This is a genomic window from Iodidimonas nitroreducens (genome assembly GCA_000710935.1).
Taxonomy (GTDB): Bacteria; Pseudomonadota; Alphaproteobacteria; order Sphingomonadales; family Rhodothalassiaceae; genus Iodidimonas; species Iodidimonas nitroreducens.
This window is the reverse complement of the sequence record BAYV01000002.1, coordinates 1-57,671: the sequence shown is the minus strand read 5'-3', so window position 1 is coordinate 57,671 and position 57,671 is coordinate 1. Positions and strand designations below refer to the sequence as shown.

Below are 57,671 nucleotides of genomic sequence, written 5' to 3'. Positions count from 1 at the left end.
CCCATTGCACGGCTATGCCAAGCGGGTGCATCGGTTCAACAAACCCGGATGGCGCAGCTTTGTAGCCAGTGGCAAAGCGCCAAAACCACCGATAAGGCAAGCTGGGCCGCCAGCATCCGCGCCCTCGATGATCGGCTGAAGGCTTTTGATGATGCCCTCCCCCCACGGGATTTGGCAGAGGCTGTGGCAGAGGCAGAGGCAGAGGTGGTAACGCCCTCGACACCGGCTCCCGAACCCGAGCCCGCAGCCTCATCCGATAGGCTCCAAACACCCCCCGCCGAGGCGCCGCATTCCCTGAAACCTGATTTCACCGGCGGAGAAAAACCTGCCGTGCCCGCCCGTGATCTGCCCGCATTGGGCCGCTATATCGAAGAAACCTGCCGGTTTGACGAACAGCTCTGGTGCAGGCTTCAACCCCGCAACAGCTTTAAATCCGTAGCCTTTCCCGATGCGGTTCCCGGTGAGCCTTTTTATCGGCGGGCCAGCGATGCCATCCGGGCCTTCAATGGCGGGGTTTTCGATGGCCGCAGGCTCTATTTTTTCGGTGGCGGGCATGCCGCAAGCTATCAAAATTCCGTTTACGCCCTTGATCTGCAAAATCTTTTGTGGGAACGCCTTTATGATCCCGATCCCCTTGATGATGGCGGCGCCTTTTTAAAGGCCGCCTTCGATATACCCTTGGACAAAAAATGCTTCTTTCCCAAAGAAGGCAAGGCCCCGGCCGCCGGGCACACATGGGGCTCGCCCCTTTTGCTCGATGGCCTGTTTCACCTTTGGATATCGGCCTGGGGCTGTGATGATTATGGCACCGCATCAGATGCCTATGTGCATGCCATTTTCGATATTGAACGCCGGGAATGGATCGCCCGTCGGCCGGTGAAGGATTTGAGCCTCAATGTTTCAGCCGCCAGCCCCATCGATGGCCGCGCTTTTTTGTTTTCCATCCATCGAGACCCCGCATTATTCGAGATCGATCTGAAAACCGATGCAATCACCAGAAAAAGCACCCGCTTGAAACATAATTTTGGCAAGCATGGCATTGCCATTCTTGTGGGAAATTCGATTGTTCTGGTTAATCAGGACGAGATTCATGCCATCCCGGTTACCAAAGACGCGATTGGCGATGCCATCCACATGGGCACATTGCCAGCCACCGTCGAAGATGATGATGCTCTGCGTTATGTAAAGGGCCGCTTCATTTTATGGGCAGGCGGGGAGAATCTTTATCAAAGCGCTGATCTCAAAAACTGGAAAACCTATGGAGACGGCTCTGGCCCCCGACATTTAAAAAGCCTGTTTAACAAATTTTTTCCCGTGCCCGCCCTTGATGTGCTGATCGGCATCAGCAATGAAGATGAAATCTGGCTGGCCCGTATCCCCGATGATGGCAATACATTCAGCCACGATCTGCCGGAAGGTTTTCGCTGTTCCGATTACATCGCCGGAAAGGAATGTGGAAATCTGCAAGCCATGCTGGCCGAAGGCGGCAGCGTCACCTTGCCCAAAGGCATCTATGCCCAATGCGCCATCATCAATAAACCCCTGACCCTCGATGGCAATGGCTCGATCCTGCAAGATACGCCCTGCCGATCAAAAGCCGCCCTGATCTTGAATGCAGATGCCGAAATCAGCCATCTCACCTGCCGCAATATTGCGGTTAATGATGGCAATGGCGCCTGCATCCGCCAGCAAACAGCGCATCTGAGCGTTGATGACGTTACCTTCGAAAATGCCCAATCGGGTATTCTCACCGATCCCAAGGCCCAAAGTCTGACCGTTAAAAACAGCCTGTTTCAAAATCTGGGCGGCGATTGCCGGATTAAATGCGGGCGCGCCCATGGCATTTATTTTGCCGCAAAAGGCGGCACCATCACCATCCTGAACAGCCGCTTTCTAAAAGCCCGGCATCAGGGCCATCTGATCAAATCAGGAGCCGAACGCCTGATCATCAAAAATTCCGTTCTCGATGAGCGGGGCGGCGAAGGCAGCCGGGCCATCGATGCCTTCAATGGCGGAGAGATCAGAATTTCCGACAGCGAATTGATCGCCGAACCCCGCGATGGCAATAAGGATGTGATCGGCTTTGCCTATGAACAACGGGTTCAATTTGGCGATCATCAGATCAGCATCGAAAACAGCAAGATCGATTGCGCCTTCGGCTCCCTGATCCGGGGGCGGATCAATCCCAAAACAACGATCACCAACAGCCCCATCACCCAATGCCGCGATCAATGAACGCCCGATTATTCAAAATATGATCATATCAACGCTTCCCGGGCTTCCGGGTGGCTGAGGAATGCCGAGGGGCTGGCACTGCGGCCATAGGCACCGGATTGGAAAATCGCCACCAGATCCCCCACATCGGCCATGGGCACCGCAATTTTATCGGCCAGAAGATCAATCGGTGTGCATAAACACCCTACTATGCTGGCGGTTTCCGCCGCTGGCGTATCAAAGCGGCTGGCAATCGCCACGGGATAATTCCGCCTGATCCCCTGGCCAAAATTGCCGGTGGCCGAAAGCTGATGATGTAAGCCGCCATCGGTGACCAGAAACACCTGCCCGCGCGAAACTTTGCGATCGATCACCTTGCACACATAAACCCCGGCTTCCCCCACCAGATAGCGCCCCAGTTCCACGATGAGGGCGGCATCGGGCAAAGCCTTTTGCAGCTTATCCGCCGTGCCCTGCAGGCGGGCCCCCACATGCCCCAGATCAAGGGGGCGATCCTTGGGGAAATAGGGAATACCGAAGCCGCCCCCGATATTGAGATGCCGCACCGCTGAGGGCGCATGATCAGCCAATCGAATGGCCAGATCGGCGATCTGATCTTCGGCATCGGCGATGGCCTCGGCATTGAGATTTTGCGATCCGCCAAAAATATGAAAGCCCTGGAAAGACAGCCCAAGATCGCCCATGGCCCGCAACAGATCAGGCACCGCTTCGGCATCAATGCCAAATTGGCTGGCGCCGCCGCCCATATGCATCCCCGAACCGCGCAATTTGAAATCGGGATTGACCCGCACCGCCACCCGTGGCGTGATCCCCAAAAGCCCCCCCGCTTTCACAGTGCGGATCATTTCCTGTTCGGATTCTAGCTCGATGGTGATCCCACCGGCAATCGCCCGCACCAGTTCGGCATCGCTTTTGGCGGGGCCTGCAAAGCTGATATGATCGGCCTTCATGGGGGTATCGAGGGCGAGATCAAGCTCATTGGCGGACGCCACATCAAACCCATCCACAAGCCCTGCAAAATGCTGCACCACAGCGGGCATAGGATTGGCCTTGATCGCATAATGAAGGCGCACGGAAGGCGGCAAAGCCGCCCGCAGATCCGCCACGCGGCGGCTGATTTTTTCCCGATCATAGGCATAAAAAGGCGTTTGCCCCAGCCGCGCCGCCAAAAGGCCAACCGGCTGGCCACCGATCAAAAGCTCGCCATCCCGGCACTGCCAATCGGCAAAGGCGGGGTGATCCTTGTGCAACAGTTCATCGGTCATGATGTCACCTGATTGGATAGTTCCAGAAGGCGCGCATGAAGCGCCTTGCGATCAATCTTGCCATTGGGGGAGCGGGGCAATGCGCTATTGAGCTCAAAGCGCTGGGGCACCATATAGGCGGGCATAAGGCTGCGGCAGAACGCCACCAGATCATCGAGCGCGAAATCGGCTTCATCGCGCGGCACGATCATGGCAATGATGGCCTGTCCCAATTGCTCATGAGGGATGCCAAAGGCCGCCACCTCGCGCACGAGGCCGCTTTCAAACAGCGCCTCTTCCACTTCCGTGGGGCTGACTCGATAGCCCGATGTTTTGATCATCTCATCCGTGCGACCGATGAAATAAAGATAGCCTTCTTCATCCATACGCACCATATCCCCCGACCACACGGCCAGTTCCGGCACCCTGATCTGCTCTGGCTGCCCCGGCACGGGCCGAAAGCGCTGAGCCGTGCGCTCGCTGTCATTCCAGTAACCCAAAGCCACCAAAGGCCCCCGATGCACCAATTCCCCCTCCTCGCCGGGTTTGGCAAGGCTGCCATCCCCCTTCACCACCAGAATTTCGGCATTGGGAATGGCTTTGCCGATGGAATCGGGGCGTTTATCCACTTCCAAAGGATCAAGATAGGTGGAGCGAAAAGCTTCCGTCAGCCCATACATCAAATAGGGGGTGGCTTGCGGAAACAGGGCGCGCAATTGCTTTAACACATCATGGGGCATCCGCCCGCCGGTATTGGCGAAATAGCGCAGGGATGAGCAGGCCTCATCCGTCCAGTTCGCGGCCAAAAGCTGCATCCACAAGGGCGGCACACAGGTAAGCCCGGTGATGCTATGACGGGCACAAAGCGCCGGAACATCCCGCGCCATCAGATAATTATGCAGATACACAGCCGCCCCGGCATGAAAAGCCGTGGTCAATTGGCTGAAGCCCGCATCAAAGCTCAGGGGCAAAAGCGACAGGATGCGATCCCCTTGGTGATTGCCCAGATATTGGGCCACGCTTTCAGCCCCCGCCACCAGATTGCGATGGGACAACACCACGCCCTTTGGCCGCCCGGTGCTGCCCGATGTATAAAAAATCGCCGCCACATCCTGATCGCAGGCAGGCCCCGCAGGCAGGCCCCGGCCCGACGCCAGCAGATCATCAAGGGCCAAAAAACGCGGCGCAGTCTTTCCCGCCTCATTGCCATCATCATGATCAGCAAAACCATCGATGCTGATCACGAAATCAAGTGAGGATCGGGCAAGGACATCGCCAAGTGCGGCGATCCGGCTGCGGCTTGAAATCAGGACCCGTGCCGTGCTGTCGGCGATGATATGTTCGATCTGCGGCGGCTTCAAAACCGGATTGGCGGGCACGAAAATACCCCCCAGCCGGCTGATCCCCCAAAAAGCGGTGATCGTTTCGATCCGCTTATCAAGATACACCACCACCCGATCAAAGCGCTGCACGCCCAAGGCATGAAGCCCGGCGGCCATCCGGCTGATTTCATGCTGCACATCCGCATAGGAAAGCATGGCCGAGCCGCTGCCCAGGGCCATCGCCGATGCGCTCTCGCCGGTCTTGTTCAGCACAAGATCATGGAGATATCGGTTCACGTTCATTGTCCCCTGTCCCCTTTTCCACCTGAACCAAAATTGTATCTGATCGCCCCTATAGAACAAGGGCCATGGGCATGTGATCTATGATCCGCCCATCATCTGGCGTCGCAAGCGGCTCAACCATCCCCGCAGGCGCATGGCCCGATAGCTGATGCGCCCATAAAGGCTGGCCCCATGATAGACCCGCATTCCGTATAAAGACCGGCGTTGGCTGCACCATCCCGCTTTATAGGCTTCATCGCCGATCCCGAAATCAAACGCCCGCACTTCATGATCATGATCAAGCACATGATTGAGCAGCCGAAAAATGGTCAGCGCCCCCAATGACAGATTGCGCAAGGCCGGGGCTTTCGTGGCGCTGTCATCATAGGCCATTTTATATTGAAACAATATATCCCCTGATTTCAGGCTCAATTGCGTGGCCAAAGGCTCATCCCCATAAAAAATAGTCCCCAGATACAAAGCCCGATGCTGGGCTGCCCTGCGGATCAAAGCAGGGATGAAACCGGGATAAAATTCCGGCTCCTTCCAGCTTTGGGCATAAACCTTTTCATAAGCGGCAATCGCTTCATCCAAGCCTTCAGGCCCGGTGCTCAGCCGATGTTGAAAGGCGGGATCGCGATCGAGCTTGCGGTTTTTCCAGGCCAATGTTTTGCGAATGAGGCCGCTGCGCTTTTCCAGATAGGGGGCAAAACCTTGGGTCTTGATCTCTTCATACCACACATCGGTTCGGGCAAAAGCGCTGAGCCGGGCACCATGGGCCTCAAAAGCCGCATAAATATCTTTGAAAGCCTGGCTTTCGCCATCCAGATAATCGAAGGCTATCATATCCCAGGCCGGGCGCTCCGCCAGCAATCCAGCAGCCAAAACCTGCAAAACTTCGCGGTTATCAGGAAAGGCGGGATCCAGAACCGGCCCGGCCCTGATCGTGTAGAAATTGGAAAAGGCCGCCAATCGGCGCGGCTTCAGCCCAGATAAAAATCCGCCTTTTTGGGTGCGTGCCACCAGAATAGCCCGCGCCTGATGGGGGGGATCGCTCTCTTCCACCCCATAGATGATGATCTGATCGCCGGGATCGGTGGTTTCGGCCAGCAAACATTCATACCACCACAGGCTTTGGAAAACACAATGCCTGCCCGCCTTTTGAAACAGCGCCACATAGCTTTGGGGCAAGTCGCTCAATGTGCGATAAACCCTTAATTTCAACAAAAGCCCCCTTCATCGCACTTTGGTTCTGGTGTTTTACGGCCAAAGCCAATCTTGTTTCACCAGTCTATAGTGTTATCTAGACAATTTCTTAAAGCCAAGCTACCACATCCTTAGTATCGTCAAGATCATCCTTTGCATAATCACGGAGCCGGGCATATGGGAACGACACAGGCCATCGTGGACATTCTCACATCCACATTGGGACTTGGTAAACGCGGCCAATCTTTAGGCCCCGAAAGCCCGCTGATGGGCGATATCCCGGAATTCGATTCCATGGCGGTGGTCACTGTGGTGGCAGCCATCGAAGACCAATTCGATATTCTGTTTGAAGATGATGAAATCAATGGCAGCGTTTTTGAAACTGTCGGCAGCCTGAGCGATTTTGTCGATCACAAGCTGGCCGCCTGATCCAGACCCGATGGCCCGGAAAAACCCCGATCATAGTTTGGATGTTTTTTTCCTCGATGGTCCATCGGGGCCGCTTTTCTGCCTTGATTGCCAGCCCGCAGATCTTGCACCCCGGGCCCGGCTTTTGATCATCCCGCCTTTTGCCGAAGAAATGAACCGCAGCCGCCTGATGATGCGGGGGCTCGCCTCTGCCCTTGCTAAAAAGGGCGTGCACGCCCGGATTTTTGATCTTTATGGCACCGGCGATAGTGCGGGCCGATTTATCGATGCCGATTGGTCGATATGGCTTGATGATCTGCGGATGATGATCCGCGATATGGCGGCCCTTGGCACCCCTTTATGGCTGTGTGGCATCCGCAACGGGGCGCTTTTGCTCGCTGCAGCCTTGCAAAAGCAGGGTTTCACACCCGCAGGCCTGCTGCTGGTTCAGCCGGTTGTGGCGGGTGATCCCTTCCTTACCCGGTTTTTGCGCATAAGGGTGGCTCAAGCCATGGCTCAGGGCGAACGGGAAACCACGGCCGCCCTCAAATCCCGGCTTTTAGAACAACACATCCCGGTGCGGGTGGGGGGCTATGATCTCGCCCCCGCTTTGGCCAAAAGCCTGTGCGGGCAATCCCTTGAAGCCCTGCCACCGCCGCCCGATCTGCCCATCTGCTGGATTGAAACCGGATTGCAGCCCATCGATGAAAGCCTTAGCCTGGCGCGTATTCCCGAAAGCTGGCAGGGCCCCAATCTGCATTTTTCCCATGCGCGCGAAGAGGCCGTTTGGGCGCAGACCGAACCCGATGGCGCGCCCCTATTGGTGGATCAGATCATCACCGCTTTCGAGGCGGCATCGCCATGAACCGGCAGCAAAGCGCAAAACAGACCCCCCATCACATGCGGGAAAGCGCCCATATCCTAGCGTGCCAAGGCCAGCGCCTGATCGCCATCAGCCACCGCCCCCCCGATGCGCCATCCGCCATCGGGCTGATCATCGTGGTGGGCGGGCCGCAATATCGGGTGGGGGCGCATCGCTCTTTTGTGACGATGGCGCGGGATTTAAGCGATCATGGCGTGCCGGTTTTGCGCTTTGATTGCCGTGGCATGGGCGATAGCGAAGGCGAAAATCCCGGATTCGAAGCCCTTGATGACGATATTCATCTGGCCATCGATTGGTTTTTTGATCATCAGCCCGCCTTGCAATCCGTTGTTTTATGCGGCTTGTGCGATGGGGCCTCGGCGGCGGCCTTTCATGCCCATCGCGATGCGCGGATTTCCGGTCTGATTTTGATGAACCCATGGGTGCGTACCGAAAGCAGCCATGAAACCGCGCTGATCAAACATTATTATGCCAAACGCCTGTTTCATCGGGACTTCTGGTCGCGGCTGATCCGAGGGCAGGTCAATCTGGGCGAATTTCCCGCCCTTCTCTATAAAAAGCTGCGCGGGCTCATGGGCACTTCGGCAGGCTATCAATCCCAAGATGACTTACCCCTGCCCGAACGCCTTGTGGGGGCGCTGGCCGCCTTCAGTGGGCGGATCATGCTGGTGAAAAGTGGCCATGATCTGGTGGCGCGGGAATTTGAAAAAGAGGCGGAAAGCCTGAAGCTTTGGCAATCCGCCATCAAGGGCCCAAAATTAACCAGCCTTCACCTGCCCCAAAGCGATCACACCTTTTCCGAGCCCGGCGCGCTGGATGATCTGATCGCCCATATCAAAGGCTGGATGAAGCCTTAAAAAGACGTGGGATGGGATTTCATCCATAATTCAAGCATGGTGGCATCCCAGGCATTGCCCAAAAGATTGCGGGCCCCGCCGCCCCGCACCGCATGTTGCAAAGCATCGATATAAAGATCGGTAAACAGCCCACGCTGGCGCAGATCTTCCAATGTATCCAAAAGCTTGTGCGCCAAATCGGGATGATCGAGAACCCAGACCTGAAACGGCAGGCCAAAGCCGTGCTTTTTCTTCTCGATGATCTCGGTCGGCAACAGCGCGGCAAAACTGCGCTTGAAAAAGCCCCGCAAGCGCCCATCCGCCAAAAGCACATCCATGGGGATGCTGGCCGCCAATTCCATCAAGGGCCGATCCAGCATCGGATAGCGCACATCGATGCCCGCCAGGGCGCACATGCTGTTCACCTTCACCAGATCATTATCGGCGATGGTCAGATGCAGATCCAGCGCCATCATTCTTTGCACCGGATCGCCAGATTGCCCCGCCTCATAGATGGATTCAGCGCTTTTGAGGGGATTGGCGCGGCTGAAATGATCATAAAGCGCCGGGCCCGCCACATCGCCTGCGGAAAAATTCTGAAAGGGATGATAATCGGCAAACATCCGCCGGGGCAAAGACAGATGATAGCGCTTCATCAGGCGATGCGCCTTCCCCAGAAAGGGCAGCGGATCCAACCGGTTCGAGGCCAGCAAAGGATCAAGCAAAAACCGCCGCAAAGGTTCGGGGATTTTACCATAAACATCATAGCGCCGCACATCGATATAGCGCTCATTGCCGGCAAAGATTTCATCCCCGCCATCCCCCGCCAAAAGCACTTTCACCCCCGCATCCCGGGCCGCAATGGCGCAATAATAGGCGGCAATGGCGGACGTATTGCCATAAGGCTCATCGGTGTAGGCTGCGATCTGATCCATCACCCCCACCACCTCATGGGGCTCAATCAGGCGTTCATGATGATCGGTGTGAAAACGCTGTGCCGCAAGCCGTGCATAAGGCCCTTCATCATAGCGCGGATCATCAAATCGGATGGTAAAGCTTTTAAACCCCGGATGATGCGCCGCCGCCAATCCGGTGATGGTGCTGCTATCAAGCCCGCCGCTAAGAAAGCTGCCCACATCGGGCGATCGGGCGCTTTCCAAAGACCGCTCCACCGCGCCATCAAGCCCATCATACAGCTTTTGGGCCAAATCCGACAAACCCCGGGGCGATGGGTCGGCAAGGCTTGTGGCATAGGGCATCTGCCAAAATGGCTGGGGTTCGGCACGGCCCTGATGAAAGCGGATGGCATGGCCGGGCAGCAGCTTTTCAACCCCGGCATAAAGGCTGTTGGGCGATAAGGTGGTATAGAAAAAAAGATAATCATGCAGGCTTTCCGGGCGCAGATTGGCGGCAAAATCCGGCAGAGATGACAGAACCGATAGGCGGCTGGAAAAAACAAACCCACCGCGATAGGGCATCCAGAACAGGCGATATTGCCCGGCATGATCGATGGCGATGCTTGTGCTGTTTTCGCGATGATCATGGAAAAAGGCGGCAAATGCCCCCTCCATATGGCGAAAAACCTGCGCCCCATATTGCCGCACGGCTTCAAGAAAAGCCCGGGCCTCTCCCTCGGCGCGGGCGCGGGCCTGAAGCTTTTGATCGGGCCAGATCACCCAGCCCACCAGCCCCACGCTATAATCATCGGCGCGCGCCTGATCAAAAGCCGCCCCATCATGATCAAGCGCTAGAAGACCCCCAAGCCCCTGAAGCGCATGAGAACCCGATAAAACATTCATAGCCTGTGCCTTTCATTCATCGGCTGTCTGCGGATCGGGATTTTTGCGATGGCCAGCCGATTGCAGCCGCAAGGATTTGGCTTTTTGCGATAGCCAATTCAGGCGATTGGATAAAAAACCGGCCAGATGGCGATCATCATAAGCAATCAACCCGCAGCGTTCGATCCGCTCATCGGCCCATTTGCTTTTATGTGGCTCATCCCCATTGCCGAAATCCAGTTCCTCGATCCTTTCCGCATCGAGAATTTCGCTGAAAAACAGATGATTGATCACCGTGCCCAAACCAAAATGGGCAAAGGCGGGATCATAGGCGGTTTTATATTGCGCCAGAATGCCATCTTTCACAAAGGCAAGCTTAGTGGCCACCGGCTGATCATCAAGATAAAGGCAGCCAAGGCGCAAAGCCCCCGAAGCGGCCCCGATTTCCACCAAAGCCGTGACAAAATCAGGGCTGCCTTCATCGGGTTTCCAGCTTTTATCATAGACCTTGAGATAATCTTGAAACATCGCAGGCAATGAAGGATCATCGCCACACAGCAGCTGAAAGCGCATCGGTGCGGGGTGATCTTTCAGCATTTTCGTGTAGCGGCGGATATTCTTGCGGTGTTTCTTGCTGCGGCTGGCCATATAAGCCTCATAAGACAGGCCACGGATAGGATGTCGCCAATTGGCAAACACAAATTTTTCCCGCATCACCAGCCCGACATTTTGAAAAGCCCGCCGCAAGCCCTGAAAAGCAGGCTCATCCCCGCGCAGCTTTTCGATCAGATAAATATCCGGCCCGATCATCTTTTTCAGGGTTGAGATCATGCCATCGCACACCGCCTGCGATAAGGCCCCATCACGCGCAAGCAGGCTGAATTCCGACATATAAGACGACGCCGGGGATTGCAAAATCCTTGCAAAACATTGCCGGGGGCCGCCGCGTATCACCTGGAAGGGTATCGCCGCCCATACCGCCCCCATCTGATCAGGGTCGCCATCATGCTTCCCTTCATGGGCGACCAGCCATGAAACATCACCCCCTTCCGAAAGCCCATGATCAAACACCACATCATGCCAGGCTTTGCTGCCGTAAAATCCCAATTTGGGCGTGGTTTCAAATAAATGGGCACAAGGGGCCTTGCAGAATTCGGCATGGGATAAAAGGCTGAAAACCAACGGCTTTGCCGGATCATCGGCCATCATGGATGGCGCGGATATGGGATCATAAGGCTGGGCCATCAGGACCGCCCCCCAAAAAGCCGCCGCAACAGACCCAGCAGATCATCGAGCTGCCGGGCCGTCAGATCCTGATGACAAGGGATCTGGATCAAATGGCGCGACAGGCGATCAGCCGCCAAGCCTGGCTTTTGCCCTTCGCCTGACCATAAAAACTGGCCAAAGCGCTGCATCGGCAGGGCAGCATCTTCCATGGCCCGAAAGCGCTGCGATAAATCTTCCACCAGCAAAGGCACCATATGGGGCACCATATCTTCATCCAGATGGGGCTTCAAAGGGCGAATGATCTTGCTGTCATAAGGAGAAATTTCCGCAATGATGGCCTGATAATGCGCCCGCCGCCGCCGATAAAGGGCGCGGCGATCCACCTGCCGCAACCAGAAACCCGCACCGAAATCAGCCCCCTCCCCCGCCCTTTGAGCATCAAAGCCATAGGGCAAACCAGAGGGCAGACCAGAAGGCGGAGACTTTGATGGCGGAGACTTTGGCTGCTCGCTTGCCGACGCTAGATCTTCATGAGCGAAATCTTCATCAGGGGCCGCGCGAACATTCGGGATCAGGCGCTTCACCCCCGCCCAAGCCAGCCCGAAAAGGGCATAAGCCCCCCGATTAGCGGGCGAGGCGGCATAAGATGCAAAAGACCGCAAAGCCCCCCCCCATGCTATTTTTGGGGCTGGGGGCAGATCGATGGGATGATGCGCCGATGCCAAAAGCCCGCCATCCTGAACCGGCAAAAATTTGCGCATACTGCAAATCGAATAATCGCCAAAACTACCCAAAGACTGGCCATCGCTGCGGCCATAAAGGCTATGGGCGCAATCTTCGATCATCATCAGGCCATGGGCTCGGCATAATTCGGCACAGGCTGCAAGACGATTGGGAAAGCCAAAATAATTGACCACCAAAAGCGCCTTGCTCGCCTTGCTGATCTGCGGCCGAATGGCATCGGGCTGGGCCATCAATTCTGCATCGATGGCATAAAAAACCGGACGCGCCCCTAGGGCCAGAATCGGCACGATCATCGCGATACAATGATAATCGGGCACCAGAACCTCATCACCCGGCCCAATTCCGGCAAGACGCAGGGCCTGATAAATGGCGCTGCGGCCATCCTTCACAGCCCGTTTATGAGGGAAATCAAAGGGCGATGCGACCATATCACCGCGCCCGCCCCATAAAGGGCCAAGTCTTAATAAAGGGGCAAGCTTGGGCACCGGTGCCACAGGGATATGAGGGCGCGGAATAGACCGCCCCTGCGCGACAAGTGAATACCCATCTTCCCCGGTCATCGATCGCATTCTGGCGTTTATCCCCTTCATGGCAGTTTGATCGCTTGTTCATTCGTACAGGATGACGAAAAACATCATCATGTTTTCACCATAGTCGGTTTATATCATCTGCTCATGACATGAGGGTAGACGCTATCCTCTTATTGTCTAAGATTAAATGTGAAAATAAGGGCTAAAGGGAGACGGTTTCCTGTCTTGGCAAGGGAAATTCATGAGCCTGACTTTAATCTGCAGATTTTACAGTGTATATTGCGCTAAAGCTCTGTCATGGAGATGTCAGATGTCGCACGAAATGCCGGTTTCTTTCTTAATGCCCTGCTTCAAATCCTATCGTGTTCTGATCGTGCTTTTCTGCCTGTTTGTGCTGATCGGCCATGGCCTGCGCCCGGCTGAAGCACAGGAATGGAAGCAATCCCTTGATGCATCCATCAGTGCGGGTAAGGATTATTGGGAATCGACGCCGGTGCAAAGCCCGCTCACGGGGCATTATTATCAGCTTGTGCGGGATCAGCGAAATCTGGATGGGCATAATGTTTCCTTTTGGAAACGCGCCAATAAAACCGCCCGCAGCATGAATTTTCGCGGCAGAAAAGGCCGTTTGGCGGTGATCGATTCGCCCGAATTATATGATTGGATATTGGAACAATGGGATGTGGGTTCCATTGAATATCATGGCGATACCTGGATCGGGCTGCGCTATTGGTGCAATTTCAGAAAACTGACCTGGAGCGATGGATCAACCCACCCCTTTGGGGCTTTTGGCCCATGGGATGCGCAATGGTTTCGCAATGGCGATATCCGCTGCGGCGTCACCCCTATTGATTATATGGGCGTTTATATTTCCAAAAACAGCCGCCGCTGGAAAGCCGCCGGGCAAATGAAGGGCTATGCCTATTTCCTTGTGGAATATCCGCCCTCTAAAACCGCAGCCGATCAGGCCAAGGCCAGCACGGACGAAAGCCCCGAACAATGAGCCCTATGAAATGAGCCCAATTCCAGCGGATCCGGCGCAGCGGCAGCGCACGATGATTTTTGCCGCGCCGCGTTCGGGTTCCACATGGCTTGGCAAGATTCTCGATAGCCATCCCCTGATCCATTATCTGCATGAACCGGAAATCGCCCATGCCCCGGGGGTGGATCAGTTTCCAGACATCACCCCATCCACCCTGAGCCAAATGACAGCCGATCTTAAAAACTGGAGCCATGCCCGGGATGTACGCACCACGGGCACCCGACCGGTTTTTGCCAAAGCGCGCGAAAATATCCTTCATTTCAATCTCAGGCGCGCCCAGATCTATGCCTTTAAGGGTATGGAGCGCCTGATCCCCGGCATGGCCTTTGCCGGGCCGATTATCCAGCCATCATCGCGCACATCGCCCCATCAATTGATCAAAACCGTGAATATGCTGGGGCGCGCAGGGCTTTGCCTGAATGCCGACCCAAAGCTTAAAGCCATTTTTCTGGTGCGCCATCCTTGTGGGCAGGTGGCATCGATGCTGCGCGGCATCGCCAAATATGGCAAGCGCCACGAACTCACCTATAGCGCCATCCTGCATTCGCCCTTGGGCCAGCGCGAAGGGCTGAGCGAAGAGCGCTTCAAAGCTATGGATGCCCTGGAAATTCTGGCCTGGAAATGGGCCGCTTTCAATGATGCCGCTTTTGCTGCCTTAGAAAGCCATGAGCGGGCCAAAATCATCCATTATGAAGCCATGACCATCCATCCCCACCGGGAAATCGCCGCCATTCTCGATCATATGGGGCTGCCGCCTGCCGATCAGGTGAAACGCTTCATCGATAGCACCATCACGGATGAAAAGGTCAGCAGTCATTATAAGCTGCAGCGCGATCCCCAGGCGGCGGCAGCACGGTGGAAATCAGAATTTTCGTCCAACAGCATCGAAACCATTCGCGATATCTGCTGCACCACCCCCATTGGCCAGCGTTTTTTTACCGATGATGCGCCCCTCACAGCATCTGCCCCTGCCGACATGATGAAAGCGCATACCGTTCATGGTCATTAAATGAGCGGCGCGCCGACCGGGCCATCCCTCAAGCGCTCTTTGGCCACTGTTTTTGGCGGGCGTTTCATGCGTGCCTTCATTCAGTTGCTGAGTGCGGCGGCGATTGCCCGGCTTTTAACACCCGAAGACATGGGCATTTTCGCCGTGGCTTCGGCCGCCATTGCCATCAGCACGGCGATGGCGGAATTCGGCATCAGCCCTTATCTCATCCAAGTTGATGATCTGGGCAGGAAAACAGTACAAAAAGCCTTTGGCATCATGCTGGCAATTAATTGGCTTTTTGCTGCCATCCTCTTTTTCGGGCGCGGGGCCATTGGCGATTTTTATGGCAATGCGGCCATTGAAGATGTGATCGCCATCCTGTCTCTCAATTTCCTGCTCAATCCCTTTGGCACCATTGGCATCGCTCTTTTGATGCGCGAACGGCGCTTTGGCGGACTTACGATCATCAATGTCGCCTCCGGTGCGGCCAGCGCGATCACATCGGTGGCGCTAGCTTTTTATGGTTTAGGGCCAATGGCTTTGGCCTTGGGGGCTGTGGTGATGAAGCTGGGCCTGATCATCGGCATTCTCATTTACAAGCCGCGCCATCTCAGCTTTCGCCCGCGTTTTCGCGGCTTGCGCGAGATTGCTGGTTTTGGATCATGGGCGCTGGCTGCCAATCTCATCCAAAGTGCGGGCAATCAATCGCCCGAATTGATCATTGGTCGCAGTTTGGGTTTTGATGCTGCGGGTCTTTTTGATCGTGGGATGACCATCACCCGCCTTGTCAATCAACAGATCGCTGGCAGTCTCAGCACCGTACTCACCCCCTTTTTTGCGCAGGAACGTCGCGATAAAATCGATCTTAAAGCCCGCTTTCTGGAACGCCTGCAAATCACCTCGGGGCTGATGTGGCCGCTGATGATGATCATGGCCGCCAGTTCATCTTCCCTCATCCTGTTTCTTTTCGGCCCGCAATGGACCGCAGCGGGCCCGGTGGCGGGCATTCTGGCCATGAGCTCCACCCTGCACATGCCTTTCAGCATTGGCCGCCAATTGATTCTGGCCCATGGCCGGATGCGGCAGATTTTTTTCATCGAAACCCAGATGCAGATCACCCGGGTGATTGCGGTGATCGTGGCAGCCCCCTTTGGCCTATTGGCGATCACCGCTGCCCTGATCCTGCCGGCTTTGGTTTTTGTGATCCTAGCAATGCGGGATGTGATGGCGATCCTCGATCTGCGGATGGGGGCTTTGGTTCGTACGCTTTTGCCCAGCCTGCTTCTCAGCTTATGGGTGGGATCGGTGATGGGTGGGCTGGTCATGCTTTATGGCTATGCGCCGCCCGGCTCCAGCCTTCTCAATCTGATCCTTTTTGGGGGGATCGGCCTGGCCGCCTGGCTCTTGGGATTATGGCAGTGCCGCCACCCCTTGCGCCATGAAATCAAAAACCTGTTTCAATCGATGGGGAGGCGTCTGGGCAGAAAGAACCCGAAAAAATAGGGTCAATTCTCAAAAATCATAGCCCAATGCGTTGATATCATCCCAATAAAAGCGTTCAACCAATGCTTTTGATCGGCGATTATAGAATTTTTTATAATCCCGTTCGCCTTGGCTGTTTTTCCGGGGCAAGACGGCGGATGCAATACCGATTTCGTCGCAGATCCTTTGGAAATCCGTATCAAATGTTTCTATGTGGCCAATAAAATCGAGTAAAAGCCTGCCCTCATCATCGGTGATATCCGGCCAGATGGGGGCGGTATGGGTAGCGACATGGCGCTCGGTAGCGATCTTGTCCCAAAATTCCGGCAGGCGTTCAAGAAAATGATCGAAACGATAATGGGATATCACCTGTCTTGGCCATGTGAAGGTCCATTTTTTGGAAAGATATCGCCAGGCTGAAACCGCGCGATCATAAGGATTGCGCACAATAGCAAATTTGAAATGCTGGTCGAATTCTTCCTCTCTATAGAGGAATTTTTTCGCAAACAACATCCGCTTCCACTCATAAGGCCCCAATGGCACCCGATAATTATTGAGATTATCGTTCCATGCAGCTTTCGGAAGCGCCACAAAAGGCGTGGGCGTGGCAAAGCGATCCACCTGCACATAGGCATCACCCAAGGCATCGCGCAGGCTGGTGCCGCCGGCTTTTCGGATATGCAGCCATATGAAGGGGCGGGTCATTTATGATCCTTCATTCCAGCAAATCAGCCACCGCGCGCTTGGCACAATCCGCATAGCGGCCACCATAAAAGCGCCATGTGCCCAGAAAATGCACCAAGGCAGCCCGGCTGATATCGGTATCTTCGCGATGATTGGTATAAACCGGCATTTTCAGAACCACCGGATCAGGGGTATTGGCGATGTGAAAATTGACCGTTACCTGCTCTGATCCCCATTTGCGCCAGGCACCAGCATCCACATGGCGTTCAACATGGCCGGAAAATCTTTCCACATCAGACCAATCATAAAATCCCCGCTGCATTCCGGCAAAACCCGAACATCCCCGGATATAGCGAAGCTGATCCTGATCGGGCAGATGCGCCAAGGAACGCTCCGCCAGAATTTGCGTGTGATCGGATTGATAACCTTGGGCATGATCCGCCGCATAAGCGGCGCTCCACACCTCTTCGCAATCAAACGATCCCAAAACAAAGGATCTGTTGTCTTCGATACATTTCATCACAAGGGGCAGATCATCAAGCACCACAACATCGCTATCCAATTTGATGACATAATGATCGCGCGACAGATCGATGATCGTTTTCAAGCCGCGCCAGGCGATATAATCGGGGCAGCTTCCGGTATCGATGCTGCGACCTTCCAGAATATTGACCTCGCCCAATTGCGCCTTCAGCAGGGCTTTATCATCCTCGGTCAGGGTTCCATCATTGATAACGGTGATCGATCCCTTTTGCAGACGGTGATATAAAGATTTGATCGCCACCAGATACATCAATAGATCATCATGGCGCAGATTGGAAACAATCGCCAAAGGCGCTTTCACCGGCTTGAGCGGCTTGGTTTTCAGAATTTTTCGTGCCTGATAGGCAAATCTGCGCTTTTTGAGTTTCGTCCTCAAATTATAAAACATAAAGATCCGCGCCCCCTGCTCCATCAAAAAAACTTTGCCCAGCATAGCCTGTAGCTTACAATTTAAAAATGTCAAATGCTCGACAGGCAGCAAAGCTCCGTGCAAAACTTTGCAACCATCTCATGATGCCACCCTTTGATGAGAGGCCAAGGCCACCATGATCGATCAACTCTCTATCCTTCTGGGGATCTGTGGGATTTTGTATATCCTGTTCTGGATCGTGAAAAACGATGATGCCCAATCCATTCAGGATCAAAAAGGCTGGCTGCGTTTGCGGGCGCCTTCTGATGCCAAAAGCGGTTCCAAAAGCGATGAAAAAAGCGGGGCGCTCAAATCTGGCCGCATCCCGCCAAGTCGAAATGGCCAGCCCCAAAAGATTAGGCGGCGTTAAATCCTTTTGATCCTGTTATTTTGTAGCGTACCAAACACGGCTTAGCCAAGGATTCTCCATGCCGATTTCCTCACTGTTACTTTTGGCAAGCCTCTTCGTCATCGTGCCTTTGGTCTTCATATCCCCTGTCGTGGGGGTTTATGCCTATCATTGGATTTCTTTGCTCAATCCGCATCGTTTGGTTTATGGGGTCGCCTATAGCCTGCCTTTCGCCATGTTTTTAAGCGGTCTCACCCTTTTGGCGTGGCTGGTATCGAAAGAGCCCAAAAAACTGACGATCACCGCCCCCACGGCGATCCTGCTGGCTCTGGCCTTTTGGGTGACCTTCACCAGTTTTTTTGCTCAGGTTCCCGATGTGGCATGGGTGTATTGGGAACGTACGCTCAAAACATTTTTTATGGCTCTGATCACCATCGCCCTCGTGACCAGCCGCGAGCGCATCCACGCCCTTGTTTGGGTGCTGGTTTTATCGGTTGGCGTTTTGGGGATTCGCAGCGGCATTCCCACCATTCTCACCGCCGGCGGCCATCATGCCTATGGCCCCCCGGAAAGCTTCATCAACGACAATAACGCCCTGGCTCTGGTTTTTGTGATGACCCTGCCCCTGATGCGCTATCTGCATCTGCAATCGGAGGAAAAATGGATCAGGATCGGCATCCTGGCCACCATGGTGATGACCAGCTTTGCCATCATCGGCACCACATCGCGCGGTGGATTTTTAGGGCTGGTGGCGATTGCCATTGCCCTTGTCTGGAAATCCCGTCAGCGCGCCGCCTTCATTGCTTTGGCGCTGGCTTTGGGCAGTGTTTTGATTTTTTTCGTGCCCCAGCAATGGGTGGAGCGAATGGAAACGATCAAGGAATATGATCAGGATGCCTCGGCCATGGGGCGCATCGATGCCTGGATTTTTGCAAGCAGGCTGGCCATCGAACGGCCCATCACCGGGGGGGGCTTCAGGCCCTATTATGATAGCGATCTGTTCATGCGTCTGGTGCCCGATGCTGCCATGCCACGCGCCATTCACAGCATTTATTTCGAAGTTTTGGGCGATCATGGCTTTGTGGGGCTGGGGCTGTTTTTAGGCCTTTTATGGGCGGCATGGCGATCTTTTGCCCGCGCCAAAAAACTGGGCGAAATGAGGCCCGATATGAAATGGGCTGCCGATCTGGGCCAGATGGGGCAAGCATCCCTCATCGGCTATATGGTTTCTGGTGCTTTTTTGAGCCTTGCTTATTTTGATCATATCTACACGGTCATTGCCTTGGCCGCCGCCCTTTCCATGGTCACGCAAAAACTGGCGAAAACCGATGCAGCCTCCGCAAGCAGCCTTTCGCAAAACCCCGCCCTCAAGGCGCAAGGCACCCGACGACCGGCGATTTCCCGGCCTTTCCGATCACGACCGCCCTTAAGTTCACAGATCAAGGCCCCGACTAAATAGCGGCCCCACGCGCCAAGAGCTTTTCGGCGATGGCTTCCACCTTCCGGGCATTGCCATCCCATGTATAGTCACGCCTCCCGATCAGATCACAAGCCGCCGCCCCCAGTTTTTTGCGCAGATCAAAATCGGTGGCAAGGGCTGTGATGGCCCGGCTCAGATCATCGGGGTGATCGGGATCGATCAGAAGCGCGGTTTTGCCATCATCCAGAATTTCCCGGATATTGGGGCGATCGGGGGCAATGATGGCGCAGCCTGCGGCCAGATATTCGAATAATTTCAAGGGCGAGGCATAATCATTCACATCAGGCTGCAAGGCAATATCCATCACCCCCAAAAGCGCCGGAATGTCTTCATGGGGGCGGGCACCGGTGAAGGTGAGTTGATGGCCGATCCCAAGTTCGCTGGCAATGGCTTTGAGGCCCGCACTGGCCGGTCCTTCGCCAATGATCAGAAAATGCAGCGCCGGATCGGCCAAGCGGGCAAAGGCATGGAGCACCTGATCAAGGCCATGCCATTCCCGCACATAGCCCACAAAGCCAAACACGATCTTGTCAGCAAAACCCATCTCCCGGCGCAGGCTGCCGCGGCGCACAGATTGGAACAATTCGGTCCGCACGCCATTGGGGATAACCGTGATCCGATCATCGGGCACCTGTTCGCGGCGCACATAATCGGCCAGGGCATCGCTGACCGGCAAAACCGCATCGGCGCCTTGCCACACCGCCCGCTCCATCCGCCGGGCCGGCCCCTTCAAAGCCAGATTGCCCAAAAGGCTGCGTTCATGGCACAAAGGGGCGTTCACCTCGATCAGATAAGGAATCCCCAAAGACCGCTTCGCCCATAAGCCCGCCAGTAAAAAGGCATTATAGCGTTCATAAAGAATATCGGGCTGATGCGCGCGGGCGCTGTGCAAAAGCTGCCGATAGGCTTTGAGATTATAACCGGCCTCCAGCATTTCATTGAAAGCCGCAGGCATATGGGCCCGGGCATCGCCCAAAAAGCCTGTAAGACTGCGGCCCCCATCGGTTTTTTGCGCCTTTGGGCCCACCATATCGATCCGATGATCGCGGCGTTTCAAGGCCCCCACCAGCTCCTTGATATGCACCTGCATTCCATCGGCAGCCAATATTCTGTGGTGATAAAGAATTCGCATGTTTGACCGCGCGTTGAATCAGGTTAAAATTCACCTTAAGGGAACAGTGGAATCAAGGGCAAGGGGGGAACGATCTTTATATGGCTCATTATTTCAGCACGGGCAGACCATCACAGCATAGTGCCAAAGGGCCAGCGTTAAAGCGGGGCCATCGCAAAATTGGAAACCCCATGCGGCTTTTGACCGGGACGCTGACCCTAGCGATGCTGATGAGCCATCATCCGGCCTTCGCCCAAAGCCCCGCCTTGGCCAGGATTATCCAGACTACAGCCCCCGATATTGTGGGTTCGGGCAATGCGGCAGCGGATTATATCTATAAAATCGGCCCCGAAGATCGCCTGCAGATCACCATCAATGGCGAGGACGATCTGAGCGGAGAGTATCGCGTGCGCCCCGATGGCCGGATTGCCCTGCCGCTTTTGGGTGATCTTGTGGTCACTGGCCTTAGCACCGATCAGATCGCCCGAAAGCTGGAACAGGCCCTTTCGGATTTGATGACCACACCCCGGGCCACGGTGATGGTGATTGCGGCGGGGAGCACCTATCAAGACCGCATCCGCCTCATCGGCGATGCCTTCCCCGCCCCGCGCACTTTGCCTTATCGCCAAGGGCTCACAAGCCTTGGGGTACTGACAGAAATCGGCGGCCTTCCGGAAACGGCGGCGGCCAATCGCGCCAGAATCATCCGCACGGAAAATGGCCGTACGCAAAAAATTCGTCTGCGCCTTGGCGATATTCAATCGGGGCGTGCTTTGGGAGCTGATACGCTTTTGCAGCCCGGTGATGTCATTTATGTGCCGGAAAGCTTTTTTGCGGGCAGCCGAACGATCGAGATGTCGGTTGGCGCCGCCCAAAGCTATAGCGATAATATCAATCTGCAATCGGGCGATCTGAAACGCGACAGTGCGGTCAGCGAACTGTTCCCCGCCATTCGGATCGATTATGATACCGCCCGATTGCAGGCGCTGCTCGATGCCGAAATACGCCTGCAGCATCGCACAAATGATGATGACAGCTTTTCCGTTGCCCCCGAAGTGCAAGGTTCGCTCAATACCGAATTGATAGAACGCCTGTTTTTTCTCGATAGCGCCGTCTCGATCTCGCGTCAACTTGTGGATACCCGTCGCGGACAATCTTCATCGATCACCAATATCGCCAATACGCAGGTGGTTCAAACCTATCAGATCAGCCCGTATCTCAGGCATCGTCTTGGCGATCTCGCCACGATGGAACTGCGCTATGAAAGCGGTCTTGTTCTGATCAGCGAAGCCGAAATCGATCCTCTCAATCCCATCTTTTTCAATGGCCAGCAGGGCACCGATACATGGGAAAACACGGGCAGCCTGATCCTCCGCTCTCCTGTTAATGGTTCAAAGCTCAATTGGTCGCTCACCGGCAGTTTTGCGCATTTTGATCAAAGCGAACGGGAAAACCGGGAACGCACCAATGCCATTGCCGAACTCACCTATGATCTGACATCGAGCTTTCGCCTGATCGCCCGGGGCGGCTATCAAAAATTCACCGGCCAGACATTTGATCGCGAAATCGATGATCCCCTTTATATGGCGGGCTTTCGCTGGCAACCCAGTGATCGCACGTCTTTTGAATTTACCGCTGGCCAGCGGGACGGCAATACCGCCTTCAATGCCACTTTCCTTAAGATGATCGGCCAGGACCTGCAATTCACCGCCAGTTTCAATGAAAATGTACGGATCGATCAGGAACGCCTGCTTGATAATCTGCCCGGCACCCCGGGGGCGGTCGATCCCACCCTGCCCCCCGACCTGCCCTTTTCCCTGCGCAATAATTCAACGAAAAATGAAACCGCCAGCCTCAATCTTAGCGGCCAGCTTGCCAACCTGTTTTTTGTGCTGACCGGAAGCTGGCAGCGCAATGAAATCAATCTCAATACCGGCACGACGAATGAGGAAAGTCTGATCGCCCGGATCAATCTATCACAGCCCTTGAGCCGCCATTTCACCGCGCGGGCATCGGGCAGCTTCACCGAGCGGGATTTTTCCGCAGCCCTTTTGGGGGGCACGCTGCCGCGCGAAGATCGTGATTATCGGGCCACTGCAGGCCTTGATTATACCGGCTTTGAACGCCTGCTCATCTCGCTCAGCTATGGTTTTTCCACCCGCGATTCATCCCTTGGCATTCAGGATTTCACGGAAAACACCGTCACCCTCTCGGCGCGGCTCAGATTATGAGTTTTTCCTGGCTTCCAGGATCGAATTGAACAGCGCCATCTGCCCGAGGCTCGTGGCCTGCCATGAAAAATCTTCCGCATAGGCGCGCACGGCCTCAGGCGATGGCGGATCGTTCAATATATCTTCAGCCGCTGCAGCAAGGGCCTGGCCGCTGCGTTCGGCAACGATGCGCCCAGCAACCGGCTTTGTCACCACTTCGGGCGAGCCATTGACTGCGGTGGCCACCACCGGCGTTCCGCAGGCCATGCTTTCCAGCAAAACATTGGGCCAGCCTTCCCGGCTCGATGCCAGAATGAAAAGATCAGCCGCGCTATAAACGGACGATAAATCATGATGCGGCACCAGACCCAGAAAATGTACCCGATCCGCAAGCCCCAAGGATTGCGCCAGATCCTTCAGATATTTTTCCTGTGGCCCCTTTCCGGCAATGATCAGATGCCCGCGCCCCAATGCCGCCAGCGCCCCGATCACCAGATCATGGGCTTTGCGTTCGATCAAATGCCCCACCGATAAAAGCACCGGCCCATCTTTGATGCCCAGCTTTTGGCGCAGGGCCAGGGCCCCGGCCTCATCCCTTTGAAAGGCTTTGAGATCGACCCCATTGCGCAGCACCGTCACCCGATCGCGCGGCACACCGATAGCGGCCAGATCATCGGCCAAGGCAGCACAAACCGTGATCAGCCCATCGGCTTTATTGGCGGCAAAGCGGATCAATCGGCGTGGCAAAGCATGACGCGGGATCAGATTGAGATCGGTGCCCCTCCCGGTGATGGTGAAAGGCAGATCAAATTCCCGCGCCAGAAGGGCGGCGGCCACCCCATCGGGATAAAAATAATGCGCATCCATCAGATCAAAGCGATGCCCTTCGGCCAAAAGCCGTGCCACCACCGGGCGGGCCGCCAGATAAAGACTGAAAGGGGTGACCAACATGCCGATTTTGGGGATCACCAGATAACGCGGATGGTTGATCATCAGGCCATGGCGCTCATCATGCCTAGGGATTTTGGCATAATCGGCATAAGTGCCAAAATGCGGCGAGGCACTCGGAAACCATGGCACAGGGGCCAGCACATGGGCTTCATAGCCGCTGTCTTCGCGCAGATGACGCAGGCGGTTTTCCACAAAAATCCCGTGATGGGGCTGCTGGGGATTGGGAAATAATGTTGAGAAAACAAGAAGTTTCATGAGACATCCAAAGCCTGAAGCGCCAAGGCCTGTTGATAAAGGGCATCATAGGCCGCGACCATGATATCCAGATCATAATGCGCCACCACCCGGCGCCGGTTCTCTGCGCCCAGATCATGACGCAGGGATGGATTTTGGGCCAGATCAAGCAAGGCTTTACCAAAGCCCGCATCATCATTTTGGGCAAAAACCAAAAAGCGTGCCTTGGGCGGCAGAATGGCGGCGATATCCCCCGCCGCAAAAGCCAGAACCGGCAGCCCCGCCGCCATGGCCTGCAAAAGCGCATTGGGCATTTGTTCGGTGATCGAGGTCATCAAAAACAGATCGGCGCGATTGAGGGCCGGGCGAATATCGGTGACATGGCCATGAAGCGCGATCCGATGGCCCACACCCAGTTCCGCAATTTGGGCTTCCAAAGCCGGGCGGCACGGCCCTTCCCCCAAAATCGTCAGGCGGACCCGGGGATTGATATGGACAAGGGGGGCAAAATGATCGATCAGCCGATCCAGCCGTTTTTCTGCGCGCAGGGGTGCGATGGTCAGCAATTCCAGATTGTCATCCGCCACCCTTTCAGGCTTTTCGCCGGGCTGGTACCATTGGCAATCAACCGCATTGGGGATATGGCGAATTTTTTTGGGGGCCACCCAATGATGGCGGTTGGCTATCTCAACCAAAGTTTGTGATGGCACCACAAGCGCCTTGATCCGAGCCAGGGCAAATTGCCGAAACAAAGAGCGCCGCCGCAAAGGCTTGATGGCCTCATCCGGGCCAAAGCCGCTTTCAAAATGCAGATGCGGCAAGGGGCCAAAACGGGCCGCCATTGCCCAATCCATCGCCCCCCAATTATAGGTGCATAAAAGATCGGGGCCAACCTTTGCCAAAGCCCGGCGGCGCTGCATCAGGCCGGAAAGCCCCGATAATGTTACATCCTTTAAGGGGCTTTGATCCTGCTCATAAAAATCGAGATCAGGGAGATTGGGGGCATGAGCGGCGGCACGATAATTCTGATCCAGCGCCAATATCTGATGCTGATAGCGGCCAGCCTCCAATCGTTCGATCAGCCTGATAATCCGCAATTGCACCCCGCCGGGGGCAAATGTAGGGAAAATATGCAGGATTTTTGACGTGCCACCCATGCGCGACACGCTTTTGGGCTTAGCGCGCGCCATCAGACCAGATCACCACGCGGAAGGTTTGCAAAACAATGGAAAGATCGAAGATGATGCTGAAATATTTGATGTAATAAAGATCATATTGCAGCTTTTGCCGGGCATCCTCGGCCGAGGCACCATAAGGATAATTGAGCTGCGCCCAACCGGTGATCCCCGGGCGTACGCTGTGGCGTTCCTGATAAAAGGGAATTTCCGCCGCCAGAAGATCAACAAAAACCGGACGTTCGGGGCGCGGTCCCACAAAGCTCATATCGCCTTTCAAAACATTGATCACCTGCGGGATTTCATCGATCCGGCTTTTGCGGATCAGGGCCCCGATCCGGGTGACCCGGGCATCGCCTTTTTGTGCCCATTGCGCTTCGCCATTTTTTTCCGCATCATTGCGCATGGAGCGGAATTTGACCAAAGTAAACGGCTTACCGCCCAGACCCACGCGCTCTTGCACATAAAAGGCTCCGCCCGGGCTTTCAAGGCGGATCAAAATCATGGTCAAAAGCAAAAGCGGCATCGTGAAGATCAACAAAACAAGGCTGAGCACAATATCGACCGTCCGTTTGATCAGCCGGTGAAAGCCGCTGCGGCGAAAGCCATCGGATTGAAAAAACCAGCTTGGCCGCAGGGCATCGAGATCGATCCGGCCCTGCACCCGTTCGCAAAAAGTTTGATAATCGGTCACACTCACGCCCCGCAGGCGGGTATTGATCAGGGGGGCCAGAGGCACTTGGCCACGGCGCTCTTCCAGCGCCACCACCACTTCATCCACATCCTGTTTCAGGGCATAATCCGCCAGATCATCGGGCATATCAATAATGCGATTTTGATCCACCCGTGGCTTCACGGATTCCAGATTAACGAAGCCCGTGGTCACAAAACGGCTGGCATGGCCAAGCTGCTCTAATTGCACGATCCGCGCCGCCTGCTTGCCGGTGCCCAGAACCAGAACCCGGCTTTTCAGATTGGACCATTTGGTAAGCCGAACAAAAATGAGGCGAAGGATCAAAATACCAACGAGGGAAAAGAACATCCCGAACAAAATAACGGTTGGCGGCAGCCGGATATAGCTGATCACATAAACAAAAGTAACATAGGTCAGATAACCAATAACAAATGAAGAGATTATTCTAACAGCGATATCGGAATAACCGGTTGATATTTTCCAGTTATATAATCCAACAGAAAACATAACCGTACCAATTATGATACAGATACTTATAATTCCAACACTTATTCTTATAATATCATTAGAAAATAAATTATTATCATGAATGAAAACGCTCGCCAAAAAGCATCCATAAATGATCAGGCACTCTAGAAGTGCCATAAAAATTAATGGTTTATTACTATTTGTGACAGACATCGTTCCCCCGAACAATTATTCATTCTGAATGTGCATCTATATCTGTTTATTTTTAAATTTCATTTAACATAAAAATACCGATCAAAATGAGATTTCATGTTCATTCAATCACGAATATCTCAACTAAATTGAAAGCCCGGCTAATTCCCGATGCGGATCATCTCCTTGCGGCATCTCGTGCACCTGTTCCAAAAAGCCGGAAAACATCATCAGCGCCCACAGGGCCTGGCTATGATCGCGCATTCCGCTCATATGTTGATCAACGATCCGGGCCAGCGCGCTGTGCTTGAAAAAGCCGCTATCGGCCAAAGCACCATGCAGAATGGCTTTTTCCACAGCGCTTTTCAGCGGCCCGCGAAACCATCGCGCAAGGGGGACGGCAAAGCCCATTTTCGACCGATAGAGAATGTCATTGGATAACAACGGCTCCAATGATTTTTTGAACAGATATTTCCCTTCCCGCCCGTGCAATTTGCGACTCGCCCCCACAGTGCCCGACCATTCCACAAAGGGGTGATCAAGCAAGGGCACCCGAACTTCAAGAGAATGGGCCATGCTCGCCCGATCAACCTTGGTTAAAATATCGCCCGGCAGATAGGTTTTCATATCCACATATTGAGCTTTCGACAGATGATGATCGGTGGGCGCCCGATCCATATGATATTGGATCAGGTCCAAAGATCGATAGCCCTGCAGATCGCGTTTGAACCCATCGCTATAAAGCTCTTCGCGCAGGGCATCGGGCAGGATCGAAATGCTGTGAAAATAGCCCTCGGCCGAACTGCGGGCCAATGCCTGCAATGTGGATTTGGCGCGCAAGGGCTTCGGTGCCCAATCCATTTTTGGATAAAGCGAACCTGTGAGCCCAAAAAATGGCTGGCGAATTCCCGGCGGCAAAAGCCCCCGCACCCGTTCTTCATAATGATGCCAGCGATAGCGCCGATAGCCGGCAAAGACTTCATCACCGCCATCTCCCGACAAGGCAACGGTCACATGCTTGCGCGCTTCTTCGCATACCCGATAGGTGGGCAGCGCCGAACTATCGGCAAAAGGCTCGTCATAAATCCGTGGCAGGATCGAAAGCAGGCCGAAATCTTCGGGATCAACCCTGCGCTCATGATGCGCCGTGCCGTAGCGTTCCGCCACCTTGCGGGCATAGATGGATTCGTCATAATCCTTATCGCCAAAGGAAATGGAGCAGGTATTGACCGGGCTTGCCTGGCTTTTGGCCATCATCGCCACCACCGCGCTGGAATCCACCCCGCCCGATAAAAAGGCACCCAAGGGCACTTCGGCGATCATCCTGATCCGCACCGCTTCTTCCAGCTTTTCGCGCAAGGCTTCGGCCTGATCGGCAAAGGCCGTGTTTTCATCCTCGGCGAAGGTCATATCCCAATATTGCTGCGGATGGGCCGCCGAGCGTCCCCGCTGCTGATAAAGATGATGGCCGGGTGCCAGCTTTTTCACCGATTGATAGATCGAGCGCGGATCGGGCACATAGCCAAAGGCGAAGAAATTTTCCACGGCCACCGCATCCAGATCGCGCCCCAAACGAGGATAATGCAAAAGCGCTTTCAACTCAGAGGCAAAAACCAGCGTGCCATCATCGGTTTGGGCATAATAAAGCGGCTTGATGCCCAATCTGTCGCGCGCCAGAAACAGGCTGTTTTGATTGGCATCATGAATGGCAAAGGCAAACATCCCGCGAAAGCGCGTCACACAATCTGCGCCCCATTCTTCCCAGGCGTGAACGATCACTTCGGTATCGCTGCGGGTTTGGAAATGATGGCCAAGAGATTGCAATTCACGGGTCAGCGCGGCAAAATTATAAATCTCACCATTATAAACCACGCTCACAGTGCCATCTTCATTGAACATCGGCTGATGGCCGCCCGCCAGATCGATGATCGACAAGCGCCGATGGGCCAGCCCCACCCCGGGCCGAAACAAAAAGCCATCATCATCCGGGCCGCGATGGGCGATGGAATCGCTCATCCGCTTTAAAAGCCCTTGATCGATCGGCCGCTCGGATCGGCTATCGAATATGCCTGCTATTCCGCACATCTGCGTTCTTTCCTGTGATCATCTCATGGCGCGCCACCCATGGGGCAAAGCCGCCTTTTTGCAGTGTTTCATCAAAACCCGTGCTGCGCAGAAAATCCTGCAAACGGCCTTGTTCATCAGCCAGTTGAAGCCCGGGGGCCGAAATGGCCAGCACCATCGCCGGGGCCCGCGCCCCCCGGAATTTAGCCCACAAACCCTTTAATTTAACGGATGAGCGGTTCGCCGTGGCATCGGATGGCAGAATATACCAATACCACACAAGGCGCTGACCATCGGGCCCGGACAGGCGCATAAGATTGGCGGGTGGCAGATCTGGCCCCATGAAATCGGGCTTAGTCACCCCCACCTGCACCACATCCAAGGCCTGGGGGCCGATCAGATCATTGCGATAGGATATGATTTCCTTTTCCGGCCCCTGATCGCCATAAAAAGCCATGAACACCGAAAAGCGCGTGTCACCCTTGGCATAAACCCAGGTTTCCTGTGCATCAGCAGCGGAAAAATCACCCACCCAATCGCCCGCCTCGGCCTTGCCCAGAAAAGTCCAGCCACCCGGCCCGGCAAATCCCTCCGGGGCATAAAGCTGCACGAGGGGCGCGGGCGCAATCTGCAAAGCATGGTGGCTATAAAACCGCACCCCCAAAGCCATCAGCAGCGCCAGAGTTGCGGCGGCACCGATAGGCATCAGATCAGGGCGGGAAAGGGCTGAGCTTTTCAGATCAGCCGTATCGCTATCGGCGCGAGGGGCAGCAAAAAGAGCATCAGGCCCCACATCGCGCATCCACCATGCTGCCAGAATGAGGATCAGCATCACAAAGCTGAGGAAAACAAAGCCATAAATCAGATGGTCAACGCCCACGGCATGTTCAAAATTGCTGTAATGTGCAACCAGAACAATACCATAGGCCCGCACCACATTGGCAATGATGGGAACCGCGATAGCCAAAGTCAGAAAAACAACACGCTTCCACCAGCGCTTGAGGAAGGTGCCCGCGATCAAAGCCCCCAAAGCCACACAGGCGATCAGAAAACGCACCCCGGCGCAGGCTTCGGCCACCAGAAAGGTGCCGCCGGGGATCACCAATGTCCAATTTTCATGATAGATCGGGATACCGGTCCACCGCACCAGAATGGCGGTATAATGGGCGGTCAGATCCTGTAAGGGGGCAATGGCAAAATCGCCGAAGGGCACCATGAAAAAGAGATAGCCCAAAGGAAAAATCAGGGCCCGAGCCATGGGCAGACCCAAAATCGCCAGCACAAGGCCGGGGATGAAGGCGACAAGGGCAAAATGGCTGATCAGATTGATCTGTGCCATATCCCCCAAAAGCCAGAGCAAGGCCGCGCCCAACAGCCACACCAACCCCCAAAATGATGCCTTGATCGGCAGGGCTGCCAGCCGGTGACGATTGTTCCAGATCAGATAAAGGGATATGGGGGCGATCAAAAGCCCATGGCCATAAGTGCTGGAATTAAGCCAGATCAAAACCATGCTCATCAGCGTTTGATGAAAGACAAGGCCAAGCAAAAGGATCGCCAGCCCACAGATGAGGACGGCAATCTGCCGGGGATGATTGCGCACCTTATCCATGGGTGGCCCCTGATCCCTTATTCGTTTTTGTACCCGTCCCGCTGTTCATGTTCACATGCTATCCCCGATCATCCCAATGATCGCGAAAGATAAGGCCCGATGCGATTGGCCGCCCATAGTGGCAAGCGCTGCCATAAAGCAATCGCTAACCGATATTTAGGATTGAGGGGATTGTTTGAAGGCACGGCAGCGGCCCGGATCAGGCGATATTCATAGCTCAGGGGCTGCGGCTCGAAGCCCCAGTGTTTTTTGAAATCATAAGATCCCGTGCCGCATTTCGACCGGCCAAAATCAAAAACCGTTTCACCCCGTTCCACCGCCCGACGCAGAGTTTCCCAATACATGAAATCATTGGCGGCCAGGTCCCGCGCTTTGGCCGTGCCGCCGCCATAATAGGGAAGAATTTCATTCCGAAAGCGAAATGATAGAACCCCGGAAATGGTTTCATCCCCTTGCTTGATCAACAGCAATTCGCAGCGGTCTCCGAAAATCTGCTTCAAAAGCCGGAAATAGCGCTTCGAGAAAACCGGCGTGCCCAAATTCCGCACACTTTCGGCATAAACCGCATGAAGCGCATCGGGATCATCGGTCGTAACGCCCGAAAGCCCGCATTTGATGCCCTTGCGCACCATGGCCCGCTGCTTGCGCGGGATCATTTTCAGATTCTCATCGGCATCCATCGTAAACGACTTGCGAAAGCGCACATAAAGATCGGATTGGCTTTCCCAGCGGTCATCAAGGGCATGGAGCGGGGTGATCAACCGATATTCCAGATGGCCCACAGCCAATTTTTCGGCCAAAGCCACCGCCGCCGCATCAAGGGCAGCCAAAGCCCCCGGATCGCTCCATAAAGGGCCGCCTTCAACACAAAAAGCAGTGGAAACAAGGCTATCGCCAAAAAGCGCGCTTTTGATATGAACAAGGGGTAAAACAGCCCGGACCTGCCCGCCGGATTGGGCCATCAGATAATGCGTTTCATGGCCAAAAGCCTGCGAAATCACCTGTTGCCATCCCGAAAGATGAAAAAAGCTTCCCGCTTCATGCGCCATCACAAACGCATCCCAGCGATCATGATCGCCCGGCTCTAAAGGCGTGATGCTGATAGGCTGGGTTCCGTGCATCATAAAGCCTTTCCAACAGCAAACCGGCTATCAAAGCGATCCCAGCGCCCCTTTTGCAAAAGGCGCTCAAGCTTCATTTTCATGCGCGACAGATTGGTATAATGGCGAAAGCGGGTTTTCGCCCCCAGTCCTTCGATGCGGGGCTGATCGGGATCGATCTCCCAGGGATGGAAATAAAAAATCAGCGGCATCGCATCATGTGCCCGCACACGCTCCATCATCCAGTTTGAAGCGGCAAAAGGCAAAAGCCGAAAATAGCCCCCGCCGCCACAAGGCAAGCGCCGCCCGCCCAGCATCATTGTGCTGATCGGAATTTCCAGAAAATCCCTATCCGCCAAAGGCTGATAGGCAGACCGTGGGGCATCGGGGATCCCATAATGATCATGCTTGATCGGATAAATGCTGGAGCTATAGCGATAGCCTTCCTCGGCTAGAATGGCATGAGCCCAATCGGTCCCGGGGGTGAGGGAAAAGCTCGCCGCCCGATAGCCCAGAACCACACTGCCTGAAATATCTTCCAAAAGCGCCCGGCTTTCACGCACATCGCTGCGAAAGGCTTCCGGGCTTTGGGACGACACCCGGATATGCTGCATGCCATGGCTGGCAATTTCATGGCCACGCTTGGCGATTTCGCGGATCAGATCGGGATAGCGGCGGGCGATCCAGCCCAAAGTAAAGAAAGTGGCCTTAGCCTGATGGCGATCGAATAAATCCAGAATCTCATGAACATTGCGCTCCACCCGGCACGCCATCGACGGCCAATCGCGCCGATCAATGATGCCCTCCATGGCCGAGACCTGAAAATAATCCTCAACATCCACGCTCATCACATCAGCCAAGGCTGCAGGCTGATCTGCGGACCCATATGACACCTGTTCCCGATTTAAATCCATAATCAAACCCCACGATTCTTTGTCTGCTGGCCCAGCATCAGCTTCAAGCGTGACAATCGTGATTTATGGAGATCCATTTTTCGCCGCAGCCGCCCCATATGCTGCAAAAGCGCCTGATGCTGGCTCATTTGCGATGCCAGATCCTGCCGCACCTGTGGCGCGTTTGATGCCCCTTGCCGGTTCATCGGCTCCGCCAAAAGGGCAAGGCCGCTATCGCCGGTGAGCGGCAGATCCAAAATATCCTGCTGATCCGCTAAAGCCGGTAAAGGTGCCTGAGGCGCCGCCAAGCTGATCGGCTTCGGTTGCTCGGGGGGGGCGGCCACAGCATCCATAAGATTTTCCCCCCGCATTTCCGCCGTTACATCATCAACGGCAGAGCAAGTGATCCTGGTCAGTTCCTCAAGAAATCCATAAAGCAACAAGCGATCACATAAGCGGTTGATTTTGCGCGGAACACCGCCGGTTTCAGCAAAAATGCGCTGACAGGCCCCATAGGTGAACAGGCTTTGATCGCGAACCCCCGCCTGCTGCATCCGATGGGCGATATAAATCGGCACGTCTTCAGCGGTCAGGGGCGCCAGATGATAGGATGCGATCACCCTTTGCCTGATCTGCTCGCAAGCCGGGCTGGCCAAACGGCTGCGAAATTCCGGCTGGCCCACCAGCAATTGCTGCACCAGCGGCTTCTCATTATTTTGAAAATTTGAAAGCATCCGCAGTTCTTCAAGAGCACCGGCTGACAGATTTTGCACCTCGTCAACAATCAGCAGAACCGATTTCCCCGCCTGCCCCAAACGCAGAAAAAAACTGTTCAGATCGCGCAGATAAGAAGCCTTGCTCGCCCCGCTTTTGCGCAAATTCAGTTCGCTGGCAATCAATTCCAGAAGATTTTCCGCCTCAAGCTGAGTGGTGCTGATCCGGGCCACTACAACATTTTTGAGTTGACCGTTTTTCAAAAGATAATCGATCAGCGTCGTCTTGCCCGCCCCCACATCGCCGGTGACGATGACAAAACCTTCAAGCTTGCTCAAGCCATAGCTGATGGTAGCCATCGCCCGCTTATGGACCCGGCTATCATAGAAGAAATTGACATCCGGTGTCAGTTGAAAGGGGTGCCGCTTCAATCCATAATAATCAAGATACATCTGATCCTCCCAGCCATGAAGGCTGAGGCTCGGCCATCCTATCTTGATGTTCAGAATCGACGCTCATATTTGGTTCCGATAGCTGCGATCACCATAATAGCTATAGGTTGTATCACCGATCCCCGGCACCATCTTGTTCAAAACCAGCCCCAGCTTGCAATCAGCAGGCAAAAGCTGCACCGCCTTTTCAAGGGCTTCGCGCTGGGTTTTGTTGGATTCCACAACGAACACAACCTGCCCCATCAATTCTGCGAGCACCGCCGGTTCCGAACAGGACAACATCGGCGGTGTATCAAAAATGATCAGCCGATCAGGATAGCGATCCGCCATTTCCTGCGCGATCTGCTGCATCCGTTGGCTGGCCAGCAATTCGGTGGACATATCATCCCGCCGACCCGGCCCGATCAGCGACAGGCGTTCGATATTGGTGCGCAATAAAATCTCGCTCAGATCGGTATCGGGGTTTTTCAGCATATCCATCAAACCCAGGCGACGACCAAGCCCCAAGCGATTGAAAACAGCCGGGCGTTCAAAATCGGAATCCACCAAAAGCACATGAAAATCCACCTCGCAAGCAAGGCTGATCGCCAGATTGAGTGCCACGAAACTTTTACCTTCGGATGGAAAAGCGCTGGTCACCATGATCAGATTGGATCGCTCCACATCCCGAAACCAAAAGGCCTGCACCACCGAACGCTTGATCAGGCGCATTTCTTCAGCCAATTGCGAGCGCATGGTTTTGGGTGTGAGATAACCATGAGCCGCCAGCATATCCAGATCAATCGTCACATCGACGATGCCATCCTCGGGCGCTATTTCATGTCCGGATTTCCGCCGGGCACCGCGAAGGCTATTCACATGCACACCTTGGCCGGATGGCTGTTTTTCGGGCTTGATGGCATCAGCATTTTGAACGGATACCGTCTCCGTGCGCAGTCGGGCGGCGGCCCGCTCGATCAAGGACGCATCTTCCAGAGGATCGCCAGCCAATTCTTTGCCAGCGCGGTCTTGCTTGGGGTGTGAACCACGATCAGACATCAAAAACCCCGCCTGATGGCCTATAAACTGCCACACAAATTTTCATGATCATGCTTGCCTTGCATTCAAATCAAAGGAAGTGATCATGGGCGAACTCCTGAATAATGAAGGGCGCAAACGATCAATCACCAATATAATCAGCCCGAATATGAAAACGAATAGACATAAGCCATAAGCCAACATCTGATGCATCGGGATACCATAACGGCTTTCTATATATAAAAGCCCAATAAAGACTGATAACAATACAGATAATGAAATCCCAAGGCTTATTTTATCCTTAATGCCCTTACCCGGATCATCATGGCCAACAACGGTGAGAAAGCCGATGACGGGAAAATCAAAATCCCGCTTTAAATGATCAACACTGCCATAAGTGACCCGTGCAACAGCCAATAGCCAAGCCACGGCACTCCCGGCAACAAAGCTCATCATTAGGATCGCCCCCAAAAACAAGGCCCGGGGTGGACCGCTGGGCATAAGCGGGACAGAAGCCGCTTCGATAATGCGAAAATTCACGCGGCTGCCCGCCTGCTCGCGATCCGAAGAAATCCGCGCCGATTCCCTCCGCGCCAGCAGGGTTTCATAATTTTTCTGGATCACATCATAATCCCGGGTCAAGCGCTTCATCTGCGCTTCCACTTCCGGCACCTGGAAAACTTTTTGTTCCAGATCATTCACCGCCTGCCGGGCCCGATTAACCTTTTCGCGCAGTGTTTCGGCATTCGAACGCTCGCGCACCAATTCCATACGCAAATCGGCATAAACAGGATTGGGGATGGTCACAGTATTGGCGGCGGGACCCGAGCGCAAATCATCGCTTTGCCCGAAATTATCAACAAAAGCCGCATGCTGGCGCATCATCGCTTCAAGCCTTCGCCGCATCACCACAACATCAGGGTGCTCGCTCGTATAGCGTGATTCCAGTTCCTCAAGCCGACTTTGCAGATCAATGATTTGCACTTCCAAATTGGTTGGCGGCCCCATTCCGCCCGAAGTTTGCCCCAAAATCTGGGGTGTTTCGGCCAGTTCCCTCTCCAAAAGCCTTTGCCGCGCTTCGGTATCCTGAAGCTGACCCAAAAGGCTCGACAAATTGCCCCGGGCATCAGCCAGATTGCTTTGCAAGCCGGTTTGGCCGGGCAGAAAAGCCGCATTTTCCTGCTGAAACTGCGCCAGAGCTTCCTCAGCCTCATTGAGCTTTTTTTCATAATCGGTAATCTGCCGATCCAGAAAGCCCTGTGCATTATCCATATCGGCGCGATTGCGCCCCAGATTATTTTCAACAAATAAAGTGGTCAGCGCCTGCACCACATCCCGCGCCCGCTGCGGGGAGCGATCAACATAGCTGATATCAAAAAGATTATCTCTTTGCGCAGTCAGAGATATTCTTTTTTCCAGTTGATCGAGCATCACCTCCAGCCCCGCCGGGGTGCTGGCCTCGATATCCATATCGGTCATTCTGGCCAACTGCTCGATATTGGGCCGGCTCAACAGGGTTCGGCGCATGATCTCGATCTGCCGATCCACATTTTCTTCAACCGCAACGCCTGCCAGCAAGGGGCTTAAAATCGTCGCCGTATCCACATAGATTTTAGCCGATGAACGATATTCATTGGGCAAGGAAGAAACACCCGCCCAGCCAAGGCCCGCGATCATGGCGGCAATCGCAAAGATCATCCAGCGCCGCCGCCAAAGCGCACCCAGATAAAATAAAAGCTGTTGATAGATTTCGTTCACTTGCAATAAAGCCCATCAAAAATGAGAAACAGATAAAAGATGCCCATGGTGGTGCAGGTGAAGCCCCTGATCACAGGAAAGTTTCCGGGATGATCAGAATATCCCCCGGCAAAACCATTGTATTGGCTTTGATATTTCCTGATTTCAAAAGGCTATCGAGCCGCACACGATATTCTTTTTGCTCGCCATCCACCCAGCGCACCAGGGTGGCCCTGTTACCAGCGGCAAATTCGGTCAGCCCGCCCACGGCGATCATTACATCAAGCAGGGTCATATTGGCACGATAGGGAATGGCTGATGGATTGACCGCTGCCCCCACAACCCGCACCTGTTGCTCGAATGTGCCCACAAAACCGGTCACCATCACGGTTACCAATGGGTCTTGCACAAAAACACTTAAAGCGCCCTCGATGTCGCGTGCGAGTTCCGTGGGGGTTTTGCCGGCCGCTTCCAGATCATCGATCAAGGGCAAAGTGATGCGCCCATCGGGACGAACCAGCGCATTGCTGGCCAGATCCGGATTGCGCCATACAAAAATATTGAGAGAATCGCCCGGGCCGATGCGATAAAGCGGCGCATCCAGCGCCGGTGCATTACTATTTACCGGAGGCAATGTGCTTTTGCTGGCGCAAGCCGCCACCAAACAAACAGCCAGCAAAGCCAGCGCCCTGATCATCATGCCCGTTCCCTTGCATCAAAGCGGTTCATTTTACGTACCCGTTAGCGGGTTTATCACAGAATGGTTATGCATTCTACATTACTTATGGTTTTCATAGTGTTAACATTGTTCAGAATGTGTCAGAACAGGAAAATCCCGATTTGATACAAATCGCATGAGAATAAATGTTTTTAAACCTTGGAGTGTATTTTTAAAATAAACTAAATTGTATCTAAAAATAGATTTCTTCGCGTTTGTTTATTATCATTACATAATGTGCACAAAATAGCCCTATTTAATAAGCAGAACAGAATATACGTGCAATTCGCCTCATAATTTTAGGAAGAATTAAGGGACACCACCTATGCTAAATATCGAGAAGAATGACTTAGTCATCACAGGGGCTTTTGGTCATAATAATAGTACGGTGTCCCAATGGTTTATCAGGTTAGAGAGACGATCCGCGCGGCCCAGTCAGCCCAGGAAGCGGAGCAGAGCTTGACCGATTTATATTATAAGTGGTTTGATGTGGTCCGTTGCGACACAAAAGAACTTATCAAGAAATCTCAACAACTTCGCTATCAGGTCTATTGTCTCGAAACGGGATTCGAAGATCCGTCAGCCAATAGCGATGGCCTGGAAAAAGACGAATCGGATGTTCATGCCCTGCATAGCCTGCTGATTCATCGCCCCTCGGGCATGGTGGCGGGAACGGTCAGGCTGATCTATCCCGATCATCATCGCCCCCATTCGGGCCTGCCATCTTATCATGTTTCCCCTATTTTGGCCGATGGGAACGCTCTTGATCTTCCCCGCGATCAGACGGCGGAAATTTCACGCTTTTCGGTTTCCAAGGCCTTTCGCCAGCGGATGGATGATGGGCTTTATTCCACTGAGGTCAATGACAACACGCCCGAATTTCTGGGCCGCCGGGCTTTGCCCAGCATCACTTTGGGCCTGATGCGGGCGATTGTGGAAATGACCCGAGATGCCGGAATGACCCATGTCACCGCCGTTGTCGAGCCTGCCCTCATTCGTTTGCTGGGGAAACTGGGCATTCGCTTTGATCGCACCGGCGAAACGGTCAATTATCATGGCATCCGCTATCCCGTTTATCGCAATATGTCAGAGCTTTTGGCCGGAATTTATCAGCAAAAGCCCGAAATCTGGCACGCCATCACCGATGGGGGCCGGGTCTGGCCCCTCACTGCGGCGCAAACACGCCTGCTGGCTTAAGATGGATCAGGATTTCGATTATGATACAGCCTTCAGCCGCACGCTGGGCTGGATCACCCACACGGAACAACAGATCCTGAAAGGCAAGCGCGTGGCCATTGCCGGGCTGGGCGGTGTGGGGGGCGGCCATGCCCTGATGCTCGCCCGTCTTGGGATTGGAGCCTTTCATATCGCAGATTTCGATCATTTCGATCTCGCAAATATGAACCGACAGGCCGGCGCCTTTGTCAGCACCATCACCAAGCCGAAATGCGCCGTGATCAAATCAATGCTGCTCGATATCAACCCGGAAGCCGAGATTAAAGACTTCCCCCAAGGGGTTGATGGCGACAATCTCGATGCCTTTCTCGAAGATGTTGATCTGTTCATCGATGGGCTTGATTTTTTCGTGCTCGATATCCGCCGCGCCCTTTTTGCCCGCGCCCGCGCACTTGCAATCCCGGCTATCACTGTGGCGCCGCTGGGCCTTGGGGCCTCATTGCTGACCTTTATGCCCGATAGCTTGTCTTTTGATCGCTATTTCCGTTTTTCGCCCACAAAAACCGATGAAGCCTCACGACAAAACGAGACAGCCGCGCAAACCAAAAATTATGTGCGCTTCATGATCGGGCTGGCACCGGCGGCTTTGCATCGCTCGGCACTGGTGGATCAAAGCCATGTTGATTTTTCTAAAAAAGCCGGGCCATCCACCCCCATGGCCTGTGGCATGGCCAGCGCCCTTTTAGGGGCCGAAGCCTTGAAAATTCTGCTCAAGCGGGGCCGCATCAAGCCCGCACCCTTTGTGCATCAATATGATCCCTATCAACAACGCTTGCGCACCACATGGACAGCCGGGGGCAATGCCAATCCATGGCGGCGGGTGAAAATCGAATTGGCCCGGCATTGGATCGAAAAGCTCATCGCAAAGGGGCCGCAAAATCATCTGGCGGATAGCGTAGCCGCCGATGCGCCGCGCCTGCACCAGATTCTGGATCAGGCGCGATGGGCCCCTTCAGGCGATAATGAACAGCCATGGCGCTTTGAAATTCTGGATGATACCAGCCTGCGCATTCATCTGATCTACCATCCGGGCAGCAATTTTTATGAATATGCCCATGGCCGCCCCATTCTGCTGGCTGCCGGTGGCCTGCTGGAAACCATGCGCATTGCCGCCAGCCATCACGGCTTATCAATCAAATGGACGCTGGATGAAAGCGCCAATCCATGGTCCATTCACGTCACCTTCCATGAAGCCGATGTCTCCCCTGATCGCCTGATGCCTTTCATCAAATCGCGCACGGTGGACCGCAGGCCCTATCGCAAAATCGGCCTTGATGCCAAAGAGATGGCCAGGCTGGAACAGACCCTGCTCAAAGGCGGGCGGATCATCTGGTTTCAAAGCCCCAAGGCGCGCTGGGCGATGACCCGGCTGAATATGAAGGCGACGCTTTTGCGCCTGACCATCCCCGAAGCCCATCGGGTGCATCAAAAAGCCGTTAATTTCTCAACGGATCACAGCCCATGGGGCATGCCCGCTCAATCAGTGGGACTTGATCCCCTGACCGTGCGGCTGATGCGCTGGGCCAATGCAAAATGGTCGCGCACAAAAATTCTCAATCGCCTGTTGGGGGGGGCCTGGGCTGCCAGCCTGCAATTGGATATTCTGCCCGGAATGAACTGCGCGGCGCATTTTGCCCTGTGCTGGGATCAGGATACAGGCGCAAGACCCGATCAGGACTGGATCATGGCGGGCCAGCATATGCAGCGTTTCTGGCTGACGGCCCATGCCATGGGGCTTTCGATCCAGCCATCCTATGCGCCGCTTATTTTTACCCATGGGGCAAGCCATGAACAGCGCTGGTCTGAAAGCAGAACCGACATCAAGGCCAAGGCCATCGGCCAGTTTTTTGATTCCGTGATGGCCTGTTCCAGCGATGCGGTGATTTTCCCCGGCCGCATTGGGCGATCGCGCAGGCCGGTTGCCTCGCGCTCTGTGCGCCAGCCTTTATCCAGCTTGTTTACCGAGAAAGCCAGCTTGTTTACCGAGAAAGAATGAGCGGCAATTCCTGATTTAAGCGCCCATAGCAAAACCCCCCGAAGCCAGCTGCTTCGAGGGGTTTTTTATCAGGTTTACGAGATCGCAGCCATCAGATGCTTTTGCGGCGACGGCCAATCAGACCAAGGCTCAGAAGCCCAAGACCCATGAAGCCAAGGGTGGCAGGCACAGGAACCTGAATGCTGAACTGAAGATCATCCTGCACCGGAAACACGTTCCCGCCATTCTGCGTGGTGGGGAATTGCAGGCTGCCGCTGCCGAAGACCTTGTTGCTCAGCAGAAAGCCGGGGCCGAAATATTGCCCCACATCCAGATTGAAAAAGAACGAGCCCAGTTCGGACACCCCGGCAATGGGATTACCCGTAATGCCAACACCGCCGAACGTGGTGGTGTTCAAAGGCACGCCATTGGATTGAAACATGGAATCCGCAGCAAAAACCGTGCTCAGGAAGCGATTACCATCCACGGCTGTGGCGATCGAGCCTGCGATATCGGTAATGTCATTGGCAAAGAATGAGAAATCATTGTCGGTATCTTCATAAAGTATCGTTGCGGTGCCGGCAGCAACCGGTTCAGCAATCCCAAGAATGGTACTGAAGAATGTTGGATCCACGGCTTCGAAATCAATAGTGCCACTGGCAAAGGATTCAGACCCCGCAGTGGTTTGCACCTGAGATGTACCGATATTGCTGATGCCCCGAACCTGAGTCAAGAACACGCCGGTGATTTCGGTATTAAGGGTATCCAATGCCGTGCCACCGATGCTAGAGATATCGATCACCCCGCCGAAAATATCCCCGATCTGAATTTCACCCAGAACTGGCGCAAATGAACCATCCTGCTGCTGGCGCAGAACAAATTCACCGCTATCATCTTCAAAAACGGTGCTTCCACCAAAATCAAAAACAGACCGTGGAAGCGCATGTGCGGAACCAACGGACAGGGAGGCCAAAAGCAGCGCAGGCACCCCTAATTGAGCTATTTTTTTCAACATCTTATCTCTCCTTAAAACCACGTTACACACCCGCCCCACATTTGTTCCGACACGCCGAGGGGTCAGTCATGCCCATACGAATGCACATCCCGTGCCAAAATTAAAAATTCATATAATTCAATAATTTGTTCTGTTTTCGGAATTTGAATATCCGTAAAGTGATAAATATTCTGACAGCTTCATGGCCTGCTTTCCGGGGTTTTCAGGCCATTTGGTCGATGGGATGGCAAGATGATTAATTATTTGTTTATAAATGAAGGATTTAGCGGGCCAATCTTGGAGAATTGACAAAGATCGAGCCTGTAAAAATATTTTACAGATCAACCCTATATATCTTTTGCCACGCCATTATGATCCCGGATCTTCAGCCGCTTTTGAGATATTTCACCGCCGCATCGCGCTCGAATAAATAGAGCAAAACCCGCAAAGCCGCGCCGCGCGGACCTTTCAGTTCGGGATCGCGGGTCATCACAAGGCGGGCATGATCGCGCGCCATCGCCATCAGATCGCCATGGGCTTCCAGATCGGCCAAGCGAAAATCCGGCAGGCCCGATTGGCGGGTGCCCAGCACATCGCCCGCACCACGCAGGCGCAAATCTTCTTCCGCCAGCACAAAGCCATCTTCGGTTTCGCGCATGATATTAAGCCGGGTGCGGGCCACCTCCCCCGCATCGGCGGCACGCAAAAGCAGGCAGGTGGATGCCGCCGCGCCCCGCCCCACCCGGCCCCGCAACTGATGCAATTGTGCCAGCCCAAAACGCTCGGCATGTTCGATCACCATGATCGTGGCATTGGGCACATCCACCCCCACCTCGATCACCGTTGTCGCCACCAGAATTGCAAGCGCCCCGGCCTTGAAATCCGCCATCACGGCATCTTTTTCTGCCGCCTTCATTCGGCCATGCACCAGCCCCACCTTTGATCCGAAAATCTGCTGCAAATGGGCGTGGCGATCTTCGGCAGCGGCCAGATCGCTTTTTTCCGACTCCTCAACCAAAGGGCAAACCCAATAAATCTGCGCCCCCGCCCGCATCGCCCGCCCGATCCCATCCACCACCGCATCAAGCCGATCAAGCGAGATCACGCGCGTATCGATGGGCTTTCTGCCCGGCGGTTTTAGAACGATCCGGCTCACATCCATATCGCCATAAAGCCCCAAAGTGAGGGTGCGCGGAATGGGGGTGGCGGTCATCACCAGCACATCCACCGCATGGCCCGCCTTTTCGGCCAGCGCCAGCCTTTGAAACACCCCAAAGCGGTGCTGCTCATCCACCACCACCAAAGCCAGATCATGGAATTGCACATCTGTGGTGAGCAGGGCATGGGTGCCGATAAGAATATCGATCTCGCCCCGCTCTAATGCCGCCAAAATATCGGCCCGCGCCCGGCCCTTCACCCGCCCGCTCAAAAAGCCGAGCCGCAAGCCCGCCGTTTCGGCCAAAGGGCTGAGGGCATCGAGATGCTGCCGCGCCAGAATTTCGGTAGGGGCGAGCATTGCCGCCTGCAATCCTGCGCGATCATTAATCCCTCCCACCCGCGCCCCCACAGCCGCCGCCATGGCCAGAAAAGCGATGATCGTCTTGCCCGATCCCACATCCCCCTGCACCAGCCGCAGCATGGCTTCGGGCCGCGCCAGATCGGCTAGAATGTCATCCAGCGCCCGCCTTTGATCGCCGGTCAGCGGCCAGGGCAAGGCATCGAGGATTTTTTGCTGATCGGCGGCATTGGCCTCTAAGGCGCGTCCCTTTTGCCGCCGGGATCGATGCCGCACCAGCCCCAAAGCCAGTTGATGGGCAAATAGCTCATCGAAAGCCAGGCGCCGCCGGTTCGGGCTTTGGGGATCGAGATCATCCGTCGTTTGCGGTTGATGTGCCGTTTTAATCGCCACCGGCCATGCGGGCCAGCCTTCGCGGTCCAAAAGTGCCGCATCCAGCCATTCGGGCAAGGCCGGTATGGCATCCATCGCCCCGATCAGGGCTTTGCGAAGCTGCTTTTGTCCCAACCCTTGGGTGAGGGGATATAATGGCTCCAAAAGCGGTATCTGATCGGCATCCTGCGGCTTTAGGATATAATCGGGATGGGTGATCTGGGGGCGACCCTGAAACATCTCGACCCGGCCCGAAATCAGCCGCGCCTCGCCCACCGGCAGGCTGCGCATCAGCCAATCCCCGCGCGCATGGAAAAAAACCAACGTCAGAAAACCGCTGTCATCGCGCACCAGAACCCTTTGGGTTTTGCTCTGGGCCGCGGCAGGCTGATGCTGATCGACCACCACATTGAGGGTGACGATTTCCCCCTCATTAATTTCAGCGATCCGTGGGCGCGCCCGCCTATCAACAAGCCCCACCGGCAGATGCCACAAAAGATCGATCACCCGATCCCCGCACAGGCGCTGATAAAGGGCCTGATTGCGCGGACCAATACCGGGCAGCCTGATCACATCGGCAAATAGCGGAAATAAAACGGATGGGCGCATAGGCATTTCCCACGATCAGCGAAATCAACCCCGTGGGACACGGGCCCCCCGCCATTCTTCATTGAGCAGGGCATAAAAATAATCATCCAGCCATTCCCCATCGCACAGGAAAGACTTTCTGAACACCCCTTCGCGACGGAAACCAAGCGCTTCCAAAAGCCTGATCGAAGGTTGGTTGGGCGCTACCACCGCCGCCGTGAGCCGGTGAAGCCCGCGTTCAGAGAACAGATGATCCACCATCATCCCGACCGCTTCACCCGCCAACCCACGCCCTTGAAAACTATCGAGCAGGCGATAACCGATCTCAGCCTGTTGCGGCCCCGGAATGCCAAAACCCACGCCGATATCGCCCGCCGTCTCGCCGGTGGAGCGATCGACGATGGCATATTGATACCAAGTCCCCGAAGGTCCATCCTCCCCGGGCGATTTAGACTCCATTTCCGCCACCATCTCCCGCACCCACCCCTCAGTATCGGGATGATCCCAGCCGGTATAGCGATTGGTTTTTTTATCCACGCGGGTACCGATCAGGGCCGGAATATCCTGCTTTGACACCGGCCTGACGAGAAGCCGGGGATTTTTTTCCAATATCGATAGGGTCATGCGTATTTTTCCCCTTCATCCACATTATTTTTTGCGGCCCATCCTGTGCTGACTGCATCTGGATGGCAAGCGCCTTTGATCACAGTTTCCACTGCTTTGAGGCTGGACCCACAGGCATCCGGCTTTTATAGTCCGCCGCCACGCTGCCCGCATATTGCGGCGCATTTTTTCATCTTCAGACGAATGTGAACCCCATGGCAGAAACGCTTCCCAATGATGATCTTGATCTGGAAACACGCAGAAAAAGGCTGGTTTTCCGGGCCTGGCATCGGGGCGTGAAGGAAGCGGATATCATTCTGGGCCATTTTGTCCGCGATCATGTAGCAGGCTGGGATCAGGAAACCCTTGCCTGGTTTGAGCGGCTTTTGGAAGAAAGCGACCGCGATATTCTCGCCTGGATCATGAAATCCGAGCCCATCCCGGCCCTTTTCGATACCAAGCTGATGCGGCTGATGCAAAAGCTCGATTATGTGAAAATCGGGGATTGATCCCAAGCCATGGCCGATTTTTCCTCATTATTGATTGCTGATCGCCGCAAAACCCTTGCCGGAGTGCCCGAGGGCTTTGATGCCCTTATCTTAGCGGATCTGGCGCGCGTAGCCGCCTCCACCTTGGGGCGGGTGCCAATCCTGCACATCGCCCGCGAAGACAAACGCCTGTCCGAACTCGCCGATCAGATCGCCTTTTTTGCCCCCGATATTGATATTGTTAGCGTGCCCGCATGGGATTGCCTGCCTTATGATCGGGTTTCCCCCCATGGGGCGATCATGGCCCGCAGAATGGCCGCGCTCAGCACCCTTGCCCGGCAATCAAAGCCTGAAGCTAAAAAGCAGGGCCAGCCTTTTCCCCCACAGATCGTGCTCACCACCATTGCCGCCGCCACCCAGCGCGTGCCATCGCGCAACTTTGTCAGCGGAAAAAGCTTTGCCGCTAAGGTGGGCCAGCGCATCGATACCGAAGCCCTGATCGCCTTTCTCAGCCGCAGTGGCTATAGCCGCGCCAGCCAGGTAACCGAGCCGGGCGAATTTGCCCAGCGGGGCGGCCTGATCGATATTTTCCCGGCCGATGCCGAACAGCCGGTGCGCCTTGATCTTTTTGGTGATGAGCTTGATCAATTGCGGGCCTTTGATCCCTTAAGCCAGCGCACCACCGGAAATCTTGAGAGTCTTGATTTGCGGCCACTGGCTGAATTTTCCCTTGAACCCGACACGATCAAGCGTTTTCGCCGCGCTTATGTGGAAAACTTTGGGGCCGTGAGCGAGCATGATCCGCTTTATGAAGCGATCAGCGAAGGGCGCGCCTATCAAGGGGCCGAACATTGGCTACCCCTGTTTCATGATCGCATGGAAACCCTGTTCGATTATTTGCCCGGCGCGCTGCTCACCCTTGATCATCAGGTTCCCGAAGCCGCGAAGCGGCGCTTTGAAGCCATTCGCGATTATCACCAAAGCCGCAAGGAACAGGCCGCCAGCTCGGCCTCAATAGCCTCAGCCCCGCAATCCCTGTCATCGCCCTATAAGCCCCTGCCCCCCGCAAAGCTTTATCTGGCCCATGATGAATGGGATGATCTGCTTGATGAACGCGCTGCCCGCCTTGCCTCGCCCTTTGCCGCCGAAGACAGTGCCGATCTGATCAATTTCCATGGCAAATCAGGGCGGGATTTCGCGCCCGAGCGGCTCAATCGCGAGCTCAATGTTTATGAGTGCCTGCGTGATCATGTGCGCGCCTGCCTGAAACAGAAAAAGCAGGTGATGATCGCCGCTTATTCCGATGGGGCCCGCCAGCGCATGAAAATGGTGCTGGCCGATCATGGCATGGTGGAAACCGCAATCGCCGATAGCTGGCAGGATGTGAGCCGCCTGCCCGCCCATCAGCTGGTGCTGGTGGTTCTGACTTTGGAGCATGGCTTTGAAACCCCCGATCTGGTGCTCATCACCGAACAGGATCTTTTGGGGGATCGCCTGATCCGCAAGGGCCGCAAAAGCCGTCGTGCCGAAGATTTCCTGCGCGATGCGTCATCCCTTTCACCGGGCGATCTCGTCGTTCATTCCGATCATGGGGTGGGGCGGTTCATCGGCCTGCATATGATCGAGGTTTCGGGCGCGCCCCATGATTGTGTCGCCCTTGTCTATCGCGATGGCGATAAGCTTTTTGTGCCGGTCGAAAATATCGATGTGCTGACCCGCTATGGCTCTGAAGAGATGGGCAGCGAATTGGATAAGCTGGGCGGCCATGCCTGGCAGGCGAAAAAAGCCCGGATGAAAAAGCGCATCCGCGATATGGCCGAAGAGCTGATCAAGATCGCTGCCGCCCGAGCCATGAAACAGGCCGAACAGCTTGAAGCCCCCACCGGCCTTTATGATGAATTTGCCGCCCGCTTTCCTTATGCCGAAACCGAAGATCAACTACGTGCCATCGAGGATGTAACCAGCGATCTGCTGTCCGGCAAACCGATGGACAGGCTGATCTGCGGCGATGTGGGCTTTGGCAAAACCGAAGTGGCCCTGCGCGCCGCCTTCATTGCGGCCATGTCGGGCCATCAGGTGGCGATCATTGCCCCCACCACCCTCCTTGCCCGTCAGCATTATCAGGGCTTTACCGAACGTTTTCGGGGATTGCCCATCCGGGTGGAACAGATCTCGCGGCTGGTCTCTGCCAAGGATGTGAAGGCCACCAAGGAAGGCCTGCGCGATGGCACGGTGGATATCATCATCGGCACCCATGCGCTTTTAAGCAAAACCATCAGCTTCAAGCGCCTTGGGCTTTTGATCATTGATGAAGAGCAGCATTTTGGCGTGGGTCACAAGGAAAAGCTGAAGCAAATCAAGGCCGATGTGCATGTGCTGACCCTCACCGCCACCCCCATTCCGCGCACCTTGCAGCTTGCCATGTCGGGCATCCGCGATCTTTCGCTGATCGCCACCCCGCCGGTGGATCGTCTGGCCGTGCGCACCTTTATCTCGCCTTTTGATGACATGATCATCCGCGAAGCCCTTCTGCGCGAGCATTTCCGGGGTGGCCAAAGCTTTTATGTGGTGCCGCGCATTGCCGATCTGGAAGAGGCCGCCGCTTTTTTGAAAAACAATGTGCCGGAAGTGAAATTCATCACAGCCCATGGCCAGATGCCCCCCGGCCAGATCGAGGACACCATGACCTCGTTCTATGAGGGGCGCTATGATATTCTGCTCTCCACCACCATCGTCGAATCGGGGCTGGATATTCCCCGCGCCAATACCCTGATCATCCACCGGGCCGATATGTTTGGGCTGGCGCAGCTTTATCAGTTGCGTGGCCGGGTGGGCCGCTCGAAAACCCGCGCTTATGCCTATCTCACATATCCCGCCAATAAAATGATGACCACAGGTGCCCAAAAGCGGCTTGAGGTGCTGCAATCCCTTGATACTCTGGGGGCCGGTTTCAGCCTTGCCAGCCATGATATGGATATTCGCGGGGCGGGTAATCTTTTGGGCGATGAACAATCAGGCCATATCCGCGAGGTGGGGGTCGAGCTTTATCAGCAGATGCTGGAAGAAGCGGTGGCCGAAGCCCGCACCGGCGGGGCGAGCGCGGAAGACGAAAGCCACGCGGCCCTTTCGCCACAGATCAATGTGGGGGCCAGTGTCCTCATCCCCGAACGCTATGTGGAAGATCTCAATCTGCGCATGGCCCTTTATCGGCGCATTGCCGATCTGGGATCGAAAGCGGAAATCGATGGCTTTGCCGCCGAGTTGATTGATCGTTTCGGCCCGATCCCTGCGGAAGTGGAACAGCTTCTGGCGGTGATCGAGATCAAGATCGCCTGTATCCATGCGGGCATTTCAAAGGCCGATGCCGGGCCCAAAGGCATCACTATCAGCTTTCATCGCGATCATTTCGATAATCCCGCCGGTCTGGTCGAATTCATTTCAAAACAAACGATCACTGCCAAATTGCGCCCCGATCACAAGCTGGTTTATCTGGCCCGGGCCGAAGATGTGAACCGGCGGCTGAAGATCGTTTTGCAGCTTGTGCGCGGATTGGCAAAACTACGCAAAACCAAGGCGGCCGCCTGAAAAAGCGGCTACTGATGGCCGCCAAAAATTCTGAACTTAATTTCCGGGGCGAATGCTGACCGGCACGGTGCAGATATCGATCATCCCCGATGGGCGGTGTTTCCAGAAATCCCCCGTGCGATTGCGCAAGGCTTCGACCTGCGCCAGAAAACGCGGATGGGAGGTATTGATCACCTCAAGCCTTGTGCGCTCGCCCGGTGGCAGATCAGCGGCGATGGCCATGGATTTGATCGGCGTTTGCAGCGTGCGATCCGCGATCACCCCGCCATTGATATCACGATTGCCACGATGCGCCCCTTCGATGAAGCGCATCCCCATGAGCACCCGGCCAATCACCGTTAAATTGCGATCCAAATGGCGCGGCGCCTGCCCGATGGTGATATAAAATTCCGATGTTGCCGAACCGGCTTCATTGCCCCGCGCCATGGCCATCACAGCAGGGCAATGGATCGCCCATTCCCGCGTCATACCGGCATCCCGACCCAGCGGAAAGCCTTTGTAAAAACCCGTTATGGGGGCGTAAGGATCATCGGTTTCTATAGGGGAGAAACCGTCGAGCCGGCCCACATCCCATTCAAATTCTGCCACCACCGGGGCGATATCATCCGCCCTGCCCTGCAGCCCCGCCTGCGCCACGAAATTTTCAATCACCCGATAAAAGCTGCTATTTTCATAGCGGCCTTCGCGCACCAGCTTTTTTAACTGCGCCACATTTTGGGGGGCAAGATCGGGGGCAAGCTCGATGACCACCCGGCCCCGCTCCATTTCCAGATAAAGCGCATTTTCCGGATCAAGGGGCCGCCACACATCATCCTGTGCCGCAGCGGGCATCATCGCGATGAAAAGTGACAGAGAAAAAGCCGCCAGAACGCCTCTGAAGACGAGCCCTGCTTTAAACGCTTGAGCGACCATAAAGGCTGTCCTTTCCCGAAACTTATGCCAAACGGTTTTTGGCCGCACGCAGTTTATCAAGGGTTTCACGCTCCTGTTCCAATCGCGCGCGGGCCTCTGTCACCACCTCGGGCGGCGCATTGGCAACAAATTTCTCGTTTGATAAGCGACCGGACAGGGCCTTGATCTCACCCTCGATCTTGGCAATCGCTTTGGCAAGCCGCGCCGTTTCTTCGGCAATATCGATGACCCCTTCCAGCGGAATGGCCCCGCTCGTCCCCTCCACAATGAATTGCACCGCCCCTTTGCCCGGCAGTTCATCACTAATGGCAATATCCGCCAAACGGCTCATCCGCATGATCAGATCGCGATGCCGACCGAGCCATGACAGCTTGCGCGCATCTTTTTCTTGCAACAAAACCTGCAGCTTTGCGCCTGCGGGCACATTGGCTTCGGATCGTGCGGAGCGAATGGCGCTGATCAGGCTGATCAGCCAGTTGATTTCGGCAAAGGCCGCCTGATCCACCGCATCGGCCCCGATAGTGGGCCAGCGGGCATTGATCAGATCGCCGCGCTCACCCGCAAAAAGCCCATGCCATAATTCTTCGGTGATAAAGGGCATGAACGGGTGCAACAGCACCAGAATCTGATCCAGAACCCAGCCCGCCACCGCCCGGGTTTCATCTTTTTCCGGGCCATCATCCCCCAAAAGCACGGGCTTGATCAGCTCCAAATACCAATCGCAAAAGCTGCCCCAAGTGAAATGATAAATGGCATTGGCCGCACCATCGAAGCGGAACGCATCCAAGGATTGGGTCACGGCCTGTGCGGTTTTGCCCACCTCGCCGATGATCCAGCGATTAACCGCCAGATCGGCCTTTGGCGGCAGGATATCCGCCGAGCCGCCAATGCCGTTCATCTCGCAAAAACGGGCGGCATTCCATAATTTGGTGCCAAAATTGCGATAGCCTTCCACCCGGCTTTCCGCAAGCTTGATATCCCGGCCCTGGGTTTCCAGCGATGCCATGGTAAAGCGCAGGGCATCGGCGCCATATTGATTGATGAAATCCAAAGGATCGATCACATTCCCCTTGGATTTCGACATCTTCTCACCCTTTTCATCACGCACCAGCGAGGTGATATAAACGTTGCGAAAAGGCACTTCATCCATGAAATGGAGGCCCGCCATCATCATCCGGGCAACCCAGAAAAAGATGATATCAAAGGCGGTAACAAGGGTCGCCGTGGGATAAAAGCGCTGCACTTCCGGCGTTTCATCAGGCCATCCCAGCGTGGAAAAGGGCCAAAGGGCTGAGGAAAACCAGGTATCGAGCACATCGGGATCGCGGGTCAGGGCCACATCCGGCCCGGCTTCGGCCTGCGCTTCGGCCTCTGTAAAGGCAACATAAATACTGCCATCCGGCCCATACCATGCCGGGATCTGGTGCCCCCACCAAAGCTGACGCGAAATGCACCAGGGCTGGATATTGTCCATCCATTGATAATAGGTCTTGGTCCAGTTTTCCGGCACAAAGCGGGTTTTCCCCTCGCGCACGGCCCTGATCGCCGGTTCGGCAAGGGTTTTGGCATCCACATACCATTGATCGGTGAGCCAGGGCTCGATCACCACGCCGGAGCGATCTCCATAGGGCATCATGATCCGCTTGGGCTCGATCTTGACCAGCACACCAAGCGCATCGAGATCGGCGACCACGACTTTCCGCGCTTCTTCCCGGCTTAGCCCGCGATATTTTTCGGGAGCCTGATCATTGATCGCTGCATGAGCATCGAAAATATTGATCTGCGGCAAATCATGGCGTTTGCCCACCTCGAAATCATTGAAATCATGGGCGGGGGTGATTTTCACTGCCCCCGAACCCTGCTCGGGATCGGCATGTTCATCGGCAATGATCGGGATCAGGCGATCGGTGAGGGGCAGGCGCACCTGCTTGCCGATCAGATGGGTATAGCGTTCGTCATCAGGATGCACGGCCACGCCACTATCGCCCAGCATAGTCTCGGGCCGGGTGGTGGCAACCGTGATGGTTTCATCCGTGCCATCGATGGGATAGGCGAAATGCCAGAAAAAGCCATCGACCTCGCGCGGTTCCACCTCGAGATCGGAAATGGCCGTGCGGAATTTCGGGTCCCAGTTGACCAGCCTTTTATCGCGATAGATCAGCCCTTCGCGATAATAGTGCACGAACACCTTCAAAACCGCCTGCGACAAGCCTTCATCCATCGTAAAGCGCGAACGCGACCAATCCGCCGACGAACCAAGACGCTTTAATTGATTGACGATGGTGCCGCCAGATTCCTCTTTCCACTGCCACACCCGTTCGAGAAAGGCTTCGCGGCCCATCTCCCGACGATCCAGCCCTTCGGCGGCCAATTGGCGCTCCACCACCATTTGCGTGGCGATGCCCGCATGATCCACACCGGGCTGCCACAGCACATCCTTGCCCCGCAGCCGTTCAAAACGGCAGAGAATATCCTGCAAAGTGTTATTAAGTGCATGGCCAACATGCAAAGAACCGGTGACATTGGGCGGTGGGATCACGATGCAATAAGGCTCGGCCCCCGGACGCTGCCCGCCCTTGAAGGCACCCGTTTCTTCCCAATGGGGGAACCATTTCTGTTCGATTTCGGCTGGATTATAATGCTTGTCCATCAACGCGGCCCGTCCTAGTCATTGTGGCTTTCATGATCGGGGCGCACTCTAGCCAGCAAGGCTGCCAGAAGAAAGACTTAAAGCGCAAGAAAGGCCAATGAAAGGCTGTGTGAATCGGGGTTCATCGCCTTTAATAAGCGGTAGAGGCATGGCAAGCAACGAGGATGCCTATTTGCGACCACCGCGCGCGGCGATACGTGCCACTTCCCGCTCGACCATATCTTCGACGATCCGGGGCAGATTTTCATCAAGCCAGGCCCGCAGCATGGGCTTAAGCATTTCCCGCACCAAACCTTCAAGGGTATTGCCCGCCCCTTCATAGCCACCCACCAGCATCGCCGATAATTCCGCAAAGCGGGCGCTAGTTTGCGCCTCGGTATCCGGTGAAACGATGGCGTCTTCTTCGGGCGGCGCATAATCGGTCAGATCGAAAACATCGTCTTCCAGCTCGGGCTCAACGTCTGGTTCGGGCTCCGGCTCCGGCTCATCATAAGGCTCGGGCTCGGGTTCGGGCTCATCATCAACTTCGGGCTCGGGCTCCGGCTCATATTCGATTTCCGGTTCCGGATCAGGCTCATCATCATCGGAAACCTCAAGCTCCGGCTCCGGCTCCGGGTCGGATTCCGGAGCCAAGGCCGAAGACTGCTCCGCCTCATCCGCTGCATCTTCTGAAATGATGCGGCGGATCGAGGCGAGGATCTCCTCCATTGTCGGTTCTTTTTCGACCGTTTCATTCATTGATGATTATCAAGGCCCCAGCAAGAATTCATTATGAAAGACCGAAGGTGACTTATAAACACCTGCAAGAGTGTTAATGATCACAAAAAATTCTGCTAAAATCCAGCCTCAACAGAACTAGAGCAGCAATTTAATCACCTGTTCCCCAGCCGATGATCTTCCATTTCACATCGCTATAATATTCTTCCGGCTTGTAAAGGTCTACAGGCAATGCCAGCGAGGCGGCATTCAATCGACCCACGGCTTCCAATACGGCAAATCCGGCCACATATTCATCCCGGCGCGCGGTTACCAGATTCACCCGGCTATCGAGCAGAATTTGTTCCGCATCCAAAACATCCAAGGTAGTGCGCGATCCCACAGACGCTTCCTGACGCACCCCTTCAAGGGCGATTTCATTCGCCCGGACCTGCGCTTCGGTGGCTTCGATGCTGGCCTGCGCCGCCCGATAATTGGCCCAGGCAATGCGCACATTCTGCATCACCTGACGTTCGGCCGAGACAACCTGCAAGCGCCGCTGATTATTGATCTGCTTGGCCCGGCGCACTGCTGAATATTCAGCCCCCGATTGATAAAGGGGAATATCGATGGTGATGCCATAGCGGGTATTTTCATTAGTATTGCTGGCATCCACGAAGGTATTTGGCAAGGGGTCAAAGGTCAGGGTCGGGCTTTCCCGGCGCGCATAATCGGCAAAGGCGCTGACTGTGGGCAAAACCGCGCCCTTGGCTTCATTGACATCAAATTTGGTCGCCTTTTCAGTGAAGCGCGCCGAAACCACAAGCGGATTTTCCGCCAGCGCCACATCAACCGCCACATCTTCGCTTTGGGGCAAAGGCGGCAATTCCGGGGCGCTTTCCAGCGTTCCGGGGAACATGCCGATGATCCGCCGATAATTGGCCCGGCTGCCATCAAGGGTGGCCTGCGAGCGGATCCATGTGGACCGCGCCCCGGCGAGGGCGGCTTCAGATTGCGCCACATCCGTGCGGGTCACCTCACCCACGCGGAAGCGATCATTGCTGGCTTCCAACTGACGGGTGAGCACGGTGATATTATTATCATTGAGACGCACCACCGCTTCATCGCGCAGCACATCCATATAGATGGTCACAGCATCAAGCAGAACCTGCTGTTCCGTGCTTAAAAGATCGGCACGGCCAGCCTGCACTTCGGCCTTTGCCCCTTTATACTGATTGAAATTGCGCAAACCGCGAAAGATCGGCTGATCGATGCGGGCGCTATAGGCATCATTGGATCCGCTGAAATCATTGTCGTTCACAATCGAACCATCAGTAGAGCGGATGGTGGTGGATGAAATATCCGATTCAAACATCTGCACCTGACCGCTGATCGATGGCCGCCAGTTTGAAATCGCCGTGGGCACGGCTTCATCAATGGACCGTTGAAACGCCCGGGCCGCCAAAAGATCGGGATTGCTGTTATAGGCTGTTGCCAGCGCTTCTCGCAAAGTTTCAGCCTGAACAGAACCGGTTAACCCATAGGCCAGAACCGATGCTGCCAATAAAAAACGGGAAATCTTCATGTCGCTCAAATCCTCCGATTGGCCCTTGATTTTGCGGGCCGCCTCGCTGCCATGCTTATTATCTTTGCGATTTTGGTCCGGGCCCGTTCAAAGCCCGTCCTTCGCATTGTGCGCCAACCATATCGGAAAGAGATATCGCGAAACAAGCATCCATTTCTGCATAAAAGGATAAAAGCCTAAAAAACCTGAACATAAAGACACGAAATCGGCAGGTCATCACACTGGTCTTTTATCCCGCGCCATCAAGACATACCTCGTCATCCAATCTCATCGGATGAAAAGCTGAAGGCGGGTGCCTTGGAAAAGCCCGGCAAAACTGGTGTAAAGGCATCAAAAACATCGCGTCCGCCCACGGCATCGCCGCTTTTAACCATCACATGGGCGCGGCTCAGACCATCATGCACATGCACACAGACCAAACGCCCACCATCGGCAAGCTGGCCGATCAGCGCTTCGGGAATATATTCAACCGCACCATTTAAAACGATCACATCAAATGGCCCCTGTTCGGGGGCACCGGCTGTCAAATCGCCCTTGATCACCACGGCATTATCGCAGCCCAATTCCGCAAGCTTCGCCCCCGCCCGTGTCAGCAGATCGTCTTGTTCCTCAAGCGCCACAACGGTTTCCGCAAGCTTTGACAAAACCGCCGTGGAATAGCCCGTGGCTGCCCCCACATCCAGCACCACATCATCGGGCCTGATTTCGGCTTCCATGATCATCCGGGCGAAAATCATCGGCTCCATCAGATAGCGGCCATCGGCGATTTCCAGATCCTCATCAACATAAGCAACCCCGCGCAGGGCTTTGGGCACGAAAGATTCCCGCGGGATCGCCTCAATAGCGGCCAGCACCTGATCATCGGACACACGATTGGGGCGAATCTGCCCGGCAATCATGGCCAAACGCGCGGCCTTGGAGATATCGCCCTGAGAGGCGGCGGGAAAAGCGGATTGTCTCATCGTGGATTGATCCTTCATGAAGCGCCTATGGCGAGGACTTATAAACAGTGCTGACAAATCTGACAACGCCCGCTCACGCTCTTTTGCTGCTTTTATCCGCTTATTCATTGCGCCGGGGCGATAGCTTTGCTATATGCCCGCCTCGCCCCCTGATGGCCCGGTGGCGGAGTGGTTACGCAGAGGACTGCAAATCCTTGCACGCCGGTTCGATTCCGGCCCGGGCCTCCATCTTTCACGCGGGCACGTCTTCCAAGAACGCGGCAGCATAAAAAACGCGAACCGGCTGACCGGTCCGCGCTTAATTGGCTCGAAAATGCCTTGATGGCCGAGTTGTTGCCTTAGGCTTGGCGACGACGAAAAGCTGCACCCGCAGCCAAAAGGCCAAAACCAAACAACAGCAGGCTGGCAGGCACCGGCACCGCCACAACGCGCACATCAATCCCCGCAACTACAGGGTTCACCTGCACATTGCCCGATGTGTTCAAAGCCGTGAGGCTGAAGCTGTATAAGCCCCCGATATTGGGATCAAAGGAACCCAAGGGCGGGATCACAAGTCCGGGGATACCATCACTGAGGAAAGAGAACAGCAGATTCTGGCTGCCTTGCACAACCGAACCCGTGGCGCCATCCAAAAGGATCGTGCCCGCATCAACAGCATCAGACGGATCAAAATCAAAAGACAGAATGAACGAATAACCATCATTGACAAGATCTGCGATGGTCGCCCCCTCAACACCAACGAAAAATGCGAAATTCCAAAGCGCGCCTTCAACGCCGCCGGGGCTGAAACTGGTGCCCGCCCCTGCGGTGAAGGTTCCGGCACCATCATGGGTAAGCACCGGATTAAAAAAGCGCTGATGCGCCGTGAGACCAAGCGTCAGAGTGAAAATATCCTGCCCCGAAGTCACCCCCTGCCCGCCGGAAATAGCAACATTCTGATTGGGAATACCATCACCGCCAAAGGTCGCCTCATCCAAAGGACCAAATTCATCGAACACAGGCATGGCCTGAACAATCGATGAAAAGGCCAGGCTGCATAAAGCCGCAGCCGTCATTTTTAGCAAAACATGCATCTTTCCATCCTGATTTTTGTTAAAACTTTATTAATGCAATGATGGTGCCAAGCCTATAAGGCATTCATAAATAAGGATTTTGTTGTTTGCGCCTATTTAAAATATGGTCTTTATGTCAAAAATCCTGACAAAAACCACGCCATAAAAGCCGATTTGTCAGAATATTTTACAATCTGATCCAAAATATCACGTTTCGGAAAAAAATCTGAAACTTGGGCTTGGCAGGATAAATTTTTCGTCTTATACGGGGCGCCATTGGCTGCACAGCCAAAGATCATCAGGTTTCCTGATCTGGCCAAACAGGGCTTTTCAAAGCTCATGGCCCGATCTGATCCCCGGTAGCTCAGTTGGTAGAGCGAGTGGCTGTTAACCACTATGTCGCTGGTTCGAGTCCGGCCCGGGGAGCCAATAAAGATAAGGGCTTGGGAGTTTTGCTCCTGAGCCCTTATTTTATTCAGAACCCATCATCCTGTGAGGACAAAGGGCAAGGCTATCAATGCGCAGCCTTTTGCTCCCCAAGTCTCGCCCCCACAAGTCTCGGGCCGACGGTTCGCTCCCGCGAACAATCGACCCGACCTTATCTCAGCAATCGAAATCCGCAAGCAATGGAACACCAGCCGCTGCTCGCTCGATAATAGCATCGGCAATGCCGGGCAGATTGATCTCATAGGTCGCCACATCCAGCGTCGTCCGTGCGCTCCAGGAGGAAAAATCCACCTGCGGCAATCGTCCCGGACAAAGCGATAGCAGGCGTGCCGTCACTGGCGCGAATTTGCCAGCCATCGAGGCTGACCGCCTGCGGACCATCATTATATAATTCGATCCATTCGTCAGAGGCGCTGTTTGTCGTCCCCATCCAGGCGATTTCATTGATTTGCACCGCAGCCTGTGCCGATACACACCAGATAAGAGTATAAAAAGAATAGATGATGCTATTGAGAGCTGTGCTTCTTTTGATTCGCATGATTAATCACCAACGTTATTGTTTCCGTAGGCGACTATTATTATGTGATTCACTGTTTGAATTTATTAAGAGAGTTTATTTGTTTTTCTTCACTCTCTTAAAAATTGTATAAGCTCCAGGAGCCCGGATATAAAAACATTGGGTTTAATTTCATGGGCTTGCCGATTTTTACGAGCACGGCACAGAGCTTGTCGCCGGCATAGCCGCGATTTATCTTTGGCGTGCTCAGCCCTTCACGAGGTGGACCCCGGGTCAAGCCCGGGGTGACGATTTTTGTGGGTCAAGCCCGGGGTGACGAAAGAGGGGGCCCGGGATGACGCAAGTTGTGAGCACTTCATATAAATTTCGTCACCCCGGCCGCTGAGCCGGGATCCATCTTTGGCGTGTTCAGCCCTTCACGAGATGGACCCCTGTGTGTTGGGGCTGTGATATGATGGGTGCGGGCGGGAGATCGT

General features: G+C 54.9%; 45 protein-coding genes and 2 tRNA genes (1 of these 47 running past the window's edge). 16 read left to right on the top strand and 31 right to left on the bottom strand.

Annotated features, from left to right (window positions below):
- Positions 1-2,235: the 3' portion of a right-handed parallel beta-helix repeat-containing protein gene (locus tag AQ1_RS00585; RefSeq protein WP_152550365.1), read on the top strand. 63 nt of this gene lie to the left of the window's left edge; only the last 2,235 of its 2,298 coding nucleotides appear in the window; its start codon lies beyond the left edge, outside the window; it ends in the stop codon at positions 2,233-2,235.
- 23 nt (positions 2,236-2,258) lie between these two features.
- On the opposite strand, the gene AQ1_RS00580 is transcribed toward AQ1_RS00585, so the two are convergent.
- The 3 genes from AQ1_RS00580 to AQ1_RS14275 all read right to left on the bottom strand — a co-directional run bounded on the left by AQ1_RS00580 (position 2,259) and on the right by AQ1_RS14275 (position 6,310).
- The gene (locus tag AQ1_RS00580; protein WP_042082846.1) at positions 2,259-3,500 is read right to left on the bottom strand and encodes a pyridoxal-dependent decarboxylase, exosortase A system-associated; all 1,242 of its coding nucleotides are present in this window, start codon (positions 3,498-3,500) and stop codon (positions 2,259-2,261) included.
- On the bottom strand, positions 3,497-5,104 hold the full coding sequence (locus AQ1_RS00575; protein ID WP_052370639.1) for an acyl-CoA ligase (AMP-forming), exosortase A system-associated: 1,608 nt from the start codon (positions 5,102-5,104) through the stop codon (positions 3,497-3,499). The genes AQ1_RS00580 and AQ1_RS00575 overlap by 4 nt, the downstream gene beginning before the upstream one ends.
- Before the next feature lie 78 nt (positions 5,105-5,182).
- Complete coding sequence (locus AQ1_RS14275) at positions 5,183-6,310, bottom strand: GNAT family N-acetyltransferase (protein WP_052370637.1); 1,128 nt, start codon at positions 6,308-6,310, stop codon at positions 5,183-5,185.
- A 156-nt stretch (positions 6,311-6,466) separates the two neighbouring features.
- Here AQ1_RS14275 and AQ1_RS00565 point away from each other — a divergent pair, with 156 nt between their 5' ends.
- The 3 genes from AQ1_RS00565 to AQ1_RS00555 are packed head-to-tail and all read left to right on the top strand — an operon-like array spanning position 6,467 to position 8,437.
- A complete protein-coding gene (locus AQ1_RS00565) occupies positions 6,467-6,718 on the top strand; it encodes an acyl carrier protein (protein WP_042082845.1) in 252 nt (83 codons plus the stop codon).
- Positions 6,719-6,728: 10 nt separating this feature from the next.
- On the top strand, positions 6,729-7,562 hold the full coding sequence (locus AQ1_RS00560) for a serine aminopeptidase domain-containing protein (protein WP_052370635.1): 834 nt from the start codon (positions 6,729-6,731) through the stop codon (positions 7,560-7,562).
- Positions 7,559-8,437: a hydrolase 1, exosortase A system-associated gene (locus tag AQ1_RS00555; RefSeq protein WP_052370632.1), complete on the top strand. Its 879-nt coding sequence runs from the start codon at positions 7,559-7,561 to the stop codon at positions 8,435-8,437. The genes AQ1_RS00560 and AQ1_RS00555 overlap by 4 nt, the downstream gene beginning before the upstream one ends.
- Here AQ1_RS00555 and AQ1_RS00550 read toward each other — a convergent pair.
- From AQ1_RS00550 to AQ1_RS14265, 3 genes are read right to left on the bottom strand one after another with little or no spacing between them, the layout of a single operon-like run.
- A complete protein-coding gene (locus AQ1_RS00550; RefSeq protein ID WP_052370630.1) occupies positions 8,434-10,215 on the bottom strand; it encodes an asparagine synthetase B family protein in 1,782 nt (593 codons plus the stop codon). The genes AQ1_RS00555 and AQ1_RS00550 overlap by 4 nt on opposite strands.
- 12 nt (positions 10,216-10,227) lie before the next feature.
- The gene (locus AQ1_RS14270) at positions 10,228-11,439 is read right to left on the bottom strand and encodes a GNAT family N-acetyltransferase (RefSeq protein WP_081836954.1); all 1,212 of its coding nucleotides are present in this window, start codon (positions 11,437-11,439) and stop codon (positions 10,228-10,230) included.
- A complete protein-coding gene (locus AQ1_RS14265; RefSeq protein WP_161760339.1) occupies positions 11,439-12,593 on the bottom strand; it encodes a DegT/DnrJ/EryC1/StrS family aminotransferase in 1,155 nt (384 codons plus the stop codon). The genes AQ1_RS14270 and AQ1_RS14265 overlap by 1 nt, the downstream gene beginning before the upstream one ends.
- A 412-nt stretch (positions 12,594-13,005) precedes the next feature.
- On the opposite strand from AQ1_RS14265, the gene AQ1_RS00535 reads away from it, so the two are divergent.
- Genes AQ1_RS00535 through AQ1_RS00525 form a run of 3 tightly spaced genes read left to right on the top strand, consistent with a single transcriptional unit; the run spans position 13,006 to position 16,231 of the window.
- Complete coding sequence (locus AQ1_RS00535; protein ID WP_081836952.1) at positions 13,006-13,698, top strand: C-type lectin domain-containing protein; 693 nt, start codon at positions 13,006-13,008, stop codon at positions 13,696-13,698.
- Between the two features lie 10 nt (positions 13,699-13,708).
- Positions 13,709-14,746, top strand: a complete 1,038-nt coding sequence (locus AQ1_RS00530; RefSeq protein ID WP_042082843.1) for a sulfotransferase — start codon at positions 13,709-13,711, stop codon at positions 14,744-14,746.
- Complete coding sequence (locus AQ1_RS00525) at positions 14,747-16,231, top strand: lipopolysaccharide biosynthesis protein (protein ID WP_042082841.1); 1,485 nt, start codon at positions 14,747-14,749, stop codon at positions 16,229-16,231.
- 9 nt (positions 16,232-16,240) lie between these two features.
- Here the strand turns inward: AQ1_RS00525 and AQ1_RS00520 are convergent, their stop codons facing one another.
- Both AQ1_RS00520 and AQ1_RS00515 read right to left on the bottom strand, forming a co-directional pair.
- The gene (locus AQ1_RS00520; RefSeq protein WP_042082839.1) at positions 16,241-16,915 is read right to left on the bottom strand and encodes a sulfotransferase family 2 domain-containing protein; all 675 of its coding nucleotides are present in this window, start codon (positions 16,913-16,915) and stop codon (positions 16,241-16,243) included.
- Between the two features lie 10 nt (positions 16,916-16,925).
- Positions 16,926-17,825 (bottom strand): hypothetical protein, encoded by a 900-nt coding sequence (locus AQ1_RS00515; RefSeq protein WP_152550364.1) that lies wholly within the window; start codon positions 17,823-17,825, stop codon positions 16,926-16,928.
- A 157-nt stretch (positions 17,826-17,982) separates the two neighbouring features.
- On the opposite strand from AQ1_RS00515, the gene AQ1_RS00510 reads away from it, so the two are divergent.
- A complete protein-coding gene (locus AQ1_RS00510; protein WP_042082836.1) occupies positions 17,983-18,216 on the top strand; it encodes a hypothetical protein in 234 nt (77 codons plus the stop codon).
- Between the two features lie 58 nt (positions 18,217-18,274).
- Positions 18,275-19,654: a putative O-glycosylation ligase, exosortase A system-associated gene (locus AQ1_RS00505; RefSeq protein WP_081836950.1), complete on the top strand. Its 1,380-nt coding sequence runs from the start codon at positions 18,275-18,277 to the stop codon at positions 19,652-19,654.
- Here AQ1_RS00505 and AQ1_RS00500 read toward each other — a convergent pair.
- On the bottom strand, positions 19,647-20,759 hold the full coding sequence (locus tag AQ1_RS00500; RefSeq protein ID WP_161760337.1) for a glycosyltransferase family 4 protein: 1,113 nt from the start codon (positions 20,757-20,759) through the stop codon (positions 19,647-19,649). The two genes, AQ1_RS00505 and AQ1_RS00500, sit on opposite strands and share 8 nt — an antisense overlap.
- A gap of 218 nt (positions 20,760-20,977) precedes the next feature.
- On the opposite strand from AQ1_RS00500, the gene AQ1_RS14260 reads away from it, so the two are divergent.
- The gene (locus AQ1_RS14260) at positions 20,978-23,017 is read left to right on the top strand and encodes a TIGR03016 family PEP-CTERM system-associated outer membrane protein (protein WP_161760335.1); all 2,040 of its coding nucleotides are present in this window, start codon (positions 20,978-20,980) and stop codon (positions 23,015-23,017) included.
- Here AQ1_RS14260 and AQ1_RS00490 read toward each other — a convergent pair.
- The 11 genes from AQ1_RS00490 to AQ1_RS00440 all read right to left on the bottom strand — a co-directional run bounded on the left by AQ1_RS00490 (position 23,012) and on the right by AQ1_RS00440 (position 36,999).
- Positions 23,012-24,202: a glycosyltransferase family 4 protein gene (locus AQ1_RS00490; RefSeq protein WP_042082831.1), complete on the bottom strand. Its 1,191-nt coding sequence runs from the start codon at positions 24,200-24,202 to the stop codon at positions 23,012-23,014. The genes AQ1_RS14260 and AQ1_RS00490 overlap by 6 nt on opposite strands.
- On the bottom strand, positions 24,199-25,371 hold the full coding sequence (locus AQ1_RS00485) for a glycosyltransferase family 4 protein (RefSeq protein WP_052370619.1): 1,173 nt from the start codon (positions 25,369-25,371) through the stop codon (positions 24,199-24,201). Before AQ1_RS00485 ends, AQ1_RS00490 begins: the two co-directional genes overlap by 4 nt.
- A complete protein-coding gene (locus AQ1_RS00480; protein ID WP_313981738.1) occupies positions 25,358-26,695 on the bottom strand; it encodes a TIGR03013 family XrtA/PEP-CTERM system glycosyltransferase in 1,338 nt (445 codons plus the stop codon). Before AQ1_RS00480 ends, AQ1_RS00485 begins: the two co-directional genes overlap by 14 nt.
- Positions 26,696-26,854: 159 nt before the next feature.
- Entirely contained in the window at positions 26,855-28,795 is a 1,941-nt protein-coding gene (locus AQ1_RS00475) for an XrtA/PEP-CTERM system amidotransferase (protein ID WP_042082829.1), read from the bottom strand.
- Positions 28,767-30,386: an exosortase A gene (xrtA, locus tag AQ1_RS14255; RefSeq protein WP_052370615.1), complete on the bottom strand. Its 1,620-nt coding sequence runs from the start codon at positions 30,384-30,386 to the stop codon at positions 28,767-28,769. Before xrtA ends, AQ1_RS00475 begins: the two co-directional genes overlap by 29 nt.
- A 68-nt stretch (positions 30,387-30,454) precedes the next feature.
- On the bottom strand, positions 30,455-31,510 hold the full coding sequence (locus AQ1_RS00465; protein ID WP_042082826.1) for a FemAB family XrtA/PEP-CTERM system-associated protein: 1,056 nt from the start codon (positions 31,508-31,510) through the stop codon (positions 30,455-30,457).
- Positions 31,507-32,400, bottom strand: coding sequence for an XrtA system polysaccharide deacetylase (locus AQ1_RS00460; protein ID WP_081836948.1), 894 nt, complete (start codon positions 32,398-32,400; stop codon positions 31,507-31,509). The genes AQ1_RS00465 and AQ1_RS00460 overlap by 4 nt, the downstream gene beginning before the upstream one ends.
- A 2-nt stretch (positions 32,401-32,402) precedes the next feature.
- Entirely contained in the window at positions 32,403-33,545 is a 1,143-nt protein-coding gene (locus AQ1_RS00455) for an XrtA/PEP-CTERM system-associated ATPase (RefSeq protein ID WP_052370613.1), read from the bottom strand.
- Positions 33,546-33,608: 63 nt separating this feature from the next.
- Complete coding sequence (locus AQ1_RS00450) at positions 33,609-34,583, bottom strand: XrtA-associated tyrosine autokinase (protein ID WP_052370611.1); 975 nt, start codon at positions 34,581-34,583, stop codon at positions 33,609-33,611.
- A 48-nt stretch (positions 34,584-34,631) separates the two neighbouring features.
- The gene (locus AQ1_RS00445) at positions 34,632-36,320 is read right to left on the bottom strand and encodes an XrtA system polysaccharide chain length determinant (RefSeq protein WP_042082824.1); all 1,689 of its coding nucleotides are present in this window, start codon (positions 36,318-36,320) and stop codon (positions 34,632-34,634) included.
- Between the two features lie 70 nt (positions 36,321-36,390).
- The gene (locus AQ1_RS00440) at positions 36,391-36,999 is read right to left on the bottom strand and encodes an XrtA/PEP-CTERM system exopolysaccharide export protein (RefSeq protein ID WP_150007236.1); all 609 of its coding nucleotides are present in this window, start codon (positions 36,997-36,999) and stop codon (positions 36,391-36,393) included.
- 477 nt (positions 37,000-37,476) lie between these two features.
- On the opposite strand from AQ1_RS00440, the gene AQ1_RS00435 reads away from it, so the two are divergent.
- Positions 37,477-38,214 carry a PEP-CTERM/exosortase system-associated acyltransferase gene (locus tag AQ1_RS00435; RefSeq protein WP_161760330.1) on the top strand — a complete coding sequence of 246 codons (738 nt, stop codon included), beginning with the start codon at positions 37,477-37,479 and terminating at the stop codon, positions 38,212-38,214.
- Position 38,215: 1 nt separating this feature from the next.
- Positions 38,216-40,249: a ThiF family adenylyltransferase gene (locus AQ1_RS14790; RefSeq protein WP_042082817.1), complete on the top strand. Its 2,034-nt coding sequence runs from the start codon at positions 38,216-38,218 to the stop codon at positions 40,247-40,249.
- A 91-nt stretch (positions 40,250-40,340) separates the two neighbouring features.
- Here AQ1_RS14790 and AQ1_RS00425 read toward each other — a convergent pair whose 3' ends face one another.
- From AQ1_RS00425 to AQ1_RS00415, 3 genes are all read right to left on the bottom strand, one after another.
- A complete protein-coding gene (locus AQ1_RS00425) occupies positions 40,341-41,243 on the bottom strand; it encodes a PEP-CTERM sorting domain-containing protein (RefSeq protein ID WP_042082814.1) in 903 nt (300 codons plus the stop codon).
- A gap of 364 nt (positions 41,244-41,607) precedes the next feature.
- Positions 41,608-43,719 carry an ATP-dependent DNA helicase RecG gene (gene recG / locus AQ1_RS00420; RefSeq protein ID WP_042082811.1) on the bottom strand — a complete coding sequence of 704 codons (2,112 nt, stop codon included), beginning with the start codon at positions 43,717-43,719 and terminating at the stop codon, positions 41,608-41,610.
- 24 nt (positions 43,720-43,743) lie between these two features.
- Entirely contained in the window at positions 43,744-44,322 is a 579-nt protein-coding gene (locus AQ1_RS00415; protein ID WP_042082809.1) for a GNAT family N-acetyltransferase, read from the bottom strand.
- A gap of 194 nt (positions 44,323-44,516) precedes the next feature.
- On the opposite strand from AQ1_RS00415, the gene AQ1_RS00410 reads away from it, so the two are divergent.
- Together AQ1_RS00410 and mfd are read left to right on the top strand one after the other, a co-directional pair.
- Entirely contained in the window at positions 44,517-44,810 is a 294-nt protein-coding gene (locus AQ1_RS00410) for an FAD assembly factor SdhE (protein ID WP_042082806.1), read from the top strand.
- Positions 44,811-44,819: 9 nt separating this feature from the next.
- Entirely contained in the window at positions 44,820-48,374 is a 3,555-nt protein-coding gene (gene mfd / locus AQ1_RS00405; protein ID WP_042082804.1) for a transcription-repair coupling factor, read from the top strand.
- Between the two features lie 36 nt (positions 48,375-48,410).
- On the opposite strand, the gene AQ1_RS00400 is transcribed toward mfd, so the two are convergent.
- The 5 genes from AQ1_RS00400 to AQ1_RS00380 all read right to left on the bottom strand — a co-directional run bounded on the left by AQ1_RS00400 (position 48,411) and on the right by AQ1_RS00380 (position 55,179).
- Entirely contained in the window at positions 48,411-49,286 is an 876-nt protein-coding gene (locus AQ1_RS00400) for a peptidylprolyl isomerase (RefSeq protein WP_081836947.1), read from the bottom strand.
- 22 nt (positions 49,287-49,308) lie between these two features.
- Entirely contained in the window at positions 49,309-51,939 is a 2,631-nt protein-coding gene (locus AQ1_RS00395; protein ID WP_042082802.1) for a valine--tRNA ligase, read from the bottom strand.
- 165 nt (positions 51,940-52,104) lie between these two features.
- Positions 52,105-52,644: a DUF2497 domain-containing protein gene (locus AQ1_RS00390; protein WP_313981697.1), complete on the bottom strand. Its 540-nt coding sequence runs from the start codon at positions 52,642-52,644 to the stop codon at positions 52,105-52,107.
- A 160-nt stretch (positions 52,645-52,804) separates the two neighbouring features.
- Positions 52,805-54,217: a TolC family outer membrane protein gene (locus tag AQ1_RS00385; RefSeq protein WP_042082797.1), complete on the bottom strand. Its 1,413-nt coding sequence runs from the start codon at positions 54,215-54,217 to the stop codon at positions 52,805-52,807.
- A 257-nt stretch (positions 54,218-54,474) separates the two neighbouring features.
- Complete coding sequence (locus AQ1_RS00380; RefSeq protein ID WP_042082796.1) at positions 54,475-55,179, bottom strand: protein-L-isoaspartate O-methyltransferase family protein; 705 nt, start codon at positions 55,177-55,179, stop codon at positions 54,475-54,477.
- 154 nt (positions 55,180-55,333) lie between these two features.
- On the opposite strand from AQ1_RS00380, the gene AQ1_RS00375 reads away from it, so the two are divergent.
- A tRNA-Cys gene (locus tag AQ1_RS00375) sits at positions 55,334-55,407 on the top strand.
- Positions 55,408-55,517: 110 nt separating this feature from the next.
- Here the strand turns inward: AQ1_RS00375 and AQ1_RS00370 are convergent.
- Positions 55,518-56,252 (bottom strand): PEP-CTERM sorting domain-containing protein, encoded by a 735-nt coding sequence (locus AQ1_RS00370; RefSeq protein WP_042082794.1) that lies wholly within the window; start codon positions 56,250-56,252, stop codon positions 55,518-55,520.
- Positions 56,253-56,362: 110 nt separating this feature from the next.
- The gene (locus AQ1_RS15240; RefSeq protein WP_042082790.1) at positions 56,363-56,572 is read right to left on the bottom strand and encodes a hypothetical protein; all 210 of its coding nucleotides are present in this window, start codon (positions 56,570-56,572) and stop codon (positions 56,363-56,365) included.
- A gap of 12 nt (positions 56,573-56,584) precedes the next feature.
- Here AQ1_RS15240 and AQ1_RS00360 point away from each other — a divergent pair.
- Positions 56,585-56,660: transfer RNA gene (locus tag AQ1_RS00360), tRNA-Asn, on the top strand.
- A gap of 256 nt (positions 56,661-56,916) precedes the next feature.
- On the opposite strand, the gene AQ1_RS15375 is transcribed toward AQ1_RS00360, so the two are convergent.
- Positions 56,917-57,108, bottom strand: a complete 192-nt coding sequence (locus tag AQ1_RS15375; RefSeq protein ID WP_462686899.1) for a lamin tail domain-containing protein — start codon at positions 57,106-57,108, stop codon at positions 56,917-56,919.
- Between the last annotated feature and the right edge of the window lie 563 nt (positions 57,109-57,671).

What these genes read in the sequence shown, in the direction of transcription:
- AQ1_RS00580 (WP_042082846.1), bottom strand. Translation starts at nt 3,500, where the DNA reads ATGACCGATGAACTGTTGCACAAGGATCACCCCGCCTTTGCCGATTGG.
- AQ1_RS00575 (WP_052370639.1), bottom strand. Translation starts at nt 5,104, where the DNA reads ATGAACGTGAACCGATATCTCCATGATCTTGTGCTGAACAAGACCGGC.
- AQ1_RS00565 (WP_042082845.1), top strand. Translation starts at nt 6,467, where the DNA reads ATGGGAACGACACAGGCCATCGTGGACATTCTCACATCCACATTGGGA.
- AQ1_RS00560 (WP_052370635.1), top strand. Translation starts at nt 6,729, where the DNA reads ATGGCCCGGAAAAACCCCGATCATAGTTTGGATGTTTTTTTCCTCGAT.
- AQ1_RS00555 (WP_052370632.1), top strand. Translation starts at nt 7,559, where the DNA reads ATGAACCGGCAGCAAAGCGCAAAACAGACCCCCCATCACATGCGGGAA.
- AQ1_RS00550 (WP_052370630.1), bottom strand. Translation starts at nt 10,215, where the DNA reads ATGAATGTTTTATCGGGTTCTCATGCGCTTCAGGGGCTTGGGGGTCTT.
- AQ1_RS14270 (WP_081836954.1), bottom strand. Translation starts at nt 11,439, where the DNA reads ATGGCCCAGCCTTATGATCCCATATCCGCGCCATCCATGATGGCCGAT.
- AQ1_RS14265 (WP_161760339.1), bottom strand. Translation starts at nt 12,593, where the DNA reads ATGGTCGCATCGCCCTTTGATTTCCCTCATAAACGGGCTGTGAAGGAT.
- AQ1_RS00535 (WP_081836952.1), top strand. Translation starts at nt 13,006, where the DNA reads ATGTCGCACGAAATGCCGGTTTCTTTCTTAATGCCCTGCTTCAAATCC.
- AQ1_RS00530 (WP_042082843.1), top strand. Translation starts at nt 13,709, where the DNA reads ATGAGCCCAATTCCAGCGGATCCGGCGCAGCGGCAGCGCACGATGATT.
- AQ1_RS00525 (WP_042082841.1), top strand. Translation starts at nt 14,747, where the DNA reads ATGAGCGGCGCGCCGACCGGGCCATCCCTCAAGCGCTCTTTGGCCACT.
- AQ1_RS00520 (WP_042082839.1), bottom strand. Translation starts at nt 16,915, where the DNA reads ATGACCCGCCCCTTCATATGGCTGCATATCCGAAAAGCCGGCGGCACC.
- AQ1_RS00515 (WP_152550364.1), bottom strand. Translation starts at nt 17,825, where the DNA reads ATGTTTTATAATTTGAGGACGAAACTCAAAAAGCGCAGATTTGCCTAT.
- AQ1_RS00510 (WP_042082836.1), top strand. Translation starts at nt 17,983, where the DNA reads ATGATCGATCAACTCTCTATCCTTCTGGGGATCTGTGGGATTTTGTAT.
- AQ1_RS00505 (WP_081836950.1), top strand. Translation starts at nt 18,275, where the DNA reads ATGCCGATTTCCTCACTGTTACTTTTGGCAAGCCTCTTCGTCATCGTG.
- AQ1_RS14260 (WP_161760335.1), top strand. Translation starts at nt 20,978, where the DNA reads ATGCGGCTTTTGACCGGGACGCTGACCCTAGCGATGCTGATGAGCCAT.
- AQ1_RS00490 (WP_042082831.1), bottom strand. Translation starts at nt 24,202, where the DNA reads ATGAAACTTCTTGTTTTCTCAACATTATTTCCCAATCCCCAGCAGCCC.
- AQ1_RS00485 (WP_052370619.1), bottom strand. Translation starts at nt 25,371, where the DNA reads ATGGCGCGCGCTAAGCCCAAAAGCGTGTCGCGCATGGGTGGCACGTCA.
- AQ1_RS00480 (WP_313981738.1), bottom strand. Translation starts at nt 26,695, where the DNA reads ATGGCACTTCTAGAGTGCCTGATCATTTATGGATGCTTTTTGGCGAGC.
- AQ1_RS00475 (WP_042082829.1), bottom strand. Translation starts at nt 28,795, where the DNA reads ATGTGCGGAATAGCAGGCATATTCGATAGCCGATCCGAGCGGCCGATC.
- xrtA (WP_052370615.1), bottom strand. Translation starts at nt 30,386, where the DNA reads ATGGATAAGGTGCGCAATCATCCCCGGCAGATTGCCGTCCTCATCTGT.
- AQ1_RS00465 (WP_042082826.1), bottom strand. Translation starts at nt 31,510, where the DNA reads ATGATGCACGGAACCCAGCCTATCAGCATCACGCCTTTAGAGCCGGGC.
- AQ1_RS00460 (WP_081836948.1), bottom strand. Translation starts at nt 32,400, where the DNA reads ATGGATTTAAATCGGGAACAGGTGTCATATGGGTCCGCAGATCAGCCT.
- AQ1_RS00455 (WP_052370613.1), bottom strand. Translation starts at nt 33,545, where the DNA reads ATGTATCTTGATTATTATGGATTGAAGCGGCACCCCTTTCAACTGACA.
- AQ1_RS00450 (WP_052370611.1), bottom strand. Translation starts at nt 34,583, where the DNA reads ATGTCTGATCGTGGTTCACACCCCAAGCAAGACCGCGCTGGCAAAGAA.
- AQ1_RS00440 (WP_150007236.1), bottom strand. Translation starts at nt 36,999, where the DNA reads ATGATGATCAGGGCGCTGGCTTTGCTGGCTGTTTGTTTGGTGGCGGCT.
- AQ1_RS14790 (WP_042082817.1), top strand. Translation starts at nt 38,216, where the DNA reads ATGGATCAGGATTTCGATTATGATACAGCCTTCAGCCGCACGCTGGGC.
- AQ1_RS00425 (WP_042082814.1), bottom strand. Translation starts at nt 41,243, where the DNA reads ATGTTGAAAAAAATAGCTCAATTAGGGGTGCCTGCGCTGCTTTTGGCC.
- recG (WP_042082811.1), bottom strand. Translation starts at nt 43,719, where the DNA reads ATGCGCCCATCCGTTTTATTTCCGCTATTTGCCGATGTGATCAGGCTG.
- AQ1_RS00415 (WP_042082809.1), bottom strand. Translation starts at nt 44,322, where the DNA reads ATGACCCTATCGATATTGGAAAAAAATCCCCGGCTTCTCGTCAGGCCG.
- AQ1_RS00410 (WP_042082806.1), top strand. Translation starts at nt 44,517, where the DNA reads ATGGCAGAAACGCTTCCCAATGATGATCTTGATCTGGAAACACGCAGA.
- mfd (WP_042082804.1), top strand. Translation starts at nt 44,820, where the DNA reads ATGGCCGATTTTTCCTCATTATTGATTGCTGATCGCCGCAAAACCCTT.
- AQ1_RS00400 (WP_081836947.1), bottom strand. Translation starts at nt 49,286, where the DNA reads ATGGTCGCTCAAGCGTTTAAAGCAGGGCTCGTCTTCAGAGGCGTTCTG.
- AQ1_RS00390 (WP_313981697.1), bottom strand. Translation starts at nt 52,644, where the DNA reads ATGGAGGAGATCCTCGCCTCGATCCGCCGCATCATTTCAGAAGATGCA.
- AQ1_RS00385 (WP_042082797.1), bottom strand. Translation starts at nt 54,217, where the DNA reads ATGAAGATTTCCCGTTTTTTATTGGCAGCATCGGTTCTGGCCTATGGG.
- AQ1_RS00380 (WP_042082796.1), bottom strand. Translation starts at nt 55,179, where the DNA reads ATGAGACAATCCGCTTTTCCCGCCGCCTCTCAGGGCGATATCTCCAAG.
- AQ1_RS00370 (WP_042082794.1), bottom strand. Translation starts at nt 56,252, where the DNA reads ATGCATGTTTTGCTAAAAATGACGGCTGCGGCTTTATGCAGCCTGGCC.
- AQ1_RS15240 (WP_042082790.1), bottom strand. Translation starts at nt 56,572, where the DNA reads ATGAGCTTTGAAAAGCCCTGTTTGGCCAGATCAGGAAACCTGATGATC.
- AQ1_RS15375 (WP_462686899.1), bottom strand. Translation starts at nt 57,108, where the DNA reads ATGGGGACGACAAACAGCGCCTCTGACGAATGGATCGAATTATATAAT.